The following is a 53,163-nucleotide window of genomic DNA, read 5'->3' as shown; positions in this document are numbered from 1 at the left end:
ATACTTTCAGGAATTCCACCGGCATTATCCCTTACTTTTATAGTACAATTTTTATCATCACAACTACTCTCTAAAAAAATAGTTTTCTCATCTCTGCTTTGCTCTTTATAAGCATCTGCAGCATTATTTAAAAGATTGAGCAATACTTCATGCAGATCACTTGCAAATCCATATATTTGTATATCATCTTCCATAGAACTCATCTGTAACTCTATCGTTTTATTTTTACTTGCTTTTGTGAAATCGTCATAGATAGAATTAAAAAGTTTATTTAAAGAGAAAAGGCGTTTGTAAGATTCTGAGCTTCCCAAGTGCAAAATACTCTTGAGAATCACGGACATTCTTTGTACTTGTTCCTCTATGCGTTTTGTGCTTTCTAGTAGATGTTTAGAATCAACTTGCTCATTCAAGTTTGCTTGCACATTTAGATTGATCGCTTCCATACTGATAAGATTTAGAGGCTGTCTCCATTGGTGAGCAATAACTTTTAAAGTTTCTATTGTTTGTGATCTTTTTTCATTCATATGTTTCTACCTTGTATGGAGCACAAACTTGATATCCTTGAATATAATCAATCGATGTTGTTTCCATAAAATCTAAAAGTTCTTTATCTGATATGTGTGTTGCAATCGCTTTAGCACCTATGAGATGAATAATTGCAATAATTTTTTCTATATTTTGATGCCGATTATGTAGCATACCCTTTTTCAGTAACTTTGGATGTAGTTTAATATATTGTGGTTGAAATTCTAAAACTGCTACAAGATTATAGTTATTTAAACCAAAGTTATTCAAAACAAATTGAAAACCGTTCTTTTTGAGCTCATTTAAAAGTGAGAAGTTTTTATTTATCTCATCTTCTGTAAAATCTGTCTGAGAAATCTCAAAGGCTATACACGATGGTTCTATATTATATCTAGAGGACCAAAAAAGAATATAAGGTAAAAGTGATTCATCATAAAAATCTTCATTGGCAAGATAGATCGTAAAAAGTGCTTTATTATGTTCATTTTTTCTACTTAAAGCGAAAGTACTTTTAATCATTGAACGTGTAATCATTGACATCTGATGTGCATTTTGAGCAATATTTAAAAAGGTCTCAGGTGAGTAGACTTTTTCCTCCTGCATAATGCGTACATAGCTACTAAAGAGTTCTACTTCCTGCGTTTTTATATCTACAACAGGTTGAATGTAAGGTATAACTGCATCATCTTCAATCGCTCTATAGATCATTTTCATAATATCGCGACCATGAGTAATGCTTAGATCTTTATCGTACTCCTCTTGTGTGTATGACGCTACGAAACCGTTACCGCTTTCACTTGATTTTTCAAGAGCCAGCTTGGCATTTTGTAAAAGGTTTTTCTCCCCTTGTGCAATCCCTATACTGAGTGTAGAATTAATAATAATTCCGTTTTCGGAGATATGAAAATAACGTGCAATAGAGACCATCTCTTGTGCAAGTTTTTTTGTATAGTTTAAAGTATTGTTTTCTAACACAATTACAAGCTCATCTAGACTTAAACGATAAAACAGTGCATCACTGTCAACTTGTATATTCTCTAATAAAAGAGCAAGCTCTTTAAGATACTGATCTGCATATTCGTTACCAATTAGATGATAGATGTTTGAGAGGTAATTAACTTTAATACGCAATAGAAGAGTATGCGTATTTAACTTGTGTGTTAACAATTCTTCAAGCTTTTCTTTAGTCCCCCAATGTGTTACACTATCAACCGTCTGTGTCTTCTCTGGGGAGTTGTTTTTTTCAAATAAAATCTTTTCAAGATGCTCAAATAATTTAGGCATAGCGACAGGTTTTAAAATATATCCCTTTACATCCAAAGAGATAGCTTCGGTTATAAACTCAGATGCATCGTGTGCGGAGATAATTAAAATAGGTTGTTCTTTCTCAAGTTCCCGAAGCTCTTTAATAAGTGTCAAACCACCTTTTTTTGGAAGCTCCAGATCAGTGACAACCAGAGTAAAAGGTTCTGATCTTTCAAGTGCCTCCTTATAGAGCATTAATGCTTCTTCTCCGTCATGAGCGATAACACACTGCTCAAAAAACATCTTTAGTATACGACCTAGAGAACTGGCAAGTTCATAATCATCATCAACTATAAGTACGGATCTTTGTTCACTTCCCTCTTTGAGCTTCTGAATCAAGTTAGACATCATCACCCTTTCTCATCATATAACCAAAGCCTCGTACATTTTCAATAAGATCCACATGCAGTTTTGAACGCAAACGATTCACCAAAGAACGAATGGTAGAGTTCTCTACATCCTCTCCGTCCCATATAAAAGAGCGAATACTCTCATCGGGAATAATCTGCCCTCTGTTACTGATAAAAAGTACTAAAAGCGCATATTCCCGTTTTGTAAATGTTTGTACTTCATCTTTATAGTATAAAAGATTTGTCTGGGTATCGAAAGTGTACTCTTTAGAGAGTTTTACAATTGTTGTCGCCTCTACCTCTTGTTTTGCCAATACCTGAGAGGTAAGGCGGTCAATACGCAGTTCTAATTCTTTAAGATTAAAAGGTTTTTTTAAATAATCACTACATCCCAAGTCAAACGCTTCGGTAATAGAGTCTATATCGTGATACGCACTTATAATAATTTTTGGTGTACCTGGATGAAGTTTTACAATCTCTTTAAGACACTCTAGCCCACTCATAAGAGGTGTGTTGATATCTAATACGTAAAAATCATATTTTTGGGATTTTACCGCATTCATCACATCTATACCGTTATCAAAATGGTCTACAAAATACCCTTTATTTAAAAGATAGGTACGAATTGATCGAGAGAGCATATACTCATCTTCAAGTAATAATATTTTCATTATTTCTCCGTCTTTATCTTTTGTATTTTAGGAGAGTTATGTTGCAATTGTGTCGCATGGTGAAAGATATATCGAAAAGAGGTTCCTCTCTCTTTTGTTGAACTTATTTGAACCTCTACATTTTCCTCTTGGCAAATTTGCGCCACAATATGAAGTCCAAGTCCATAGCCGCCGTTATGTTTACTTTCGCGATGGAAACGCTCAAAAATCTTCTCTTTGTTTTGAATAACAGGGCCTTCATTATGTACTTCAAAAAATATTTTTGAATTGCTTAAGCCAACAGTTATTGTTACTTCACTAGGTCTGTAGGAGTACTTAATGGCGTTTGAAAGAGTGTTGTCAATCAAACGTGCAAGTTTAGGCTCTGAAAAGAAAAGACTCGGTAAATTTCTCTGTCCTAACAACATAGAGATCTGTAAATTATTCACTTCCGCAATACACTGGAAATAGTTTTTACGTTCTGTAATAAAAGAGACAAGGTCAATGTTTTCTTTTAGCTCTTGCATGCGATCTTTTTTCATTAAGTAGGTCATGTCCTCATAACTGTTTTGAATTATGCGACTCCCCGCTTCAATTGCATCGATTGATTCGTTTTCAATATTTTGCATACGTAAAAGATCAATGTTTGTAATAATAACTGCTAAAGGGGTATGTATTTCGTGTATTGCATTTTTTAGAAACTGATCTTGTTCTTCTAAAAGTTGTAATGCATACTCTCTAGATTCTTCTAAGAGTTGGCTCTGATGCTTAAGCTCATTATCGTAATCAATTTTCTGCAACAACGCTATGAGAGCTTCAAAAAGTTCATTGTCTTCCAATGGTTTTAGTACAAATCTATCTATTCCACAACGAATAGAATCTACAAATACTTCCCGTTTTTCAGTTCCGGAGATTGCAAGAATTTTTTGTTGAGGATTCTGTTTTTTAACCTTGCAAGCAAATTCAACACCGCTCTCTTCACCGAGGTTAATATCGGTAATGATAAGAAGATCATTCTCCTTGTGTTGATCAAAAATAGCGAATGCTTCATCAACTCTCTGTGCACTCAATACACTTTGAAAAAAATGACTTAACAAACGTTCGAGGCTTTCTATAATAAGAGAATCGTCTTCTACAATCAAAATACTTTTGTTACAAGCAAGTTTCTGTAAAAGCTCTAAGGTATGTTTCATATGCTGCTGCTTTAGATTCTTTTTTTTATTATATCTTATCTTCATCGATCTTGTAAATTCGTTTCATAGAGTCTTGAAAAGGGAGTGGTTCGCTAAAGAAATACCCCTGTGATTCATCGATGCCGATAGCGTTGATATAATGACTGATTTCTGACTTAGAAACAAACTCCGCAATCGTTTTTATATTCATTTTCGAAGCAAAATCGTAAAGCATCTGTACAACTGCCTGCGAATAGTGATTTGTATGAATATCTTTAATTAAAGAGCCGTCGATTTTAATATAATCAACATACAAACGTGTGAGATGTTCGAAATTGGAATATCCGCTTCCAAAATCATCAATGGCAACTTTCGCACCTAAATTATGTATCTCTTGAATAAACTCTACCAAGACTGTATAAGAATCTATCTCATCACTCTCTAAAATTTCAAATACGATGCGATCAGGTTCTGGAAACTGTTCTAAACCCTCGCGAATTAAAGAGCGGATCTCTTTACTTTTAATATCTTCTAATGAAAGATTGATGCTCACCATGCACTCAGATTCACGAAAATCATATAAAGCGGATAGCAACACGCTTTTTGTAATGAGTGCATACATCTTTGTTTCTTTCGCTATAGGCAAGAAAACACCTGGAGAGATCACCTCTCCATCTTCTGAAACCATTCTCACAAGAGCCTCATACTTATAAACAGTGCCATTTCTATTATCCACTATCGGTTGATAATAGTTGATAATACGGTTTTCTTTATATGCTTTGATAAGTTTATTTTTACACAGGAGCCTATTTTTGTAATTGAGTTCCTCTTTTTCATCATTTTCATATAAAACAATGCCGTTAATCGCTTCTGCTTTGCGCAGCGCTTTATCAAGATTTGATAATGAAGGTTTTGTATGGGTATCCAATACGGCCGCATCCATTTCCAAGAGAAGATTCTCCTCTTTGATATCTATTTTTGTAATCTCAAAAAGATGTTGCATCTCATCTATAAGTTCGTAGAGCTTTTTTACATTTGCTTGGCTTGCAATAACAAAATGGGAGCCTGACACACGGTAAATCTCTATCTCATACTCTTGATATTTTTCTTGAAGTTCTGTACGTAAAAACTGAGCTGTCTGCTTCAGTATGAAATCTCCTGCATTATAGCCGTAAAAATCATTAATGCTTTTAAATTTTCTTACCTTTACGATAGCAAGCGATCTATCCATGTTATCAAATTTTTCTTGTTGCAGTTTCGCTAAAGAGTAAAACTGTGTTACTTTATCGATTGTAAAAGAGCGGATAAGCTCTTGTGTTTTCTCTGTTACAATTTTCTCTAAATTCTCTTTATATTTACGGTTTTCATACTCTGTCTTTAGTATTGAAACTACTTTATAAAGCAGATCTATGGCGATGGTACGATCGAGCGGTTTAAAAAGATAACCGTCTACCTGTAACGATATGGACTGATGCAGAATTTCAGAACCCTTATGTGCCGAAACAAGTATTACTTTTTGCTCAGGAAAAATTTCTTTAATTTTCTGCACCATCTCGATACCGTTGAGATAAGGCATCTCTACATCGCTGATAATGAGGTCAAATTTTTTTTTCGACGCAGCCTCCAGCCCCTCTTTTCCATTATTGCAGTAAGTCATATCTTCAAAAAATCGTTCTAAAAAGTGTACATATGCTTTTTGTATATTTAGGTCATCTTCTACATATAAAACACTCAAACCTTTTGCCTCTTGTTGAAGACGTACAATCGCTTCTGCTAAAGGTACTGTATTAATAGACACTCGTCTCCTCCTTTATTGAACTAAAACGGATATGAAATGTACTTCCCTGCATATCACTACATACGAGTATGCTTCCTCCTAGATGTTTTTCTAAGATCATTGCTGACATGTATAAACCTAATCCTGTCCCGTTTTTTTCATGTTTTGTACTAAAATAGGGTTCGAAAATCTTATTGATAATATCAGGAGAAATTCCACCGGCATTATCCTGGACAAAAATACTTACATCTCCTCCGGCTAACCGTTTTAGAGTTATCTTTATAAAAGCATTATCCGTTGTATTTTCAGAAAATGCATCTTTGGCGTTGGTAAGTACATTTAAAAGAACTTGAATAAGCTCATTTTTAAAAGTGGTGATTTGGATAGTTTTCTCCCCTTCAAAAATAAGCTCAATATTATGTGTTTCAAAACTTTTACCTAAAATTGTTTTGAGTTCATTGCATACTGTTTGAAAATCGATTGTTTGGGCAAGTTTATTCGGTTTAAAAAAGTTTCTAAAGTCATCAATAGTGCGTGAGAGATAATGGACTTGTTTATCGACAGTTTCAAGCTCTTTTATTGCTCTTTCTTTGTCAAAATTATCAAGATGCAAGTCTATAACCATATTATTGGTTACCATCCCTATAATAGTAATTGGTTGTCTCCATTGGTGTGCAATCATCCCAATCATCTCGCCCATAATCGCCATACGTGATTGAGAGATGATTAATTTCTCATTAAAAGCATTTTTATTTTTTTCTTCAGAAATTTGTAGTTTGAGATTTTGATTGAGTTTGTGGATCTTTTCTACATTGTAGCATGCTTCAATTGCATTGGTGATCTTTGTACTAAAGTTTACAAACATATTCCCCAGATGCTCAAGATCGCTCTTTTGATCAAAAGCAAAAAGAAAATGACCCTCATGGATAAACACATCAAGTAGTTCCATTGAGTTTTCAAGAGTATGAACACTAAAACTATCTTTCTTACTTGTAAGTTTTAGGGGCATTGTAAAATCATGACCAATTTGAATAATATTTTTAGGTTCTATCCTGCGGGTACTGATATATTTTCCCCCAATAGCATTTGTTGCTCGAACAAAAGTCCCGATAATGTCTTCAAGCATCTCTTCAAGATTAAGAGAATTTCCTATGGAGTTAATACATTCATAAGCTATAGTAAGTTTTTGTGTCATATGTTAAAGTGCTTCCAAAAGAGTAGTTTTATTGCATAATTCAATATAGCGGTTTGAGTTATTTGTAAGTTCACCTAAACTAAGCAGTCGACAAAAAATATGTGCAACACTCATTCTTTTAACGGCTTGCAGGTCTTGAGTAAAATGATCTTCCAAAAATAATACTTTTGAAATATAATCAACAATAAAGAAGTGCCTAGGCTTATGAAGAGTATTCTGTGCTGTTTCAATGAACATTTGCTTCTCATCTTTTAAAAGATAAATAAGAGTATTCTCTTCAATAGCTCCCACTAAAAGAAGGCCCTTATCACTATCATAATTTTCAATACCAAGAGGGTACGTTTTTAGAAGTTCAAAAATACTTTTTTTTTGTCCTAAGCTCAGTTTCCCTGTACCTCCTCCAAAAATGGTTACATTGTGATCTGTTGCAACAAAAAATTTCTCTAAAAAAGAGTTAATATATCTTGAAATACCATCCATAAATAGGGAATAAGAATTATTAGAGCTTTTTAAAACATTAAAAGATGGCTTTTGCATCGCAGCAATCATGGTTATTTGAGTTTGTTCTTCTAATGTGATAGCCAGTATCCCTTTTTTGTAATGTATATATTCAAAAATAATTTCAGGAAGAACGGCTCCGTATATAGAGAGCTTCGTATTTTGAAGCTTCTTGATTTCATGGGAGCTTTCCTCAGCGAGGAAAAGAACCAATTGGGCATTATTATCTTTATTCTCTTTATAAAAAAGGTCAAAATTCTCATAAAGTTTAGGGTGCTTCATCTTATCTCTTCACACTACGAGACTAAACTATCTACAAGTTCTAATGAAGAACTAATCTCATTAGATATATCTTCAAGAACTTTTATAAATGCTTTGTCTAGTTTATGAATATCATGGAAACTCTGAGATGCAAAAACTCCTTTTCTTAATTGTTCTAAATGATCAAAAAGCAAGATAAAAGAGGAGATGCAGATCTCGATGTTTAGATAAGCACGTAGCTCTTCTAGTTCTCCTGCCAAAGAGCAAAGTTCACCATGTAAATAGGCAAACTCATTATACGTTTCAAAATGCTTGCAGTATTGCTTAAGCAGATGAGCAATAGTGTCTATGCTTTCATTGGTAATACTCTTATGCTCTTGGAGTAAAAAGGTATTAAAGTGTTCTTCAAGAATTTCAAACTCTTCATTCAAGTAAGAGATCTCATCTAGATAAAGCTTAGCAAACTCTTCTGCACTCATAAACTCTTGAGTTGTATCATTAGGAGTATTTTGTTCTTTGACTTCTAATTTAAGCTGATTCATCTCATTGAGTGTCTCCTCAAGTTCAGAATCTCTTTGAAGTAATTCTGCGTGACTCTCTTCGAGCATCTTCATATAGTGCTGTAGTGCTTTTCGGTTATAGATTATTTCAGATGTTTTAGAGAGTTTTTCCATCACAACATCTATGTTAACCGGTTTGAGTAAGAACCCGTCAATCCCCATATCGATAAGCTGCAAAAGATTTTCGTTATCTGAATATGCAGAGAGTACTAAAATAAGTTGCTCAGAGTTGTTTTGTCTTATTTTTTCTATAAGTGAAAAACCATCTAGAAGCGGCATAACTAAATCGGTAATAATTAAATCGTAATCTCTCTCTGAAATACGGTTAAGTGCTTCTATTCCGTTAGAAGCGATATCTACTCTATTAAAAAACTTTTTTAGAAGCTTTACAAGTTGTGACAATAAAACTTCATCATCCTCTACAACTAAAATATCTATTTCTCTCCCTTTCTCTTTTAGATTTTTTGTTCTTATATGTACCTGTTGGTCACGCTTCACTTTTGTTTTCCTTTTTTTTAATTACTTTGTTTTTTACTTTTTCTCCGTCAATGAGTGTTTGTAACTCTCTATAATCAGTCTCGATCGGAGTAAGTTTTTTTATTGTGTTTGCTGTATGTTGTAAAAGAGTGCAAACTTGTTCATATGCTTCATCCCAACCAAAATGTTCATGATATTTATCTAGAAATTTTTTTTCAGATTCTTTCGGTGCGAAATGTTTTATTTCATGAAGGAGCGCAAGTTTTAAGATCTCTAAGTTTTTTTCTTGAAAATGTTCTACTTTAAAATAATCTCCTAAAATTGTTTTGCAGGCAGCTACATCACCTTTAATCGCTTGAACTTTTGCCAAGCCGTATTTACCTTGGTAGTTTTGTAGTTGTTGCTTGAATGCTTTTGTTGTTCGAAATGCAGGATTTTTTTCAGCGAGATCAAACACTTTTAGCACATCATTGTTCTTTGATGCTTGTTCAAGAGTTACAAAATGGGTGATCTGCTCTTTAAAATCTAAGCCTGTTTTCTCAAATGGTTTGATTTTTGAAAGCATTACTGCATACTTTGCGGCCTCTTCAATATGATCACTTTGCATCATCAGTAAAATCTTATCTATGAGTGCTTCTCCATAACTCATTATACGTCTATAAAGACGTGTCTGTTTAAAGGATGGAAACTTTGTTACCAGATCTAGCATAGTGGTGTAGTTTTTTGCATGCACCGCTTTTTTAAAATCCATATATACCCGTTTTAAAGTCTCTTCATTGGTCAATATTTTATAAATACACGCTGTACAGTTATGTGTCTTTTCCTCTCTGTAAGTTGTAAATTTATTAGGGTCTTTTTCCAAAAGTTCTATCTCTTCACTAACGTTGCGATGACAGATCGTTCGAAACTCGCTAAATTCTCGTAGTTGTCGTAATACCGGGAACTTATAGGTATTTTCACATGCTCCGTCAAAATTACCGCACTCCACCTCTTGCATAAATGAAACAATTTCGTTTGACTGATATATATATGTCAGAAGCTCCTGCTTTTTTGCATCATTTTCAATAATAAAAGAGATAAGGGCATCGTACCCCAATATCTGCTCGTCACTTTTAGCTTCAAAAGAGAATATCTCTTTATATTTCTCATTAATCAAAGCACACACTTGAGGATTAATAAAAAGAAGAGGGTACATATAACAAAGCTCTGCCAGTATTTCAATACGATTTTGTTGCAGTGCCTCTAGAGCCTTTTGAACCTCCTCTTGTATATCAAGTATAATGCAGTTGCCGTCTGAGAAACCGACTAATACACGCTCACTGGTTACATATATTGAGGTAACACCCCAATAATCAAAATGTAGCGTACCGAGTTTATTCCCTCGTGAAGTGGTATATATATCCACTTGAGAACCTCTTGTCCCGACAAGTACAACCTCTTTATTCTCAGTATGAGCCAAGGTACTAGGCCATTGTGAATGAGGAGCTGCCCGATACATTTTTTTGTGTACAAGAGAGTAGAGTGTTACATTTCCTTTACGTGAAAATGTAAGTAAGGTTGTATTGTTTTTTGAAAAACTCAAGACCTCTACAATCTCATCAAATGTAATCGTTTCTAAGAGTTTCTGAGTCGCTATAGAGTAAATATATACCTTTTTATTGTGTGCAGCTATAGCAATCTTTGAAAAGTCGTCAGAAAAAGTAGCAGTGCGTAACTCATCGGGCATATTTAGTTGTGCTATAACATCCAATGTATCTGTATTGTAGATAGTCATATTTCCAATACTGTTAGAGATAATAAAATACTCCGATGTATGATTAAAAAGTGCAAAACTAGGTGCTTTTGCATATGGAATATTGGCTTTGAGCTTTTTATTTTCCATATCGATAAGAAGCACTCTATTCTTTTTCGTATCGCATAAAAGTGCATGGGCACCGTCATGTGATACACTGATATTGTGGCTGTACCTATTAATGTATGTGGCAAACCCCTGCAGCTTTGAATGTGATTCAAAAAGTGCATTTGTATCATAAGTATAGAATGTAGGTGTAGAATCTATTATGACAAAAGCCTTACCGGTATATGCAGAAGCAACAACACTTCTACACAGATGTAGTGATAACTCTTTCATAAATCTACCTCCCTTCTCAGCAGAAAATTATCGCATAGTAGTGTGGCAAGTTTGTTGCATTTATTCTAGTTATTCAATTAGGGTCTTTTATATGTTTGTGAAATCGCTTCATGAAGCATATCATCCAGCAAGTTAAAGAGTTGACTAGAAGCATTCTCCATCTCTCTAAAAGTTTCGAAAAGTACCTCTGCATGCTTAAGGAGATTTTCCTCTTTATTATCAAATAGCTTCATCGCATATGTTACTGATTCATGCACCTTTTTATGCGGTTGAGGCAGATGTTTATATGCCTGCGTCATTCCAAGTTGTTCTTTTCCTTTTCCCCGTTCATACCAAGTTCCTAGACGACAATTGTGATGGTCTGTAAATTCCCCTAGAATTTTTCTTTGGTAAATAGAACTGTATGCTTTATCTTTGAAGAGAATATGATCAATTTTTGCAAGCGTTACAAAAGAAGATTTTTCAATACTTAGTACAAGTTCCGCTGTTCGTTTTGAATCATCGTTAAAACCATAAATTGATTTCGTAAAATCTTGAATCATCGAATTTGATTCTATTGAAAGTTCGCTCATAGATTCTGAATAATCACAAATGGAAGCTGTCTCTTGTTGCAACACTCCAATAGCGACAGAGATCTCTGTAGTAGCTGCCTGTGTTTTTTCTGCAAGTTTTCGTACATTGTCTGCTACTACTGCAAAACCTCTTCCATGTTCTCCTGCACGTGCTGCTTCTATGGCTGCATTGAGTGCTAAGAGATTTGTTTGTTCAGCAATATCTTTAATAAGATTAACAACAGAATTTATATCGTTAGCACGAACACCAAGTGCATTGATCGCATCGTTAGATGTATTTACAAGTTCGGTAAGTTCGTTTAAATTTTGGGTGACTTTATTAAGTCCCTCAACTGTTTGACTCGATTTAGATGCCGTCTCTTTAGATATGTCGGTGATATAGGAGAGTTCTTCTATAGAGTTTGAAAGACTTTTTTGAATAACATCCAAACCGCCCGTCGAACGCCCGATTTCAGAAAGAGTTGTATCTAATTTAGAATATTTTACAACCTCATGATTCTCTTTCATTTTTACCGTACTTCCATTGATCTTCTCAGCCGATTTTTTATACAGACCTTTCAATCCGTAAGTTTGTACCAAACGGTAGTATTTATCTTCAGAAAGTGCATCAATTACCGCAAAGGTATCACGCATATATACCTCAAGCTGATCAAGCATATTGTTTGTACTTGTACACAAAGCTTTAAGCTCCCCCTTGGCATCAATAGATGTAAGACGGGATTCTAGCTTGCCGAGTTCCACTTCACACATCATTTCAGATACATTTTCAATCACTTTTTTCGTTTTTCTAATGTTTGTAAAAATGATCCAGGCAATGATAAAGTTCAGAATATTAAAAAGCTCTATCCAATGAAAGCCGTCAGAAATAATTGCATATAGAAGTGTCAGTGAAAAAATAGCAATTGAGGCAATATTTAAATATTGAATTTTAGAAAGAGAAGATAAATTCATCATACGAAACTCCTTTTTCTTTTAACAATGTTTGTAATATCTTCCTTGAACTCTTTAAACCTCCTGATTTTTCGGCAATTAACAGTTTGTGATAAAGCGGTTTTATAAACTCTAAGGAACTTTTTTTTGGGCTTCTACGTGCAGAGTGGTACCCTATGATAGTATCGTGTTCATCTATACTTGCCGTAACATTTGCAAAAACCCAATAAAAATCTTTCTCTTTTGTTTGATTGATTACATAAGCAAAAACCTCTTTTTTTTGTTGAATGTTTTTCCATAAATACTCAAAAATCACTGCGGGCATCTGCGGATGTCGCAATATATTATGCGGTTGACCTAAAAGCTCCTTTTCTGAATAGCCGCTCATTTTTATAAAGAGGTCATTTCCATAGGTTATACGTCCTTTTGTATCCGTTTTTGAAACAATAAACTCATCTTCACTAAACGTCAGTTCTTTTCCTGCCACGTCACCTTCCTTTTTATTAAAAAAAATTATAGATAAAAGTATGTCGGCTTAGTGTTGCATCTGTGTTGCATTCTTTGCACTAACGGTCTGTTTTTATGGAAAAATATTCCCACAAAGAGAGGTGAAACTTGAATTTTGTTTAGGCAGTAAGCATGCAGTAGTACAATATGAAACATAATATGTTAATAAAAACTAAAGTTAGTTTTAGAAATAATGGATATATATTAAAGTTATCTCAGGAGTTTCACATGAAAAGAGCTGCTTTTAACATGATAGAGTTGATCTTTGTAATTATTATCGTAGGTGTTTTATCAGCGGTGTCTTTGCCGAAATTTTTTGGGGTGAGTGAACAAGCTAATGAAGTCGTAATGAAAGGATTTGTCGGAACACTTAATCGTACAGTTGGTCCGGTGAAATGGCATGCATCTCTAGAAGATGGAAAAAAAGGTAGTGTTATAGATGGAAATTACAATATTACAAATAGGGATATAGATTTTCCTCCATCTTTTAGTAGTTTTACGGTTGATTTGACCAAATGTATTGATGCTAATGCAACTTCGGCTACTACATTTCCATCTAATGCAGCAAGAACTACAGATAACAAGTATGAAATTATATGTAGAGATGGAAATAGTACAACTACACCAAGGTTCTGGTACTGGGAATACGGTAGTAAAACAACACCTACATTAGCAGATGTGAATAACTCTTCCATGAAATATTAGCTTGTAGTTCAAAAAATCTTCTAATTAAGCGTTTGATATTTATGTTTTAAAGTATCTCTATACTCTTCATAAATACTTTCTAATGATTGGTTTTTAAACATTTTTAGTACTTCTCGTGCAAAGTCTAAAGAGTAGTCTACAAATTGCCCTTTGTCTTGTTCGATAATCTCTTCCAGTACGTCATACATTTTATTGTAAATTTCAGGATTTTCGCTTTTGAGTCGCTCAAGGTTTTCCTGAATTTGGATCAGTTTAGCATCATTAAATTCACCACGCTCATTGATATCTTTTCTACGCTCTACATATTCTCGTAAATCTTTTTTATTACGAATGTAATCTGTAAATATCTCTATTAGTAACATTGTATATCCTTTTACAATAGAATTTATATATTATTGTAGAATATAAACGAAGCAATAATATAGCAATTTATAAATTTATATAATAAATTAGCTTAATTTGTTAAGTTGTTCAGTGTATCTATAATCTCATCCATCTTACTGCTAACATTGCTAACATCACCGGATATTTCATTAACATGTTTAGCATTTTTATTTAACGATTCGGAACTTTCTGCAATCGATTGAATAAGCAGGTTTGTAGTAGTTGATGTCTCAGCAAGACTTGCTTGTGTTCGCTCTGCAAGTTTTCTTACTTCATCGGCTACAACGGCAAAGCCACGACCGTGATCACCGGCACGTGCAGCTTCTATGGCTGCATTAAGTGCTAAAAGATTTGTTTGATCGGCAATATCCCCTATGGTCTCTAAGATGATTTTTGTTTCATTCGCATTTTCTACAAGTGTTTGGAGCTTATGCACCATATCGTTCTCTTTGTCTGAAATATGATGAATCTGTTCAACAATATCTGTGATCATCTTTTTAAAATCTACTATTGTTGTATTTGTTATCTCTTCGATTGTATCATTTAATGTTTGTGAAGACTCCATTATCTGTTTATTTGAATCTTCATTTTGTTGTTGCATGCTGCTGAGGGCTTCACCAAGAGCATTAATATTGTTCAGAAGATCTGCCATTTTTGCTTCCACTTTGACTTCACTTCTAGCTTCAAATTGACCGTTTGAAAACTGTTTTAGTGTGTTTATAGCATTATCAAGGTTCTCCTCAGAATTATCTAACATTTTATTCAAACTGTTTCTTAAAACATGTACATGGGGTGTTTTTGTATCGGCTGAGATGCGACAGGAGAAATGTCCTTTGGCTACTTTATCTGCTATGAGTACCATCTCACCTGCTACTTTTGTATCCTCTAGTGTAGCTTGTTGGCAACTGTGAATAATCTGGTTAAAACTCTCTTCCACTTCGTTTGCTGCATTTTCATTATGGTTAAGCTGATTTCTTTTAAAATTCATCATCTCAATAAGTTCTAAATGTTTTTTTTGAATCTCTGCATTTGCTTGAGTAGAAGTGTTTTTAAATAAAACTATCACTAAAAGGTAGGTAATCAAAGTGATTAGAGTATAAACAAGTGTTGAATCGCTGAAGTAAAATGAACAAAATATAAGGAGAAAGAAGAAAGAGATAAGGATGTTTTTTTGCAAGTTAGTCATATAAAACCTCTTACACAAATGTACGATAAAGCTGCTCAGCTTGTGTAATCTCTTCAGGGGAAGGTTTACGTCTGCATGAGAGATATGTTCTTATCTTTTGAATCTCGTCGTATAGTGGATAAACAGTTGCATAGACCCAATAAAAGCCACCGTTCTTGGTACGGTTTTTTACATATCCGNTTTTGAATCTCGTCGTATAGTGGATAAACAGTTGCATAGACCCAATAAAAGCCACCGTTCTTGGTACGGTTTTTTACATATCCGTGCCATACTTGATTTGCTTTAACAGTATTCCAGAGATCTTCAAATGCAGATCTTGGCATATCATCATGTCTCACTATACTGTGAGGCTGTCCAATAAGCTCATCCAATGAATATCCGGCGACTTTGCAAAAGTCATCGTTAGCAAAAAGAATAATCCCTTGCTCATTCGTTTGGGAGACTAGAAAATCATCACTTTTCAATACATATTCATCCATAATAACTCCTAAAGTTATTTTATATTTTTATTGAATAGGAATTATTCTATAGCTATTGGTATAAAGAAAAGCTTAAAAATAACTTTTTCCATAAAAAAAATTATAAATAAAAGTTATTTTTAAATATTGTCAAATAATGTAGGTTCTAATGCTTTAATCTTAAAACTTCTTCTGTGTATAGGAGAATATCCATGCTTTTTAATAAGTGCGACATGCGATGCAGTACCGTATCCTTTGTGTTTTTCAAATTGATAGAGGGGATACTTTTTGGCATCAGATATAATATTTCGATCATGGGTTACTTTTGCAAGAATGGAAGCAGCACTTACTTCGGGGATTTTCCCATCCGCTTTTACCATCGTTTTTAGATCTGCTATACCGAATGTTGTATTTCCGTCAAAGAGATACTCTTTTGCTTTTAGGGTAGATTTGATCTCTTGTAGTGCTTCTTGCATACATACAGAGATCCCTTTTTGATCAATTTCATGAGAAGACTTGATCACTATGTGGTGGTGTGTCGTATTTTTTACCAGATCAAAGAGTTCGTATCTTTTTTTCTCGGTAATCTTTTTTGAGTCATTCAGACCATCGGGTATAACAGTGTCATTTTTAAAAATACAAGCTGCAACAACAAGATCACCGGCAATACAGCCGCGACCCGCTTCATCTATTCCGCATAGCATACTATAGCTCTCCTTTAATAGGTAGATACACTTCAAAAAGTGCTCCGTTTTCATGATTAGAAGGGATGATTTTCCCGTTATGGTCATCTATGATCCGTTTTGCGACATTAAGACCGATTCCCATTCCGCCTTCCTCCTTATTACTTTCAAAAGGATCGAAGATGTTTGGTAAGATCTTTTCATCAATACCGCCACCATTATCCTGGATTCTAACTACGATAAACTCATCTTCTCTCTCTACCGTTATCTCTAAAAGTCTTTGGCTGAAATCATCTATTCTTTTAAGTGCATCCAGGGCATTGTTAATGATGATCACTAAAACTTGTTCAATCCTTTGTTGTTGAACATCGGCAATATACTTAAACTTCTCTTTATCCATACCAATTTTAAATATTTCATTTTGAATACGTATCTCAGAGATCTGTTTTGCTTTATTGTACGCAAGTGTTAATGCTGTGATCAAAGAGGCATATACATTTGTGGGTTGCGGCACCTCTTGTTTTTGGGAAGCCATCTCCCTCATCGATTCCACGATACTGGCAATACGGTGAACACCGTCAAGAAGTGTTTTACTGTCTTCAAGAAGATAATCTTTTTGTTTAACCGTATCATCCATACTCTGAATATCTTGGAGCATCAACTCTATATTCCCTTTAATATATGTTAACGGTGTATTGATCTCGTGAGTAATGCCGGCTGCCATTCTACCGATAGTTGAAAACTTTGTTTCCAAAAGGTTTTTATCTACCTCTTCTTGGATACGACGCTTGAGATACTCCTCTTGATAAAACAGATCGGTAATATCCTGTCTGAGTGCTATAAACTCTACAATCTCATTATCTTCATTGAGAATAGGTACGATAATAGAGTATTCATAGGAGGTTTTACCGTTTTTTTTACGGTTTTTGATCCTCCCTTTCCAAACTTTTTTCTGTGTAATGGTTTTCCAAAGATCTTCATAAGTTCCAGGTGGCGTATCGGCATGTTTGACTAAATTGTGCTTATGACCGATGAGCTCTTCTCTGCTATAGCCTAACATTTTACAAAAGGCATCATTGACATAGGTGATAGTACCGTTGGTATCTGTTTTTGTAACTGCAGAACTTACATCTATTGCACGTTTGTACTCATTTAAAAGTTTCATCTTATGTGTAAGGTTACGTTCCAGTAAAACTCTATGTGCGTATTTGTATAGGAGTTTTTCGAGCCGATCGAAACTGATAGGTTTAAACAAGTAGCCCTCTATCCCGATATCAACAGCTCTTTCTGTGATCTCTTTTTCAAAACGGGTTGTAATCAGGAGAATAGGGACATGGGAAGTGATAGACTTGATCTTTTCAGACATAACAAGCCCATCCATAATCGGCATGCTTAAGTCTGTTAAAATCAGATCAGGCTGGTAGTTTAAAAAGCATTCATATCCCTCTTTGCCGTCTTTAGCTGTATATATTTTGGCAAATTCAAGTTGTTCAAGAAAGTGTTTAAGCATCTCTCTTGAGCTGTCTTCATCCTCAACGAGGAGTATGGATACCTCTTCTAAACTCATAGGTTATTTTTTCAAAACCTCTTCAATTTTTTTCCCTAAAGCTTCTAATGAAGGGAAAGGTTTCATAATATAGTCAGTTGCACCGTATCTATGTGAATTGAGTACTTTATCCAGTGTAGAGTATGCCGTCATCATCAGTACTTTCGCATCCGGAGTTTTTTCTAAAAGTTTTGGCAGCGCATCTATACCACTCATTTGCGGCATCATTATATCTAGGAGTATAATGTCTGTATCTTTAGGAAGAGAAGAGATAGCAGTAAGGGGGTTGTTGAAAGTTCTTACTTTATAGTTACCGTTTCGTGTTAAAAATCTCTCTAACATTGTTAAAATTTCATTTTCATCATCAATGATTACAATATTTTTTTTTGATTCTTCCATCATAACATCCTTAATTAAATAATTCTTTTGTTGCTAAGTGCATCATCTCTTTTGCACGTTCTTCAACCAGTTGATCTAAATATTTAAATACATCTTTACTCGCATCTTCAATAGCATTGATACGTTTTTCTATAATCTCTTTTGAACATATAACCTTATCGCCGCCACACTCATCTGCAAGTAAATTTGCCTCTTGATGGACAATAGCATGAGGCTGGTCAAGTTTAACATATGAAGGCATTTTTGAAAAGTTCTCTTTTCCTATTCCATCTGAATACCATTTCCCGAGACGACACTCTTTATGAGATACCGATTTAAATGTATTTTCCTCTCCAAAGATAAGGGCATATACATTATGTTTATAGATCACGTGATCGATTTTTGCCAGAGATGTAAAGATTTTATCACTTAAGTGTTCCACTTCAAACTGGTTTCGGGATGCATTCTCTTGGAAAGATTTTATCTTTTTGTTTAAGTTCGCAATGTTGTCTTTTGTATTAACTACAATAGTATTTACTTCATTTGTACTTGTCTCAGCCTGGTGAGTCTCCTGCTGCATCGCTTTTACGACCAGTGAGATATCTTTAGTTGCAGTAGCTGTCTTTTCAGCTAGTTTTCTTACTTCATCTGCAACTACGGCAAAACCACGTCCATGCTCACCTGCACGAGCTGCTTCAATTGCAGCATTAAGGGCAAGAAGGTTTGTCTGATCGGCGATATCTTGAATAAGTGTAATAACACTGGAAATCTCGTTGCTTCTTTCATTGAGTGAATTCATCCCGCTGAGATTGTCTTCCATATGCTGCGTTAATAGATCCATATCAGAAGATGATTGTATGATCAAAGACAATCCCTCTTTTGATTCATTCGCGATCTCTACCGATTCGCTTTTCATAACTTTTAACTCTTCAAGCATGAGTGAAAATGTATTTTGGGTATCTAGTAAGGCAGTAGTAATTGCATGTTGGTGTAAAGAAAGGATGTTGCTGTCACGAGTATCTCTCATATCTGTTTTTTTGATCACATAAAGGGTCGCATCAGTACTTTGCATCTTTTTAGATACTACTTTCCCCGTACAATGGTTAAGTTCTATAATTTCAGTATTTTTTTGCAGTTCTTTAGCTAATTGAGTATGCTCTTGGATATTGGTTGCAGCATTGCTGTTTTCAAAAATATATTCTTCATTATTATCTAATGCAACAACAATCTCATCTTGAGAAAAGTTTGCGATCTCTTTGTAAAAATTAAGTTCATTTTCGAGCGCAGCTATTTTATTTTCCAGCTCTTGAACTCTCTTTGTATCATCATTTTTAGAAAAAAACATCTTGTTAAACACCCTACTGTAAATTTTGGTAATTCTAGCATAGATTACTTTGAAGTTAGTTGTAAACATAATTGGCGGATAATTTAAAACTACAAAATAATTTTATACAATGATAGAGTTATAAAAATTAATAGGAATAAAGATGCAAGTTTCGCTCCAATCAACAAACCCATATACTAAAAGTAAAAAATTATGAAGCGTATTCTTTGGTTTCGCAGAGATTTGCGAGTAAGAGATAACAAACTTCTTTCCTATACGGGGGAAGTGCTTCCTATATTTATATTTGATAAACATATTTTAGATAAGTTAGAGAAAGATGATAAACGTGTAACTCTTATATATGATTATGTATTTGAATTAAAAAAAGAGCTCCAAGCACTAGGGCTTGATCTGAAAATATTTTACGATTTTCCTGAAGATGTTTTTGAGAAGCTGTTAAAGGAGTATGATTTTGATGAGGTAGTAGCTTCCGGTGATTACGATTCATATGCGAAACAACGAGATCTTACTATCTCTCATAAGATCCACTTTCGTTATCTCAATGAAACGTATCTCTTTAAATCCAAAGAGATTTTAAAAAAAGATGGTACCCCTTATCTTCTCTTCACCCCTTTTTATAAAGTTGCCATGGAGCGTTTAAAATCAAAAGATCTTACAGAAGTGAAGATTGGCTCAATGCAGTTACTCTCCTACAATTATGAGGATACACCTAGTTTGTCTGATATGGGTTTTGTCAAACAAAACATTACACTTCCAAAAGCTCGCCAAAAGCTCGAAGATTTTAAAAAGAAGTTGGCTGATTATAAAACACAAAGAGATTTTCCCTCACTAAATGGCACTTCAGAACTCAGTGTTTCTATCCGTTTTGGAGTATTAGGCATTAGAGAGATAGTAAGGGAGTTATTTGCAATTCAAGGAAGTTACGACTTTATAAGAGAGTTGATATTCAGAGAATTTTATGCCTATCTGCTTTTTCATTTTCCAAGCTTGGAGACCCAAAATTTCAAGTACACATTTCAGGGAATAAAAGATAGTCAAAAATTTGAAAAGTTTGTAAATGCAAAAACGGGTGTCCCTTTTATAGATGCAGGGGTAAGGGAATTGCTCACTAAGGGAAAGATGCATAATAGAGTAAGGATGGTAGTCGCTTCATTCTTTACCAAGGATCTTCTATTACCCTGGCAGATGGGTGAGGCTTTTTTTGCAAAATATCTTCTTGATTACGATAAAGCAAGTAATGTATTGTCGTGGCAGTGGAGTGCGGGAACCGGAGTAGACCCTCAGCCCTATTTTAGAGTTTTTAACCCTTACCTACAAAGTAAAAAGTTTGATAAAGATGTAATCTATATAAAAAAATATCTGCCTGAGTTACAAGAGATACCGTCAAAATATCTACATGATGAACATTATCTTCTAAGCAATGATATCCCTAACTATCCGAAACCGATGGTTGTTCATAAGGAGGCTGCAAAAAGAGCAATAGAACTATTTAAACACTAAAAGAAAAAAATATACAAAGTAACGCGATAGTATGATACTATTATAAGATACAGGAGGTGCGTTATGAAAGTAGCAATCACCGGAGCAAGTGGTTTTGTGGGATCACACTTGCAAAAACATTTTCAAGAGAATGTACATATTCATAGAGATGATACAAAAGAGCAGATACTTGAAAAACTCGAAGGTGTAGATACTGTTATCAATCTTGCCGGAGCTCCCATTATTAAAAGATGGAATGAGGAGTATAAAAAAGTACTTATAAATAGTAGAGTGGAAACGACAAAAACTTTAGTAAGTGCGATCAACGAGAGTGATGTGAATTACTTTATCTCCACATCGGCTATCGGGGCATATCCTGATGATGGTGTTTATGATGAGAGTTACAAAGAGTATGCAGATGATTTTTTGGGATCATTAACAAAGGTATGGGAAGAAAGTGCGTTAGAGTGTAGCAAACCGACCGCTATTACCCGTTTTGGGATTGTGATCGGAAAGGAAGGCGGAGCATTAAAGCAGATGCTAACACCCTTTAAACTGGGTGTCGCCGGAATCGTAGGCGACGGTACAACGATAATGAGCTGGATCGACATAGATGATTTGGTAGCTGCATACAAGCATCTATGTGAGAAAAAACTTGTGGGTACTTTTAATCTTACTACCCCCAAACCTGTAAGGAATTACGAATATACAAAAGCACTAGGCGCTATATTGCACAGACCTACGCTGCTCCCTTTACCGGAGTTTGTACTTAAAATCATTTACGGAGAGGCTGCAACGGTACTTACCGGATCTAAAGAGATCCATCCAAGAGCTTTATTGGAGAGCGGGTTTGAGTTTAAATACCCAACGATACAATCGAGCCTGCAGCATCAACTATCATCTCTCTAGTCGCCGAGTGCCCATACATCAAAGGGGATAATGTTGACTTTAGAAAGAGGGTGGGAGAGAGAGCCCTCTTTATTCATAGTAACTACTGTGATCTTTCTAATTGAATATGTAAAGATAAACGCTTCTAAACTCTCTAGCTTTTTAAACACCTTTCTCTCGTCCGCAAAGGGTTTACACAAAATGATCTCATCGTCTTGGGGAAGATAAAACTCCAGATCGTCATCGTAATAGAGCTCTTTATTTTGTTTTTGAAGCTCAAGGTAAACCATATTTTCAAATAAGCGTCCAAAGTTTTTTTCTAAAGAGAGTGCTGATTTTAAAGATGTATCACATAGATAGACCTTTTTTGTCGCTCTTGTATGGTTAAACTTCTCTAGAAGATGGATATATTTTTTTTCTACCAAACTTTCAAATGATTTATAGAGTTTGTCTTTTGAAATCTTTCTTTTTGCCTTTAACCTTTCATAGATTGTAAAAGCAGAGAGTTTTTGAGAGTTAAACTTTGCACAAAGTATGAGAATATCAAATTCAATATTATCCAAAGCATTTTGAAATACTTGTTGCAGGTAGATATTCCTCTCATCACTATATATCTTGTGCATCACGGCAAGTCCGCCAAGTTGGAAGAAGTGATTTAAAGCAGAGGAGTCATATTTGTGTTCATACGCCAGAAACTCTTCGTAATCGAGCGGATAAAGATCAAGAGTATCTAGTTCGGGAATAGGTAGCTTTTTCTCTGAGGTGATAATAAGCTGGGAAACATTTGGAAAGTTAAACTCCTCTTTATAGTTATCAAAAACAAGAATATCGATTCTGTTATCCTTACAAAACTTATTGAGTGAATCATTCAGCGTTTCTACATCTATTCTGATGTCGTTGCAATCTATATAAAGATAGCTGCTTTTTTTATGAGAGAGCAGATACGATTTTACAAGTTGTGTTTTTCCGCTCTTTGTAATTCCGTTAATTTGATACGATCTTTCATCGATCTGTACCTTCCTGTCATGATATTTATCAAGGTGCAAATCAATTTTATAAAACTCTTCAAGTAAAATTTCCATATTTTTATCCAAAATTTTGATAACATAATTTTATCACTTCCTTATTAAAAGGAAATAAATTTCTTTATTTTTCATTTTTTAGCCCCTAAATCCTTGAATTATAGAACTAATTTGAGTATAATTCTGCTCCCTTAAATGGTTAGCCATCGAGCTAACGAGTTCTTTAGAAGGAAAATTATGGAAAAAATTCGTTTGAAATTGAAAGCTTACGATCATCGTGTACTTGATAGATCTGTAGCGTCAATCGTAGAGGCTGTTAAGCGTACTGGTGCGGTAATCCGTGGTCCAATACCTTTACCAACAAAAATTCGTAAATATACAGTTTTAAAGTCTGTTCACGTTAACAAAAAATCTCGTGAGCAATTTGAAATTCGTATGCATGCAAGAATGATTGATATCGTTTCTGCTACGCCAGAGACTGTAGATTCATTAATGAAACTAGATCTTGCACCAGAAGTGGACGTTGAAGTTCGCTCAATGGATAAATAAGGAGTAACAAGTGGAATATATTGTTGAAAAAATCGGTATGAGCCGTACTATCACAGTTCCTGCAAAACCTGTTACTCTTTTAAGAGTTCTAGATGCAAAAGTGTGTGATGTAAACGATGGTAAAGCACTAGTGGCTTACGCTAGCGGCAAAAAAATGAATAAAGCAATTGAAGGTCAACAGAAGAAATTTAACCTTTCATCTGAGTTTAACCGTTTCGTTACTTTAGAAGTTGCAAACACTGAAGCTGGTGATTTAGATCTAGCTCCATTAGCAGAAGCAACAACTGTAAAATCAACTTTTACAACTAAAGGTCGCGGTTTTCAAGGTGGTATGAAGCGTTGGAATTTCGGTGGTGGTCCTGCATCTCACGGTCATAGATTTGGTCGTAGAACAGGTTCTATCGGTAATGCTGAATGGCCAGGTCGTGTTATGAAAGGTAAGAAAATGCCTGGACAATACGGAAATACACAAAACAGTGTAAAAAATGAGATCGTTTCTTTCGATGCTGAAAACAAAATCATTGCGGTTTTAGGTTCAGTAAGTGGAGCTAACGGTACTTTAGGTCGTGTAAAGGTAGCTAAATAATGAGTGCAGCAATCGTTTTAAATGAAAAAATGGAAAAAGCATCTGAGATCGTATTACCAGAGTCTTTCTCTGGAATCAATCCTCATAACTTATACCTTTATGTAAAATCAGCTCAAGCTGCTATGCGTGCTAATACAGCAATCGCAAAAGGTAGAAGTGATGTACGTGGTGGTGGTAAAAAGCCATGGGCTCAAAAAGGTGGCGGACGTGCTCGTGCTGGTTCTCGTCGTTCTCCTGTATTCGTAGGTGGTGGTAAAGCTTTTGGTCCACAAAACAACCGTAACTACGATTTAAAAGTTAACAAAAAGCAAAAGAAACTTGCTTTAAATTTTGCTCTTAACGAGCATGCACAAAACGGTACTCTTTTTGTAGTAGACAGCATTGAAGTAGCATCTGGTAAAACTAAAGATGCAAACGCAATGTTCAAAGCTCTTAACCAAAGAGATACTTTATTTGTAAAATCGATTTTAGATGAAAAAACATACTTAGCATTTGAAAACATTCAATCTACTTATGTAATTGAGTCTAATGAGTTAAACGCATACTTAGCTGCAAACTATCGTTCAATCGTGATAGAAAAAGCTGTATGGGAAAATCTTGTAAGTGAGGCTAAGTAATGGCAGATATTACAGATATTAAATCTATACTATATACAGAGAAGACTCTTGGTCTACAAGAAGATGGTGTTATCGTTGTTCAAACTTCACCACGTATGACTAAAACAGGTCTTAAAGAGGTGTTTAGAGAGTATTTTGGAATTATTCCTTCAAAAATCAACTCTTTAAATCAAAGCGGAAAAGTAAAAAGATTCCGTGGTGTACAAGGTAAACAAAACGACTTCAAAAAGTTCTATGTTACTTTACCAGAAGGTGCACAAATAGAAAGTTTGGCGGTATAAGATGGCAATTAAAACTTATAGACCGATAACTCCATCTCGTCGTTTTTATACGAATGTAGATAGTTCAGACATTACAGCAAAAGCAAGTGTTCGTTCATTATTAGTTAAGTTACCAACTCACTCTGGTCGTAACAACAACGGACGTATCACATCTCGTCATAAGCAAGCGGGTGCTAAAAAACTTTACCGTATCATTGATTTCAAAAGAAATAAAATGAACATCGAAGGTACAGTTAGCACTATCGAGTACGATCCATACAGAAACTGTAGAATCGCTCTTGTAACTTACGCTGATGGTGAAAAAAGATATATCCTACAACCAAAAGGTTTAAATGTAGGTGACAAAATTTCAGCAGCTGAATCTGGTTTAGACGTTAAACCTGGTAATGCTATGAAACTTAAAAACATCCCTGTTGGTACAACTGTACACAACGTTGAGTTAAAAGTTGGAAAAGGTGGACAAATGGTACGTTCAGCTGGAACTTCTGCTCAAATTATGGGTCGTGACGGTAAGTATGTTTCTTTACGTATGCCTTCATCTGAAATGAGACTTGTTCTTGGTGAATGTATGGCAACTGTTGGTGTAGTTGGAAATGAAGAATACTCTAACATCGTTTTAGCAAAAGCTGGTCGTACTCGTCATATGGGTATCCGTCCTCAAACTCGTGGTTCTGCAATGAACCCAATTGATCACCCGCATGGTGGTGGTGAAGGTAAAACGAATTCAGGTCGTCATCCAGTTACTCCTTGGGGTAAACCAACTAAGGGTGCTAAAACTCGTCGTAAAAAAGCAAGTGATAAACTAATCATCACTCGTCGTAAACCAAATGCAAAAAGGGTAGGTTAATGGCTCGTTCAGTTAAAAAAGGTCCATTCGTAGATGACCATTTAATGAAAAAAGTTGAAACTGCTAAAGCTAGTGGAGACAAAAAACCTATAAAAACTTGGTCTAGAAGATCAGTTGTTCTTCCTGAGATGATAGGTTTAACATTAAATGTTCATAATGGTCGCCAATTCGTTCCTGTATATGTTACAGAGAATCACATTGGTTATAAACTTGGTGAATTTGCACCAACTCGTACATTTAAGGGCCACAAAGGCTCTGTTCAGAAGAAGGGGTAATCATGGCTAGAGCATTATTAAAATTTATCCGTGTATCACCAATTAAATCTCGTCTAATTGCTAGAGAGGTTCAAGGTATGAATGCTGAAGAAGCAATGGCTGCTTTAGAATTTACTCCAAACAAGGCTGCAAAAATCATCTCTAAAGTTATTGCATCTGCAGTAGCTAACAGTGGTAATGAAGCAGAAGATTGTGTTATCACATCTTGTCGTGTTGACAATGGTCCAGTACTAAAACGTTTCCGTCCACGTGCTCGTGGTATGGCTTCAGGTATTAGAAAACCAACAGCACATATCTTAGTAGAAGTAGAGGGTAAATAGTATGGGTCAAAAAGTTAATCCTATTGGTTTACGTCTTGGAATCAACCGTAACTGGGAAAGCCGTTGGTTTCCTAAGTTTGAATCTGCTGCAGCAAATTTAGGTGAAGATCACAAGATCAGAACATATTTAAAGAAAGAACTTTACTATGCTGGTGTTTCTAACATCATCATTGAAAGAACTGTTAAAAGATTACGTGTAACTATCATTGCTGCTCGTCCTGGTATTATCATCGGGAAAAAAGGTGCTGATATTGAGAAACTTAAAACTTCTCTTCAAAACCTTATCGGTAAAGCTGTTTCTGTAAACATCAAAGAAGAGAAAAAAGCTCAAGCTTCTGCACAATTAGTTGCTGAGAATGTTGCTACTCAATTAGAGCGTCGTGTTGCATTCCGTAGAGCTATGAAAAAAGTTATGCAAGGTGCACAAAGAAGTGGTGCGAAAGGTATCAAAGTTTCTGTTTCTGGTCGTCTTGGCGGTGCTGAAATGGCAAGAACTGAGTGGTACTTAGAAGGACGTGTTCCTCTTCATACACTTCGTGCAAAAATCGACTATGGTTTCGCAGAAGCTCATACTACATACGGTATCATCGGTATTAAAGTATGGATCTTCAAAGGTGAGGTACTTACTAAAGGTATCCCTGCAGAAGCTAAAGAAGAGAAAAAAGAGCGTCGCGGAAGAAAACCACGTCGTGAAAATAGTGAAAAGGCGGAATAGATCATGTTAATGCCAAAAAGAACAAAATATCGTAAAGTAATGAAAGGTCGTAACCGTGGTTACGCTCGTTCAGGTTACAAATTAGCTTTTGGTGACATCGGTTTTAAAGCTGTAGAAGCTGGTCGTATCAATTCTCGTCAAATTGAATCGGCTCGTATCTCTGCTACTCGTCACATTAAAAGAAATGGTAAGATTTGGATTCGTGTATTCCCTGCTAAACCTTTAACAAAACGTCCATTAGAAGTTCGTATGGGTAAGGGTAAAGGTCCAGTTGATCAATGGGTAATGAACATTAAACCAGGTCGTATAATCTTTGAAATGGGTGGTGTACCTCACGAATTAGCTCGTGAAGCTTTAACTTTAGCAATGCACAAACTTCCATTCAAAACAAAAATTGTTACTGCGGAGATGAGCAATGAAATATTCTGATTTAGCAGGTAAAAGTGCAGCTGAACTTCAAGCAATGCTTAAAGAGAAGAAAACTGAGCTGTTTACTCTAAAAATTAAACAAAAAATGATGCAATTACAAAACAGCAGCGAATTAAAAACTGCTAAAAAAGATATTGCAAGAATCAATACTGCATTAACTGCAGTAGAAAACTAGGGGACGAGCGATGACACATAAACGTGAAATTCAAGGTAATGTTGTAAAAATTGCTGGTGAAAAAACTATAACAGTAGTAGTTGAACGCCGTGTAATGCATCCTCGTTACCACAAAGTTGTAAAGCGTTTCAAAAAGTACTTAGTACACGATGAGCGCAATGAGGCAAAAGTTGGAGACGAGGTTGTTGCAATCGAATGTCGTCCACTTTCTAAAACAAAATCTTTTAGACTTAAGTCAGTAGTTAAAGGAGCGTAGTATGATTCAAGGTTTTACTCGTTTAAACGTAGCTGATAATACAGGTGCAAAAGAGATTATGTGTATTAAGGTTCTTGGTGGTTCTAAGCGTCGTTATGCAACAGTAGGTGACGTTATCGTTGCTTCTGTTAAAAAAGCGATTCCAACTGCTAAAGTTAAAAAAGGTAAAGTTGTAAAAGCTGTTATCGTTAGAACTCATAAAGAAGTTCAAAGAGAAAACGGTTCATTAATTCGTTTTGATGACAATGCAGCTGTTATACTTGATGACAAGAGAGAGCCTATCGGTACTCGTATCTTCGGACCAATCGGTCGTGAAGTGCGTTATGCTGGATTTATGAAAATCGTATCTCTTGCTCCGGAGGTTGTTTAATGGCAAAGTTTAATTTCAAAAAAGGCGATACTGTAGAGATTATCGCTGGTGACGATAAAGGTAAAAAAGCTACAGTTTTAGCTGTTCTACCAAAGAAAAATAAAGTAATCGTAGAGGGTTGTAAAATAGCTAAAAAAGCTATCAAACCAACTGAAGAAAACACTAAAGGTGGTCATATCAATAAAGAGATGCCTATCGATGTTTCAAATGTACGTAAAGTGGAGGCATAATTAGATGGCTCGTTTAAAAGAAAAATATTTAGCTTTAAAACCAGAGTTACAATCTGCGTTAGATATTAAAAATGTTATGGATATTCCTGCAATAGATAAAATTGTTATCTCTGTAGGTGCTGGGTTTGCTATGAAAGATAACAAACTTATCCAAAACATCGAAGATACTATTACTACTATCGCTGGTCAAAAAGCTTCTACTGTAATCGCTAAGAAATCTGTTGCAGGTTTCAAAGTTCGTGAAGGTATGCCAGTAGGTGTTCGTGTAACTCTTCGTGGTGAAAATATGTATAACTTCTTTGATCGCCTTGTGTCAATCGCACTTCCTCGTGTGAAAGACTTCCGTGGTGTTCCAAGAAATGGTTTTGACGGTCGTGGTAACTATAACTTCGGTCTTCAAGAGCAACTTATCTTCCCAGAAATCAGTTATGATTCAATCATGCAAATTCATGGTATGAACATCACTGTAGTTACAACTGCGCAAGATGATAAAGGTGCATTCACTCTATTAGAGAAAATGGGTATGCCTTTCACTAAGGGAGGGAACAACTAATGGCTAAGAAGTCTATGATCGCAAAAGCGAAACGTACTCCAAAATATGCAGTACGTGCATATACAAGATGTCAGATTTGTGGTCGTCCACACTCTGTAATCCGTGATTTCGGTATCTGTCGTATCTGTTTCAGAAAAATGGCAAACGAGGGAATGATCCCAGGTGTTAGAAAGTCTAGCTGGTAAGCCGGAAACTTCTAATTATTAGTTTTTAGCAGTTTTTACTGCTAATTACACAAAAGTCAAGGAAAAAAAATGGCAATTAATGATTTAGTATCTGATGCGTTAACACGTATCCGTAATGCTGGTATGAGAAGATTAGCTACTACTACTTTAGTACACTCTAAAAGTGTTGAAGCTGTAGCAAATATCTTAGTTGAAAAAGGTTATCTAGAATCTGCTAATGTAATCGAAGATGGTGTAAAAAAGACTATCAAAGTTGCATTGAAATATGATGATAACGAGAAAAATGTGATCAATGAGTTAAAACGTGTATCTAAACCAGGTCGTCGTATCTACAAAGGTAAAGAAGAAATTAAACGTTTTAAAAATGGTTACGGTACTATTATAGTTAGTACTTCACATGGCGTTCTACCAAACGATAAAGCTTACGAGCTTGGTATTGGTGGCGAAGTTATGTGTACAGTTTGGTAGGAGGAATAGCATGTCAAGAATTGGAAAAAATCCTGTAGAGTTTGCAGCTGATATCAAAGTTAGCGCAAATGGTAATGTTATAACTTTTGCTAAAGGTAACAAAAGTGTTGATTTAGACACTAAAGGTTACGTTACTTTTGAAATTGAAGGAAACACTTTAACTTTCAAAAACTTATCTGAATCTCGTGAGCATAGAGCTTTCTGGGGAACTTTTAGAGCATTGGCTCAAAACATCGTTACTGGTTTAACTACTGGTTATGAGAAAAAACTTGAGATCAACGGTGTTGGTTATAGAGCTGCTGTTCAAGGTAAAGTTCTTAACTTACAACTTGGTTTCTCTCACGACATCAACTACGACTTACCGGAAGGTATTGAAGCTGCTGTTGAGAAAAACGTGATCATTTTAAAATCTCACGACAAGCAAACACTTGGTCAAGTTGCAGCTGAGATTAGAAGTTTCCGTCCACCTGAACCGTACAAAGGTAAAGGTGTTAAATACATGGATGAGCATATCGTGCGTAAAGCCGGTAAAACTGCTAAAAAATAAGGGAGGAAGATAGATGAACGCTAAAGTATTAAAAAGCAAATTGGCAAATCGTTTAAAACGTAAACGTCGTATCCGTGCAAAAATATCTGGTAGTGCTACACTTCCTCGTGTTTCTGTATTTAAATCAAATCGTTACCTAAGTGTACAAGCAATTGATGATGCAACTGGAACTACTCTATGTGCATTAAACTCAAAAGCGATTTCACAAAAAGCTAACAAAGAAGGTGCAGCTGCAACTGCTGAAGCTTTCGCTGCTAAGCTTAAAGAAGCTGGTCTTACTAGTATCGTATTTGATCGTAATGGTTACCAATATCACGGCGTAGTTGCTGCGTTTGGTGAAGCACTTCGTGCTAACGAAATTAAGTTTTAGGGGCTATGATGGAAATCAATAGAGATGATTTTGAAGAATCAATTGTAAATATTGGCCGTGTTACTAAGGTTGTTAAAGGTGGTAGACGTTTCCGTTTTACTGCTTTAATCGTTGTTGGTGATAAAAATGGTACTGTAGGTTTTGGTGTTGGTAAAGCAAAAGAAGTTCCTGATGCTATCAAAAAAGCTGTAGATGATGCTTTCAAAAACCTTACTACAATAAGTATTAAAGGTACTACTATCGCTCACGATATTGAACACAAGTACAACGCTTCTCGCGTTTTACTTAAACCAGCATCAGAAGGTACTGGTGTAATCGCTGGTGGGGCAACTCGTCCAGTTCTAGAGCTTGCAGGGATTCAAGATATCCTTACAAAATCTATCGGTTCAAACAATCCAAACACACTAGTACGTGCTACTATCGAAGCACTTAGTAGATTAAAAGGATAAGAAGATGGGTATTGAAAACTTAACTCCTGCAGAGGGATCAACTCATTCTCGTAAGAGAGTGGGACGTGGTCAAGGTTCTGGTATGGGTAAGACTGCTACTCGTGGTCAAAAAGGTCAAAAATCTCGTACTGGTTATAAAAGAAAAAGAAACTTTGAGGGTGGTCAACAACCACTTGCAAAACGTTTACCAAAAATTGGTTTTACTTCTAGAGTAGAAAAACCATACGTAATAAACGTTGAAAAAATCAAAGCTGTAGCTGAGTTAGCTGAGATCACAATGGAATCTATCCGTGGTGTTCACAAAATTGCTAACTCTGTGAACAAAGTTAAACTAGTAGGTGCTTCTGCAAAAGATTTAGCATCGAAAATTAAAGACGAAAACGTTACAACTACAGGTAACTAGTCGTGAATAAAAATCTAGTTAATAAGATACTTATTACTATTGGGTTTTTATTTATCTACCGCCTGCTGGCATACGTGCCAGTTCCAGGTGTAGATACTGCTGTTATTGCTTCATTCTTCGACTCTCACCAATCAGACGCATTAGGTTTATTTAATATGTTTAGCGGTAATGCTGTAGAGAGATTATCTATAATTTCACTTGGTATTATGCCTTATATCACTGCTTCAATTATCATGGAGCTTTTAGCTGCTACTTTCCCTACTTTAGGGCAAATGAAAAAAGAGCGTGATGGTATGGTTAAATATATGCAAATAATCCGTTATGCGACTATAGTTATTACAATTATTCAAGCTGTTGGTGTAAGTGTTGGACTTCAAAGTCTTACAGGTCCTAGTGGCAATAGCGCAATCCTTGCTGATCACACTACATTTGTTGTATTATCTGCTGTTTCAATGTTAGCTGGTACAATGCTTCTTATGTGGATAGGTGAGCAAATAACTCAAAGTGGTATAGGTAACGGTATATCTTTAATCATTTTTGCTGGAATTGTTTCAGCTATTCCTAGTGCTATAGGTCAGACAGTAACTATGGTAAATACAGGTGCAATGAGCTTCTTAACAGTAATCGCTATATTAGCACTTATCTTTGCAACAGTAGCTGTAATTATATATGTTGAACTTGGTGAGCGTCGTATTCCAATCACTTATGCGAAAAAAACTATGATGCAAAACCAAAACAAACGTGTTATGAACTATATCCCTATTAAAGTTAACTTATCTGGAGTTATCCCTGTTATCTTCGCTTCTGCGATTTTAATGTTCCCTATGACTGTACTTTCTAGTAGTACAAATCCTACGGTTCAAGCGATAGCAGACTTTTTAAACCCAAATGGTTACTTTTTTAACTTTTTAACTTTTGTATTTGTAATTTTCTTTGCATTTTTCTATGCTTCGATTACATTTAATGCAAAAGATATTTCAGACAACCTAAAACGTCAAGGCGGATTTATTCCGGGTATCCGTACAGGTGAAGCTACAAAAGCGTTCTTAAATGAAACTGCAAGTAGATTAACTATTACAGGTGCTTTATATCTTGGTCTAGTGGCTACACTTCCTTTTATGATTATAAAAGGTATGGGTGTTCCATTTTTCTTTGGTGGTACAGCTGTTTTAATCGTTGTTCAAGTTGCTCTTGATACAATGAGAAAAATTGAGGCTCAGATCTATATGAGCAAGTATGAAACTTTAAGTGCAGTCGGTCTATAAACAATGGCAATTGCACTTAGAAAACCACAAGAGATTGACAAATTAAGAGCTGCCAACAAAATTGTTGGCGCTACTCTTGAACTTCTTCGCGAAAACACAAAAGTTGGTATGAGTCTAAGAGAGTTAGATGCTATGGCTGAAGATTACATCAGAAGTCAGGGTGCTAAACCATCTTTTAAAGGCTTATACGGATTCCCAAATGCTGTATGTACATCTCTCAATGAAGTTATTATTCACGGTATTCCGAATGATTATAAACTTCAAGATGGTGATGTGATCGGTTACGACATCGGAACAGAACTTGAAGGTTGGTTTGGTGATGCAGCGATTAGTGTCGGTGTTGGTCAAATTAGCAAAAAAGATGAAGAGTTAATCGCTTGTGCAAAAGATACACTGTATTATGGTATTGAAAATATCAAAGAGGGTATGAGATTTAAAGAACTTTCTTATATGATGGAGCAATTTATCTTAGAGAGAGGTTTTGTGCCGCTTAGAAATTTTTGTGGTCATGGTATAGGAAAAAAACCTCATGAAGAACCTGAAATTCCAAACTATCTTGAAGGTGGTAATCCAAAAGCGGGTCCAAAGATAAAAAATGGAATGGTTTTTTGTATAGAGCCTATGATCTGTCAAAAAGATGGTAAGCCTATCATCTTGGATAATGGTTGGGATGTTGTTAGTGCCGACGGTTTACGCGGTTCACACTATGAGCATACTGTCGCAGTTGTTGGCGGTAAAGCTGAAATATTATCTCTTGCGTAAGAGTTAAAAACTTTAAAGGACTAAAAATGGCTAAAGCAGATGTTATTGAAGTTGATGGCAAGATTGTTGAAGCATTGCCAAACGCAACATTTCGTGTTGAACTAGAAAATGGACACATTATTTTATGTCACATTGCCGGTAAAATGCGTATGCACTACATCAAAATACTTCCAGGTGATAAAGTAAAACTAGAACTTACTCCATATTCACTTGATAAAGGTCGTATCACTTACAGATACAAATAAGATAGTAGCGAGAAGCTACTTCTTATCTTTTAAAACTTCCCTGAGTTTCTAAACTCTGCTATCTCAGTTTCTACCATTTCATTTATCATAACTTGAAAAAGCTCACTGATCATATTTGGATTTATATTTAAATCGATCGCTTTTTTGCGAACTCTTTGCATAATATCATCTATACGATTTTCAGCTTTTACATCTTCGATCGTATCTTTAAATGCCGCAGCTTGACGAATAAGATGACTTCTCTCTGAGATAAGTTCTACTAATTGCTGATCAATAACATCGATCTCATCTCTAACTTCTTGTAGTGAATTACATTTTTTCATACATCATATCCTATATTTGATATTCATTAACACAATTGTAACAATTTAGATATATAATCTTACTTACGATTCTCCATGTATATCTTCTGAGATTGATTCACTTAGATGATATACTCTTTACAAAAACTCCTTTTGGAGTTTACTATCTTTCACTATTACGATCAATCCAAGCAAGAGTTCCGACAACAATCACTAAAAGAGTAAAAATTATTCCCCAAATAAGTAAATCGCCACCACGGGTAGCTTGTTCAATCCCTTCAGTCATTTATGAACCTTTACGATTTAAGATATATACCGGTATCTTTGACTTCAATTTTACCATCTTCTTGAAGTTTTGTTAGTGTGCGTTTAAACTCTTTTTTACTCATAGCAAATACGTCTTTAATAAGTTCGGCATCACTTTTATAGTTATAAGGCATGATACCACCATTTTGTTTAAGAAGTTCATACACTTTATCTGCTGTTGAATTGTTACTTTTAGAACCGCTAGCTCTAAGTTTTAAGTCAAGTTTTCCATCTTTTCTAACAGTTTTGATATAGGCTGCTTTCTCTTCACCTAAAACAATATTTTCAAAAATTTCATTATGATAAATTAAACCTTCATATTTGTTTTCAACAATACATTTATATCCAAGAGGTGTTTTCTGGATAGGGATGATTACCACTTCCTGGTTAGGTTTTAGACCTTTTGGTCTTGTATCAAAAAAATCGCCAAGTTTTTCAGAAGCTACAAGTCTGTGTGTTTTCTCATCATAAACAACTTTTATAAATCTTTTTTCTCCTACTACAAAAGGAGTTTTTTGCAATTTTGTTGGGCAGAGTAGATCTTTTGGAAGTCCCCAGTTTAAAAATGCACCGAATTTTGCACGATCAACTACTTCTAAAAGTGCAAATTGGTCCAGCATTGCTTTTGGACGCAAAGTTGTTGCGATAAGTCTGTCTTCTGAATCTGTATAAAGAAACACCTCTATTAAAGAGTCCTCTTTCATCTCATCAGTAACATAAGCTTGGGGTAGAAGCACGTCTTTACCGTCTTCAGCCATTAGAAAAATACCGTGAGGTGTAAGTCTGTCTGCACGAAGCGTGTTTAATTTTCCGAGTTCTAAGTGTGTATTTAATTTCATATTGGTTTTTCCGTCTTTTTTTAAAATTATATCCTTTTTATTTAGTTTTAGCTCAAAAGGAACAGAATTTACATATATATTTCATAGGTTAAAAATTAATCACATATAACCCTTTAAAAATAGGAGTGTGTGATAATATTCAATTACTATATTAAAGAAATTAATATAAGAAGGAAGCATCATGGCAGAGTTAATGTTTCAAGAGGATGAGTTAATAGTTTCAAAAACAGATACAAAAGGGAAAATTCTTTACGGAAACGAATTGTTTTTGAAGTTGGCAGGCTATACTGAACAAGAGTTATTAAATAGTCCTCATAATATTATACGACATCCAAGAATGCCGAAGGTGATTTTTAAGTTATTATGGGAAACAGTTCAGCAAGGCAAAGAGATTAACGCATATGTAATGAACCGAGCAAAAAACGGTGATCATTATTGGGTTCTGGCTAATGTTACCCCTTCTTATGATGCAAACAAAAACATTGTAGGGTTTTATTCGGTGAGAAGAAAACCTACTAAAAAAGCATTAGATGTAATTGTACCACTTTACGAACGCTTATATAAAGCCGAAAAAAGCGGTGGTATAAGTGAATCACAGCAAATTTTAGACACTATAATCGCGGAGAATGGAGGCAGGTATGACAGATTTATCTTATCTATCTAGAATTAATTTACTTATTTATTTAGGAATGGGTGCATATGGATTAAGTTTCTTATATGACACATTTATACTTGATAATTTTTCTATAATAAACATTATTATGTTTTTGTTTGCATGTATTGTCATTGTATTAATACACTTAAATATTAAAGTTTTACAACGAGAGATGGATAAAATATTTGTAGTCTTGGACTCAACGGCTAACGGAAATTTTGAGCAACGTATCACAAACATTACTGCTAAAGGTAGAATAGGGAAGATTGCAAAACAACTCAATAATATACTCGATCAGTTTGAGACTTTTATGAGAGAGATGAAAGCATCGGTCAATTATGCGAGTGAAAATCAATTTTTTAGAACATTCAACACACAGGGTCTTAGTTCTGCACTTGAATTTGGTGGAAACCATGTTAATGAAAGTGCAAAGGTGATGGAACAGACCTATAAGATGCAACAACGTGCTGAACTGAACTCTGAACTGAGCCTTATCAATAAAAACAATGTGCAGCTTGAATCGTTGCAGGAGAGTTTTAGTGCAAATGCAAAATATTTAGAAGTTATCTCTCAAAGTATTATGAATTCAACGCAGATGAGTATTGAGCGTGTAGAAGATGCAGAAAATGTAGGGAGCAAACTAGACGGTCTTAATCAGCTTATTGATGTGAATGTGACATCAACAGAAATGTTAGAAAGTCGTGCAAAAGAGATTACCGAAGTGGTTGATTTAATCAGTGATATTTCAGACCAGACAAACCTTCTTGCACTCAATGCTGCTATTGAAGCTGCACGTGCGGGTGAACACGGCCGTGGTTTTGCAGTTGTAGCCGATGAAGTAAGAAAGCTGGCTGAGCGAACGCAAAAAGCGACTGCGGAGATTAAAACAACGGTTCAGGTATTGCAACAAGAGAGCCGAGAGATGAGTGAGAGTTCAGAGAGCATGCGTGTCGTGATGGAAGAGTTCCATGAGATGATTGTAAAATTTAGTCAAAGTATGACTGAACTACGAGATTCAAATACAGAGTCTGAAAAGCTAATCCAACAGATTGACGGGCGAATATTTATGAATCTGATTATGATAGACCACGTACTGTTTAAAACAAATGCTTATGCCTCTTTTTCTGCAGGAAAAGTTGTAGCTGGATTTGATGAACATCACACTTGCCGTTTTACAAAATGGTATGAAACGCAAGGGAAAAAACAATATGGTCATACACAAAGTTATAAACTGGTAAATGAACCTCATGAAATTATACATAACAGAATAAAAGAATCTTTGGCATGTCTGAAAAATAGTAATTTAGATGAATGTATAGAGATGAAAGAGAAAATTTTAAGCGACTTCCAAGAGATGGAAGAAGCAAGTGAAAAATTCTTTAGACTTACAGAATCTATGGTAGAGGAAGCATAGATACAAGGACTAAGAAGAGTACCGGAGGAGTGACAATAAGTCCGAATTTTGAATAAGACCAGAAGCTTATTTGTACCCCTTTTTTCTCTAGAGAGTGTAACCAAAGTAAGGTTGCCAGTGAACCAAACGGTGTCATTTTCGGTCCTAAGTTACAACCGATAATGTTTGCATAGATCATTGCATCGTTTTTGATCCCTTCAAGTGCTATGTCCATCACCATAATTGTCGGCATATTGTTCATAATAGCAGATAAAAATGCAGATAAAAATCCTGTTCCGACTACAGCAAGAAATTGTGATTGTGTATTTAAGTAAGTCAGAAGTTCAGCAATCTCAGCTGTAAGTCCTTGATTTTTTAAACCGTAAACTACTACATAAAGACCGAGTGAAAACCAAACAACCTGCCATGGTGCTTCTTTAATGATATGCTTTGGTTCTACAGTCTTCATAGCACTTGCAATGATTAAGAAAATTACCCCTCCGCCAAGAGCAAAGACAGATACCGGAATGTTGTAGTTGTCTCCAATAAAATACCCTGCGAGTAAAAGTGCTAAGAAGAACCAGCTAAATTGAAAGAGTGTTTTGCTTTTTAATACGTCATTTGGATTTTTGAGCAGATCGATATCAACAGTTTTTGGAATATCTTTTTTGAGTATGATATATAGAACTAACATAGATACAACAACGCTTACTAGATATGGAAATGCCATATGGAGCATATACTCTTTAAAACCTATGTCAAAATAGTTTGCCGTTACGATATTTGTAAGGTTTGAAAATACAAAAGGGAGTGATGCACTATCGCTGATAAATCCCCCTGCAAGTAAGAAAGCTAAAATTGTTTTCGTGTTAAGTTGCAGGATTCTCATTTTTGCAAGCAAGATTGGGGTAAGGATAAGTGCCGCTCCGTCATTGGCAAAAAGAGCCGAAACGATTGCTCCAAGTATGATCGAATAAAAAAAGATCTTTGTACCGCTTCCGTTAGAGAGTTTTGCCATCTTAAGTGCAGCCCACTCAAAAAATCCTATCTCATCAAGCACCATCGAAAGGATAATAATCCCGATAAATGCAAGTGTAGCATCCCAGATAATATCAAAAACTACTTTTACATCGTCAAAAGAGACTACACCAAGTAGTAAAGCTACAATTGCACCGATAATAGCAGTAGTGCCTATTTGCAAACCTTTTGGTTGCCAAATAATAAAAATTAGTGTTATTAAAAAGATAGATGCAGCGAGCAACATAGTAACCCTTATAAATTTTTTGGAAAGTATAACCAGTTTGTTTTAATATATCAAGATATATTGATGTGTGGTGGGAATATTTATTGCTGATATAGTTTTAGAATTATATGTAAAGAAAAGTGAAAGTGATGTTATTATTAAAAAACTCAAATGAAAAGATATACTATTATAAAATAAATGTGTATCAGACACTCTTTGGAGATTATCTGATCCAAAGAGAATACGGGGGGATAAATAATAACAATCCGACCAATACGATCAAATGCTATGCCCCTTCAAAAAAAGAGGCACTTTGTAAAGTATTGGATATTATGGTTGATAAAAAGCAGTTAGGCTATCTCAAAGTATCTTAAATAAGATAATCTTGCCCAACTTTTTTACAATAAGCCCCTAGCATAGCGTGCTCAAAATTGTTGTTTGTAGCGTATTGGTATCCAAACGTATCTTTCCACAGTTCATGCGGTTCCATACAGAGATAGAAAAATACTTTCTCCTCTGTAGTTTGCCATGATTTGAAACTCTCATAGGCATGTTTAAACATCTCAACTTTTGTCTCATACGGATATGATGTTTTTCCGCTTGCATCTTCATGCGGGATCTGTGTAATCTTAGTTCTAAAATCTCTCGATCGGAGTTGTTTGATCACAGGTTTAATAAATGTAAGTGTTCCAAAGCTTACAAGAGCGACCTCTTTAGGTGTAAAAGTATTTTGCAGTTTTTCATACACCTCTTTGTATTCATCAAGGTATCCTACATACTCTACGATTGGATGGAAGTGAAAACCGACTTTTACACCCTTGTCAGCTACTTTTCTGGCAGCATTGATCCTTTTTTCAAGAGAAGCTGTAAGGTGTTCTTCATTGTCTATAATAGTTTGCGTATTTAAACTCCAGGTACATAGAATGTTTTTCGGTACATCATTTTCTAAAAAGTAAGAGATGTTATCTGACTTGGTTTTAAACTCTAAGATCACATTTGGATTTGTACGTGCAAACTCAAAGAGGGAGTCTAAAAGTCCTTCTCGGTTTCCCCACATCAAAGAATCTGAACTTTGACCCGTTCCGATATGGTATGTTTTATTTGGATCGAGATTGAGGTTTTTTAGTTTCTCGTGAAAATTAGAGTCAAAAGTTACGTTGTTTTGATTATAAAAACTCTGTATTGAGCAATAAGAACAGTCAAAACCGCATGACTCAACCGCATCAAGTGTTAAGAGGTTACAACATCTTGTTTTTTCACTGGCAACGGGACAAAGTCCAAGACCAAATCCCTCTTTCGGTTTTGAAGTGAAAGTGAACTTTTGTTCTTGAGGAATATTTTTTAGTGTAAAGTTTTCATACGAATTTGGTTTATCCCGGAGTGCCTCATATGTTTGTCTTAATCTTGAGAAAACAACTTTTTTCTGTTCGTGATCGGGGAAAATCTCTTGGATGTTTCCCTCATTCCATAACTCAAGATCTCTCGCAATATCTACGATTTGTTTGAGCTCTTGATGGGAGAACTTCAGTTCATACGCTTTGTTTTGTATAAACTGCTGATCACCCTCACTTAGTTTGGAAAAAAATGTATTTTCTATCGCTTTATTAAATTTCTCTTCATAGCTATTCATAAAGCGAATTTTATCTTAAAAAACTTAGTTAGTTTATAGGGATCGTTTTCACTTTCGGTTTTTTTAGCGCTTTTTTATCAATAGTGATTGTTAAAATTCCATTTTCATAATTTGTTTTCAAACTGCTTTGAACGATGTTATCCGGGAGTTGAATAGATTTTTGAAATGAGCCGTAATAGATCTCACGTCTTATATATTTACCATTTTCGTTCTTCTCTTCAATCTGATGCTCTTTTTTCCCCGAGAGTTTGAGAATGTTTTGATCATCAATAGTGAGTTGAATATCTTTTTTATCAACTCCGGCGAGATCAAACTCTATAACTATCTGATCTTTTTTATCTTGAACATTTGTTCTTGGGTAGTTATAGTTTCCTATTGCCGAAGCATTCATATGGGATTCTACAAGTGAGTTCATATACTTGCCCATCTTTGTAAACTCGTCTTCATAAGGGTCATTGATAAACACGGTACCTGCAAATGTAACACTTGCTACAATTGAGCTAAAAGCCAACGTTTGAATAATTCGTTTCATAATTTACTCCTTAAGTTTTTTTGGGAAATACTTCCCTCTCAGGAACAATTTTATAAGCTATTTTTTAATGTGAAGTAAATATGAAATTATTTTAATAGGAGTTGCGAAGTTTTCTCAAGTAGTTTTTGTAGACTCTTTATCTTAATGTTTTTTCGACCCGTTTCTATGATGTTGTCAGCTTTGAGTTGTTTCAAGGAACGCTCTATCACATGTCTTACAGTCCCTAAAAGTTTTGCTATCTCCGAATTGGAAAGGTTTTGTAGAAGTTGGTACTTGAAATGTTTTTCGGGGTTTATATTATCCACTAAAAGGTTTATGAGCCTATCTTGAGTATTGTAAAGTGCAATATCGGTAGTTAATTCTTCAGTGTGTCGCATTTGTGCTGCAAGATATGGGAAAAAACTTTTACTGAAAGTGGGATCGTTTTCAAGCCAGTATCTAACTTTTTCAATTGGAAGTTTTAACACCTTACAATCTTCAAGTATCTCATACATTACATCATGGACTTGATTATCGAGTAAAGAGATCGCATCAAACATATCTCCACGTCTATATATAAATATAGTCTGTTCTTTTGAGTTGTCAAAATTGATCTGATATGTTTTGATTCTGCCATCGACAACTATGTAAAAATCTTTTAAAAGATCATCGGGATGGAAAGCACTTTCCCCTTTTTTAAATTCTACAGAGGATGCATACTTATAAAACTCATCTTCAAAGCTTTTATTTAAGTTATCGAGTAGTTCAATCTCTTGTGATTCTTTTTGCATTCTGATATTCTAACAAAAGATATTCAAAATGATCAAACTTTTGCTAGTTAATGATTAATGTAAGTTGAGATTTGACTTGATAAGAGAGTTGTTTCAATTTTCTGACATTGGCATACTCTACACTTTTGTATGAAGCATCGAGCTCACTGAAATACTGTTGATAGATAGAAAGGTATGCCATCATCGGGTCTTCTAGCTCTTCATCTAAACATAAATCTTCTAAAACAAGTTTTACCTCTTGAAAATGTTTGTGAAATTTTTTCGCAAGTTTTTTACTCGGTTTTTTCATGTAGCTGTGTTTTGTTTTTGTAAGCTTGTCCCATGCATCCAATAAGGGTGCATAACCTGTTGAGTGTATTAACTGGTTGAACCCGAGCAAGCCATCAAGCGATGCTTGGTAATGTTGATTGATTTCCGGATGTTTAGAGTGCATCTTATTGTAAAGAGCACCAATGATTGCACCGTAATTATTGATATTCTCTTTAATCTCGTTTTTTGATTCCGTATCGATATCAAGAGTGTTGATATCGGAATGCAAATTTGTCAGAGAGTCCTTAAATGCATCATATTGCAGATACTGCCCCCTTTTTGTGATGCTGTTGCCTAGACTTGAGATGGTTCTATATTTCTGGATGGCTTGTTTTTGGTGAGTTGTAGCTAATAAAGCAGTTTGTAGAAACGTAAAAGAAAGAAAAACAGAGAAGAGCAACTTCATAATGGAATCCTTTTAAAATTTTTTAAATCTTACTTGAGCTTTATTACCGCGGAATAACATTTTGTTAACAAAATATTGACAATTTGCAATATTTTATTTGATGCTGGAAGATGCAACATATAATTGTAGAAAAATTATTTGGATCGTAAAATGGTTTTAGGTAAATGTCCTTATTGTGAGAATGGCGAGATCGAAGTCAGAGATAAAGAGGTACGGGGAAAAAAAGTAAAACTCTATGCCTGCTCAAATGCTCACTGGAAAACAGAAGACGGTGAGATGTTTGAACTAAGAGAGGATGCTACTTGTGATTTTCGTATATGGCAAAACTCTTTAGCAAAGTATGGAAAGTGGCTTAGCTATAAAGAGGTGAGAGAACTCTTGTCTGAAGGTGAAGTTGAGGTAGAGTTTGTCAGCAAAAAGTATGGTAAAAAACTAAACTATACAAAATATATAGTACTAAATCAGGAGTATGGTGTGAGTGTGCTTTGGGAATAGCTCCATTTGAAAAAAAGTGAAATTTGCCGATATAGTTTGAGATAAATTTGACAAAAGGAGTTGTCATGAAAATTGCATCGAGTGATATAGCGATGGGAGCAAGTTATAATAAAACTGCACTTACATATGAATCTGAACATTTAGAACAATGGATTGGTTCTAGAGAGCCTCAACAAAAAAAAGATGATCTCTTGCAGCTCTCTAAAAAATATAAAGAACTTTCTGTCGATAAAAGAGAAGATGATTTAGAATCATTAGACCCTGAGTTGAAAAAAATCATTTTAGCCTTAGAGATCTTAACCGGTAAAAAAATCAAAATAAAACTTTTTCATCCTGATGAGCAAAAAACTCTCAATCCACCTTCTGATCAAAGAGTAGGGTGGGGGATAGACTACAGCTATGAAAAGCGAGAGATAAATTCACAAAAACTACAATTTGCTTCACAGGGAAATGTTGTGTTAGAAGATGGAAGAAAAATCGATTTCAAATTATCTTTTTCCATGCAAGAAACTACAATAAAACAAGAATCTGTATCTTTTAAAGCTGGCGATGCTTTGATCGATCCGTTGGTGATACAGTTTCAAGACGGGGCTGTAGAGTTTTCGAAAACAAAAACAAATTTAGACCTTGATCGTGATGGAAAAGAGGAAGAATTTTCATTTGTCGGAAGCGGTAGCGGATTTTTGACACTGGATAAAAACAGTGACGGTATTGTGAATGACGGTAGTGAACTGTTTGGTCCGAATTCCGGAGACGGATTTACAGATTTACGTAAATATGACAGCGATAACAATAACTGGATAGATGAAAACGATGCTGTGTTTGATAAACTTCGTATATGGACAAAAGATGAGAACGGAAATGAAAATTTTTACTCTTTACAAGATGTAGGGATCGGGGCATTATATCTTCAAAATGTTACAACACCTTTTGAGTTTGAAGAGGCTAATCTTGCAAAAAGTTCAATTTTCCTACGTGAAAATGGTTCAGTCGGTATAATTGGTGAGATTGATTTAAAGGTATAGTGTAACCTTAATAAAATTTTAACCTTATCTTCTGTATAATTCCCATCCACTTTACTGTTTTACAAAAGCTAGAGTATTTTTATCTACACTATATATGGTATATATAAAAGTATTGGCAAGCAAAAAAAAAAGGCTTCGCCTAAAAACAGTTAAAGAAGTAAATTTGAGGAGACTTTCTATGAAAGTACGCGCTTCAGTAAAGAAAATGTGTGATGACTGTAAAGTTATCAAGAGAAAAGGGATTGTAAGAGTTATCTGCAAAAACCCTAAACATAAACAGAGACAAGGATAACCATGGCTCGTATTTCTGGTGTTGATTTACCTAAGAAAAAACGTGTAGAGTATGGTCTAACATACATCTACGGTATCGGTTTACATACTTCTCGCCTAATCTTAGATGCGACAGGTATTGATTATAACAAAAGAGTTTTCGAACTTAATGAGGATGAAGTAGCTGCAATTACTAAAGAGATCCGTGAAAACCATATGGTTGAGGGTGATTTACGTAAAAAAGTTGCTATGGATATTAAAGCACTTATGGATTTAGGATCTTACAGAGGTCTTCGTCACCGTCGTGGTCTTCCGTGTCGTGGTCAAAAAACTAAGACAAATGCTCGTACTCGTAAGGGTAAAAAGAAAACTGTTGGTTCAGCGTAAGGATTTAAAACATGGCAAAAAGAAAAGCTGTTAGAAAAAAAGTTGTAAAAAAGAATATTTCACGTGGTATTATCCATATTTCTGCATCTTTCAATAATACATTAGTAACTATTACTGATGAAATGGGAAATATGATTGCGTGGAGTTCTGCTGGTAGCCTTGGTTTTAAAGGTTCTAAAAAATCTACTCCATTCGCTGCTCAAGCTGCTGTTGAAGCTGCTGTTGAGAAAGCTCAGGTACATGGTATCAAAGAACTAGGTATTAGAGTTCAAGGTCCAGGTTCTGGTCGTGAAACTGCAGTTAAATCTGTAGGTGCTATTGAAGGTATCCGTGTTACATTTATGAAAGATGTAACTCCATTACCACACAATGGTTGTCGTGCGCCTAAGCGTCGTAGAGTTTAAGGAGGTTAACAAATGGCAAGATATAGAGGTCCAGTAGAAAAAATCGAAAGAAGATTTGGAGTTAGCCTAAACCTTAAAGGTGAGCGTCGTTTAGCAGGAAAATCTGCTTTAGATAAACGTCCTTACGGTCCAGGTCAACATGGTCAACGTCGTAAAAAAGTTTCTGAGTACGGTTTACAACTAAACGAGAAACAAAAAGCAAAATTCATGTATGGTGTATCTGAAAAACAATTCCGTGCATTATTTACAGAAGCTAAAAGAAAAGAAGGTAATACAGGTACAAACCTTGTTACTCTAATCGAGCAAAGACTTGATAACTTAGTATACAGAATGGGATTTGCATCTACTCGTAGATTTGCACGTCAATTAGTTACTCACGGTCACATTTTAGTTGACGGTAAAAAACTTGACATCCCTTCTTACCGTGTTAAACCAGGTCAGAAGATTGAAGTTCGTGAATCAAGCAAACAAAATGCTCAAATTCAAAGAGCTATCGAACTAACAAACCAAACAGGTCTTGCTCCATGGGTTGATATTGATGCTGAAAAAGTATTCGGTATTTTTACTCGTTTACCAGAGCGTGAAGAAGTTGTTATTCCTGTAGAAGAGCGTTTAATCGTTGAGCTTTACTCGAAATAATAATTAATAAAAAAGGCGTAAAAGACATGAAAAAGATTAAAACTACTCCACTTGCTCCTCAAGAGTTTGAGGTAGAACAAATTAGTGAGAATGAAGCAAATATCATAGCATATCCTTTTGAAACTGGTTATGCTATATCTTTAGCTCATCCACTTCGCCGTTTTCTATTAAGCAGCTCAGTTGGTTATGCTCCTATTGCTATCAAAATTGAAGGTGCAAAACACGAGTTTGATTCAGTTCGTGGTATGCTTGAAGATATCTCTGATTTTATTTTAAATCTTAAAGAGATTCGTTTCAAACTTAACAATGAAGCAACAGAAGCTGAGATTAACTACAGCTTTACAGGTCCATGTACTATTACTGGTGCAGATCTTAGTAATGATGAAGTTGAAGTTGTAACTCCAGAGGCACATTTAGCGACTTTAAATGAAGACTCTACTCTTAACTTTAACATCAAAATTGCTCAAGGTATCGGGTATGTTGCTAGTGAAGATACTTCTGATGAGTTAGGTGAAGGTTATATCGCTTTAGATGCATATTTCACTCCTGTTAGAAGTGCAACATATGATATTCAGCATGTACTTGTAGAAGATAATCCTAATTTTGAGAGAGTTGTAATGAACATCAAAACTGATGGTCAAATCTCTCCTGTTGATGCGTTCAGAAACTCTTTAGAAGTTATGTATGCTCAACTTGCTGTATTTAATTCAGAAATTAGTATCAAAGCTCCAACAACAATTGAGAGAGTTGAAGAGTCACCAGACCTTAAAAAACTAATGACTAACATCGATAGTTTAGGTTTAAGTGCTCGTAGTTTTAACTGCCTTGATCGCTCAAGTATTAGATTAATAGGTGAGATTGTACTTATGAGTACAAACGACCTAAAAAATGTTAAAAATCTTGGTAAAAAATCTTACGATGAAATCGTAGAAAAAGTTCAAGAGTTTGGTTTCACAGTTGGTGCTGATTTAGCTGATGATGTAGTTACTGCATTAAAAAAGAAAATAGAAGCAGCTTCTAAATAAGTCTGCTAAAGAAAAGAGGAAGAAGATATGAGACATCGTCATGGATATCGTAAACTTGGACGTACAAGTGCTCACCGTAAAGCACTTTTACAAAATCTAAGTATTTCATTAATTGAACATGGTAAGATTGAAACTACTGCTGTTAAAGCAAAAGAGCTTCGTTCTTACGTTGAAAAACTAATCACTGTAGCTGGTAAAGGTGATAGCAATGCTCACAGAGCTGTATTTGCTACACTACAAAACAAAGAAGCTACAAAAAAATTAGTAAACGAAGTAGCTCCTAAATACGTTGATCGTGCTGGTGGTTATACAAGAATCATTAGAACTCGTATTCGTCGTGGTGATGCTACACCAATGGCTTTCATCGAGCTTGTTTAATTAACTGAGTTTCGCGCTGAGTTTTCTCAGCGTAAACTTTTACACTTTTATCTCATCTTTCATTACACAAAAACTTCCACATTCTAAAATACTTATACTAAGGAATTATAAATGAGTAGTTTCGCATTTGGAACTTATAGAGTTACTGATCTTAACCCTTTACATATTGAAGCTTTAAAAGAAGCGTTATATTCTGGAATCAAACTTATCGATACATCATCAAACTATACAGACGGCGGGGCTGAACGCGCTATTGCAAAAGCTTTAAATAGTATTGAAGATGAGTATAGAGAGGTAGAGATAGTAAGCAAGTTTGGTTATATTCAAGGGACAAACATGATGCTCCACAAAGAAAACCCTTTTGAAGAGGTTGTTGAGTATAGTCCTGAGTGCTACCATTCAATCTCACCGTCATTTATGCAAGATCAGCTAGGGCGTTCTTTAGAAAGATTAGAGCTAAACAAGATTGACTGTTATCTGCTTCATAATCCGGAGTATTTTTTATACGATGCTATAAAAAAAGGGATCCAGAGAGAAGAGATACTTGAACAAATGTACCAACGTATCTATAAAGTATTTGTAGCACTAGAAAAAGAGGTGCAAAACGGTAGTATAGGATCGTATGGTATAAGTTCAAACTCTTTTTCAAAAGCGAATGATGCAGAAGATTTTTTGCCGTATGAAGATTTAATAACATTAGCAAAAAATGCTGCGATCGAAGCAGGAAGCGAACAACATAGTTTTACTACGATCCAGCTTCCGATTAATCTTTTAGAGCAAGAGGGACTTAAGTGTGCAACATGGGCAAAAGAGAACGGTTTAAGAGTTCTTGTAAATCGTCCACTTAATGCTTTTCAAGACTCTTTAATGTTTAGATTGGCTGATTATGACGAGCCATTAGATTACTATCATAATCTCAATGAACTTCTTGAAGTTTGCGATACGGAAGTTTTAAAGCCCCTTTTTAATTTGATTGAGCAGATGGATGAAAATAAACATAAATATGGTTGGATAGGTGATTATGACCTATTTGTAAATTCTCAAATTATTCCACACATTAAAAAAACTATTGAAAACCTTGATAAAGCGGTACTGGAAACACTTCTGGCTTATATAGAGAGATTTTTAGTTTCATACAGGGATATGGTTGCTCATGAATGCTCTAAAGCAACTAGGGTACAGCTTAAAAGTGTACTAAAAGATTGTGAGAAAAAATTACAAGAGTGTGCATTTGAGTTTTTACAAAGTCAAGACTCTATAGATTATATTCTTGTAGGGATGAGAAAACCTAGTTACGTGGCGGAAGTTCTTGCTTTAAAAGAGTAGCTAAACAGATATTTTTATCACTTGTTAAGTGATTTTATCATATTTTATGATTATAAAATAATAGAAGGATGAAAATGATTCCATTTACAGATGAAGAACTGATGGAGCCCGTAAAAGCTGTTATAGATAAGGTACGACCATCTTTAGCACTTGATGGTGGTGATATCGATTTTATTACAGTAAAAAATGGGAATGTATATGTTCAATTAAAAGGTGCTTGTGTAGGTTGTTCTTCAAGTGGAACAACTTTAAAGTACGGAGTTGAGCGTCAATTAAGAATGGATATCCATCCAGAGTTATGTGTAGTAAACGTACCTTTTGGGATGGAGAATGACATAGATAATCTATAAGGATTAAAACAAGAATGAGCAATATTAGTAAACATAAAATATTAGATCAAGCTAAAGAGAGTTTTTCTAAAGAGGACTATAAAGTAGCATTAGAAAAATTCGCAGAAGTTCTACAAAACTTTCCAAACTCTAAAGAAGCTTATAATGGAGTAATTTTATCTGAGATGGCTATGAGCGGAGAGGGTGGAGCTGAGGCTTTATTTGATTATTATGAGATACTAAAAGAGGAAGATAAAGAGGAAGCTGATTCGATTATGAGTGAAATCCTGAAAAACATGGATGGCACTATAGAACAGCTCGGAAAAGTGTTTGCTCAACCTTTACGTGAACGTTTAGAATATGAAGACGGGATCCTTTACAGTGACTTCCAGAAGCTTTTAGATGAGGGCGGTGATTTCAAAGAGATCTTTGAAAACATTATGTTCTCAACACGTGTAATTATCAGTGACAGAGATGATTTTATAGATTTTTTAGAAAAACTGATCGAACACGATTTTGCAGATATGGCACTGAGTTATCTTGAAAATGCTTTGAGTGTATATCCGAGTGATAAACTCCTACGTAAACTACTTAAAAAGCTTGCAAAAGGTAAGGAAAACAACTCTTGAAAATAGCTTTACCAGACCACGAATATAAATATGTAACTGAAAATTCTCAAGAGTGTGATTCTGAGACGGCTTTTGTTTTAACGACACAAAATGAAAAATATCTTCAAAGTGCCAAAGATAACGGTGCTCACTCAATCATCAAAGTTGAAGATATAGCAGATGTTTTCGGTGTGAATGATATTAAGATTATCGGTATCACGGGGACAAACGGTAAAACTACAACGGCAAGTGCTTTATACTCTTTTTTACTTGATTTAGGCTACAAAGTCGCAATGCAGGGAACACGTGGATTATTTATAAACGATGAAGTGATTGAAGGAAAAACACTTACTACACCTTCGGTATTAAATACTTATAAACATATTTATCAAGCACGTGAAATGGGATGTGATTTTTTTATTATGGAAGTAAGCTCTCACGCAATTGTTCAAAAGCGTATAGAGGGGCTTAATTTTGAGTTGAAAATCCTTACAAATATCACGCAAGATCATCTTGATTACCATAAGACGCTAGAAGAGTATATCCATGTAAAAAACAGCTTTTTCCAAGATGAGGGTAAAAAGCTAATAAACAAAGATGAAGAGAAAGCAAAATTCAATTTTAGAAATGCCTATACCTACGGGATAGAAAACCCGGCTACTTATAAACTGATGGCATACTCTTTAAATGAAGGCAGCAGCGGTATTATCCAACACTTTCAAGAGATTGTCCCTTTTACTGCATCGTTACATGGATTTTTCAATCTATATAATCTTATGGCAGCTATCTCGGCAGCGCATCTTTTAACGGGTAAAAAACTTGAAGAGATTGCAGATGTGGTGGACAATTTTGCTGGTGTGAGCGGTAGAATGGAACAGGTGTGTGAACTCCCTAACGTAATCGTGGATTTTGCTCATACTCCGGATGGTATGGCACAAGTGCTTAATGCTCTCAAAGAGAAAGAGCTTATTGTAGTATTTGGAGCGGGCGGAGATCGTGACAGAAGTAAAAGACCGCTTATGGGTCGTGTAGCATCTAACCTTGCGAAGAAGATTATCGTTACAACCGACAATCCCCGTTTTGAAGAACCTGAAGCTATTGTTGAAGATATTCTCTCGGGCATAGAAGACAGATCAAACGTAACAGTTGAATTAAACCGTAAAAAAGCGATTGAGATGGCTTTAGATATGCAAGAGGAAGATGAAGTTGTAGTAATTCTCGGAAAAGGTGATGAGAACTATCAGATCATCTATGATCAAAAACTACCGTTTGATGATAGAGAAGTGGTAAGAGAGCTTTTAAATATTTAAAGACTCTCTTAGTTGATAGTATAAATTAAACTTTTTGTAATATTTGTTTCGTTGTCATCAGGAAATACTGTTGCATTAATTTCCGTCGTTCCGGCTATTAAAGTTATTTTTGTAACCCCGTTAGCTGTTTCATAAGTAGCACTGTTATTCATATCCCAAACTATATTGTTGTAAACGATTCCCGTAGTGTTGTCTTCATAAGTTGCATTTGCTTGAAAATCATAACTACCGGTAGTGTTAACATCTGCACCATTTTTTTCTGAAATATTAAAATCAACAAGTTTTACGGAGTTTACAGTGAGCGTGTCTTCAAAGTCTCTGTATGAGATAGTAATATTTACATCACCGCCGTTTTTATATCCACCGCTAATAGAATTTCCGCTTGCTACAATAATTGAGGAATCAGAACTGCTCCAAGTGACTGTATCAGTTGCATCACCGCTTGAACCATCCGTATGCAGTACTGTAGCAGAAAGTGTGACAGCCTGATTGGCAGAATATATTTGTGAAATGCCGGTATCGATACTAATAGAGTCGATATCTGTAATTACCGGCGCTGTTGTTGTCTCTTTACAACCTAAAAAAAGAAGAGAAAGCAGTAAAGAGCTATATAAAGTTTTTTTCATACCTGTATTTCCTAAAATCTAAAGTTAACGCCAAGATAGCTGTTTTGTTGATCTGAGCTTATATCTTGCAACTCATCTAAAAGATTGAACTTCTCATATGTAATTGTTTTATAAAGATAACCAATCTCTATGTCAACGTGTTCGTTTATTGGGATAAACACCCCTCCGCCGAAGTTAAAAGAACCGTATGTAACGCTTGTTTGCAAGCTTCTTTCTACGTCCATTGAACCGGCACCAATTCCCACTTTAACAAAAGGGTTGAAAAAAAGATCAAAATTAAATGCTTTTAAAAGTTCAACATTAAAGCCGTATTTATCACCGTCATTTGGAGAAACAATATTGGAATCATTTTTAGCATAATCAACCGAGAACTCTACTGCATATGCATTGATATCTCCGTAACCGATTTTTAAGTTGACGTTTTGTGTAGTGTTAAAAGCTTTTTTCTTAGTAGTTGTAAAAATTTCATATTGGTAAGCGACATTTGCACCTACATAAATTTTTGCCTCACCGTAAAGTGTAGAAAGTAGGGTAAAAAATAGTAAAAGTTTTTTCAATTTTAATCTTTCCTGCATAGTTAAATTCTAGTGAATTATATCCAAAAACTTACAAACAAGCTTAAAAAAGCAAATTTATTTATGCCTCTTAGAATAAAGCTCCAAGAATTTTGCTATAATTTCAAAAAAAAATTAAGGAATGACTTTATGGGTATCCCTCAACCAGCTTTTTATATCTTCAAATGTGAGCAGTCAGCTCCTCCAGGTATGCCAAAGCCATCATGTGTAACACCACAAACTCAAGACCTTTTCCAGTATCTTGCACAAAGTTTAATGAAACAGGGTGTAATGGGTACAGTTCAACCAATCAGAACATCTTGTATGAACAGATGTCAAATGGGTCCTGTTATGTTAGTAGAGCCGGGTCATACAATGTATGCAGGATTAACTAAAGAAAAAATTGATAGAATTATTGAAGAGCATATCTTAGGCGGCAACGTTGTTGAAGAGTATGTAATCGATAAAGAGATGTGGGATGAGCCAATCTCTCCTGCAGACATGAAAAAACAAATGGGAATGTAAATAGATGCAAATTGAAATGCTTTACAGCAAAATTCATCGTGCTACTGTTACAGATGCGAACTTAAACTATGTAGGTTCAATTACGATCGATGAGGAGCTTTTAGAAGCTTCAAAGATGAGAGTTGGACAAAAAGTTGAAATCTTAAACATCAACAACGGTGAGAGATTTTCAACGTACATCATTTTAGGTGAGCGCGGAAAACGTGACATCTGTTTAAATGGTGCAGCTGCAAGAAAAGTGCATAAGGGTGATAAAGTGATCATCGTTGCTTATGCTACTTATGATGAAAAAGAGCTTGAAACTTATAAGCCAAGAGTAGTTTTACTCAATGATGAAAATAATATCGACGAAGTTGTAGAGAGTATATAATGTTCGGCAATATGGGTGATTTAAGTGAAATGTTAAAAGGGTTTGAGCAACAAGCACAAAACCTTAAAGATGAACTGGCAAAAAAAACTTTCTCTGTAAAATCTGGCGGGGGTATGGTAGAACTTACTCTTAACGGCAACGGAGAAGTGATAGACTTAAACATCGATGATGAACTATTAAGCGATAAAGACTCTTTACAAATTCTTCTTATTGGGGCTATCAATGATGCCAATAAGATGGTTCAACAAAACCAACAACAAAGTGCTATGGGCATGTTGGGTGGAATGAATCCGTTTGGTGGGAGTAAATAGGTGCTTTTTCGCCTATTTCTTTTACTAAACCTTCTTTTATTAAACCTTTACGCTTGTAAAAACGGCTACTTCTCCTGCGTAGCAAAAACAAAAGATTCAAAAACAATCCAAAACGATTCTCTTTCTATCCCGATCAAGGGTGATAAACGACTTGTATATTCCAAAAAAATTCCTAATGCTAAAATTTTAAAACACGATCCTTTTTTAAACCTCTATATTATTAAAGACAAAAAACATTTCAAATACCCTTTTGATATCAATATGCGATTGCAGCTCGGCAGTGCAGTCGTGACAGATAAAACTTTTAAAGAGGGA

General features: G+C 35.1%; 73 protein-coding genes and 3 pseudogenes (2 of these 76 cut by a window edge). 46 read left to right on the top strand and 30 right to left on the bottom strand.

The window, feature by feature from the left end; translation table 11 throughout:
- The 11 genes from QWY88_RS05445 to QWY88_RS05395 form a co-directional block, all read right to left on the bottom strand.
- On the bottom strand, window positions 1-524 hold the 5' portion of the coding sequence (locus tag QWY88_RS05445; RefSeq protein ID WP_304544893.1) for a sensor histidine kinase. It extends 196 nt beyond the left edge of the window; 524 of the gene's 720 nt are visible here — the first part of the coding sequence; its start codon is at window positions 522-524; its stop codon lies off the left edge, out of view.
- Window positions 517-2,178, bottom strand: a complete 1,662-nt coding sequence (locus QWY88_RS05440) for an EAL domain-containing protein (protein WP_304544891.1) — start codon at window positions 2,176-2,178, stop codon at window positions 517-519. The genes QWY88_RS05445 and QWY88_RS05440 overlap by 8 nt, the downstream gene beginning before the upstream one ends.
- On the bottom strand, window positions 2,171-2,851 hold the full coding sequence (locus QWY88_RS05435) for a response regulator transcription factor (protein ID WP_304544889.1): 681 nt from the start codon (window positions 2,849-2,851) through the stop codon (window positions 2,171-2,173). The genes QWY88_RS05440 and QWY88_RS05435 overlap by 8 nt, the downstream gene beginning before the upstream one ends.
- The gene (locus QWY88_RS05430) at window positions 2,851-4,023 is read right to left on the bottom strand and encodes an ATP-binding response regulator (RefSeq protein WP_304544887.1); all 1,173 of its coding nucleotides are present in this window, start codon (window positions 4,021-4,023) and stop codon (window positions 2,851-2,853) included. The genes QWY88_RS05435 and QWY88_RS05430 overlap by 1 nt, the downstream gene beginning before the upstream one ends.
- Window positions 4,024-4,051: 28 nt before the next feature.
- Window positions 4,052-5,800: an EAL domain-containing response regulator gene (locus QWY88_RS05425; protein ID WP_304544886.1), complete on the bottom strand. Its 1,749-nt coding sequence runs from the start codon at window positions 5,798-5,800 to the stop codon at window positions 4,052-4,054.
- A complete protein-coding gene (locus QWY88_RS05420) occupies window positions 5,790-6,974 on the bottom strand; it encodes a sensor histidine kinase (protein ID WP_304544884.1) in 1,185 nt (394 codons plus the stop codon). The genes QWY88_RS05425 and QWY88_RS05420 overlap by 11 nt, the downstream gene beginning before the upstream one ends.
- A 3-nt stretch (window positions 6,975-6,977) precedes the next feature.
- The gene (locus QWY88_RS05415; RefSeq protein ID WP_304544881.1) at window positions 6,978-7,754 is read right to left on the bottom strand and encodes a hypothetical protein; all 777 of its coding nucleotides are present in this window, start codon (window positions 7,752-7,754) and stop codon (window positions 6,978-6,980) included.
- Between the two features lie 14 nt (window positions 7,755-7,768).
- Window positions 7,769-8,791 (bottom strand): response regulator, encoded by a 1,023-nt coding sequence (locus tag QWY88_RS05410; RefSeq protein ID WP_304544879.1) that lies wholly within the window; start codon window positions 8,789-8,791, stop codon window positions 7,769-7,771.
- Window positions 8,781-10,901 (bottom strand): WD40 repeat domain-containing protein, encoded by a 2,121-nt coding sequence (locus QWY88_RS05405; protein WP_304544877.1) that lies wholly within the window; start codon window positions 10,899-10,901, stop codon window positions 8,781-8,783. Before QWY88_RS05405 ends, QWY88_RS05410 begins: the two co-directional genes overlap by 11 nt.
- Window positions 10,902-10,978: 77 nt before the next feature.
- The gene (locus QWY88_RS05400; RefSeq protein WP_304544875.1) at window positions 10,979-12,427 is read right to left on the bottom strand and encodes a methyl-accepting chemotaxis protein; all 1,449 of its coding nucleotides are present in this window, start codon (window positions 12,425-12,427) and stop codon (window positions 10,979-10,981) included.
- Window positions 12,402-12,890: a PAS domain-containing protein gene (locus tag QWY88_RS05395; protein WP_304544873.1), complete on the bottom strand. Its 489-nt coding sequence runs from the start codon at window positions 12,888-12,890 to the stop codon at window positions 12,402-12,404. Before QWY88_RS05395 ends, QWY88_RS05400 begins: the two co-directional genes overlap by 26 nt.
- A 248-nt stretch (window positions 12,891-13,138) precedes the next feature.
- Here QWY88_RS05395 and QWY88_RS05390 point away from each other — a divergent pair, with 248 nt between their 5' ends.
- Window positions 13,139-13,615: a type II secretion system protein gene (locus tag QWY88_RS05390; RefSeq protein WP_304544871.1), complete on the top strand. Its 477-nt coding sequence runs from the start codon at window positions 13,139-13,141 to the stop codon at window positions 13,613-13,615.
- Window positions 13,616-13,635: 20 nt separating this feature from the next.
- Here QWY88_RS05390 and QWY88_RS05385 read toward each other — a convergent pair whose 3' ends face one another.
- The 8 genes and pseudogenes from QWY88_RS05385 to QWY88_RS11665 all read right to left on the bottom strand — a co-directional run.
- Window positions 13,636-13,977 (bottom strand): hypothetical protein, encoded by a 342-nt coding sequence (locus QWY88_RS05385; RefSeq protein ID WP_304544869.1) that lies wholly within the window; start codon window positions 13,975-13,977, stop codon window positions 13,636-13,638.
- A gap of 92 nt (window positions 13,978-14,069) precedes the next feature.
- Window positions 14,070-14,492, bottom strand: coding sequence for a methyl-accepting chemotaxis protein (locus QWY88_RS11675; RefSeq protein WP_369811221.1), 423 nt, complete (start codon window positions 14,490-14,492; stop codon window positions 14,070-14,072).
- An 893-nt stretch (window positions 14,493-15,385) separates the two neighbouring features.
- Window positions 15,386-15,664, bottom strand: a pseudogene (locus QWY88_RS05370) (PAS domain-containing protein); the annotation flags it as partial.
- Between the two features lie 119 nt (window positions 15,665-15,783).
- Entirely contained in the window at window positions 15,784-16,347 is a 564-nt protein-coding gene (locus QWY88_RS05365) for a ribonuclease HII (RefSeq protein WP_304544865.1), read from the bottom strand.
- A gap of 1 nt (window position 16,348) precedes the next feature.
- Window positions 16,349-17,893 (bottom strand): hybrid sensor histidine kinase/response regulator, encoded by a 1,545-nt coding sequence (locus tag QWY88_RS05360; RefSeq protein WP_304544863.1) that lies wholly within the window; start codon window positions 17,891-17,893, stop codon window positions 16,349-16,351.
- Window positions 17,894-17,896: 3 nt separating this feature from the next.
- Complete coding sequence (locus QWY88_RS05355) at window positions 17,897-18,271, bottom strand: response regulator (RefSeq protein ID WP_304544861.1); 375 nt, start codon at window positions 18,269-18,271, stop codon at window positions 17,897-17,899.
- A 10-nt stretch (window positions 18,272-18,281) separates the two neighbouring features.
- A complete protein-coding gene (locus tag QWY88_RS11670) occupies window positions 18,282-18,641 on the bottom strand; it encodes a CZB domain-containing protein (protein ID WP_369811220.1) in 360 nt (119 codons plus the stop codon).
- A 48-nt stretch (window positions 18,642-18,689) separates the two neighbouring features.
- Window positions 18,690-19,070 (bottom strand): annotated as a pseudogene (locus QWY88_RS11665) (methyl-accepting chemotaxis protein); the annotation flags it as partial.
- Between the two features lie 717 nt (window positions 19,071-19,787).
- Here QWY88_RS11665 and QWY88_RS05345 point away from each other — a divergent pair.
- Window positions 19,788-21,095 carry a cryptochrome/photolyase family protein gene (locus QWY88_RS05345; protein ID WP_304544856.1) on the top strand — a complete coding sequence of 436 codons (1,308 nt, stop codon included), beginning with the start codon at window positions 19,788-19,790 and terminating at the stop codon, window positions 21,093-21,095.
- A 63-nt stretch (window positions 21,096-21,158) separates the two neighbouring features.
- The gene (locus tag QWY88_RS05340; protein WP_304544854.1) at window positions 21,159-21,983 is read left to right on the top strand and encodes a TIGR01777 family oxidoreductase; all 825 of its coding nucleotides are present in this window, start codon (window positions 21,159-21,161) and stop codon (window positions 21,981-21,983) included.
- Here the strand turns inward: QWY88_RS05340 and QWY88_RS05335 are convergent.
- Entirely contained in the window at window positions 21,980-23,044 is a 1,065-nt protein-coding gene (locus tag QWY88_RS05335) for a DUF4143 domain-containing protein (RefSeq protein ID WP_304544852.1), read from the bottom strand. The two genes, QWY88_RS05340 and QWY88_RS05335, sit on opposite strands and share 4 nt — an antisense overlap.
- A 177-nt stretch (window positions 23,045-23,221) precedes the next feature.
- Between QWY88_RS05335 and rpsJ the strand changes: the two genes are divergently transcribed.
- The 23 genes from rpsJ (at window position 23,222) to infA (ending at window position 33,881) form a co-directional block, all read left to right on the top strand.
- Window positions 23,222-23,533, top strand: coding sequence for a 30S ribosomal protein S10 (rpsJ, locus tag QWY88_RS05330; protein WP_152183763.1), 312 nt, complete (start codon window positions 23,222-23,224; stop codon window positions 23,531-23,533).
- A 10-nt stretch (window positions 23,534-23,543) separates the two neighbouring features.
- Window positions 23,544-24,119, top strand: a complete 576-nt coding sequence (rplC, locus tag QWY88_RS05325) for a 50S ribosomal protein L3 (protein ID WP_193113822.1) — start codon at window positions 23,544-23,546, stop codon at window positions 24,117-24,119.
- Entirely contained in the window at window positions 24,119-24,736 is a 618-nt protein-coding gene (gene rplD, locus QWY88_RS05320; RefSeq protein WP_304544849.1) for a 50S ribosomal protein L4, read from the top strand. The genes rplC and rplD overlap by 1 nt, the downstream gene beginning before the upstream one ends.
- Window positions 24,736-25,017 (top strand): 50S ribosomal protein L23, encoded by a 282-nt coding sequence (locus QWY88_RS05315; RefSeq protein WP_193111167.1) that lies wholly within the window; start codon window positions 24,736-24,738, stop codon window positions 25,015-25,017. Before rplD ends, QWY88_RS05315 begins: the two co-directional genes overlap by 1 nt.
- 1 nt (window position 25,018) lies before the next feature.
- Complete coding sequence (gene rplB / locus QWY88_RS05310) at window positions 25,019-25,864, top strand: 50S ribosomal protein L2 (RefSeq protein WP_304544843.1); 846 nt, start codon at window positions 25,019-25,021, stop codon at window positions 25,862-25,864.
- Window positions 25,864-26,139, top strand: a complete 276-nt coding sequence (gene rpsS / locus QWY88_RS05305; RefSeq protein ID WP_304544841.1) for a 30S ribosomal protein S19 — start codon at window positions 25,864-25,866, stop codon at window positions 26,137-26,139. The genes rplB and rpsS overlap by 1 nt, the downstream gene beginning before the upstream one ends.
- Window positions 26,140-26,141: 2 nt before the next feature.
- Window positions 26,142-26,459 (top strand): 50S ribosomal protein L22, encoded by a 318-nt coding sequence (rplV, locus tag QWY88_RS05300; RefSeq protein ID WP_152183758.1) that lies wholly within the window; start codon window positions 26,142-26,144, stop codon window positions 26,457-26,459.
- A gap of 1 nt (window position 26,460) precedes the next feature.
- Complete coding sequence (gene rpsC, locus QWY88_RS05295) at window positions 26,461-27,174, top strand: 30S ribosomal protein S3 (RefSeq protein ID WP_193113826.1); 714 nt, start codon at window positions 26,461-26,463, stop codon at window positions 27,172-27,174.
- Window positions 27,175-27,177: 3 nt separating this feature from the next.
- Window positions 27,178-27,603 (top strand): 50S ribosomal protein L16, encoded by a 426-nt coding sequence (rplP, locus tag QWY88_RS05290; RefSeq protein ID WP_304544837.1) that lies wholly within the window; start codon window positions 27,178-27,180, stop codon window positions 27,601-27,603.
- On the top strand, window positions 27,590-27,778 hold the full coding sequence (gene rpmC, locus QWY88_RS05285) for a 50S ribosomal protein L29 (protein WP_304544835.1): 189 nt from the start codon (window positions 27,590-27,592) through the stop codon (window positions 27,776-27,778). The genes rplP and rpmC overlap by 14 nt, the downstream gene beginning before the upstream one ends.
- Before the next feature lie 10 nt (window positions 27,779-27,788).
- Window positions 27,789-28,034 carry a 30S ribosomal protein S17 gene (gene rpsQ, locus QWY88_RS05280; protein WP_304544833.1) on the top strand — a complete coding sequence of 82 codons (246 nt, stop codon included), beginning with the start codon at window positions 27,789-27,791 and terminating at the stop codon, window positions 28,032-28,034.
- A 1-nt stretch (window position 28,035) separates the two neighbouring features.
- A complete protein-coding gene (gene rplN, locus QWY88_RS05275) occupies window positions 28,036-28,404 on the top strand; it encodes a 50S ribosomal protein L14 (RefSeq protein ID WP_193113830.1) in 369 nt (122 codons plus the stop codon).
- On the top strand, window positions 28,404-28,634 hold the full coding sequence (gene rplX / locus QWY88_RS05270; protein WP_304544829.1) for a 50S ribosomal protein L24: 231 nt from the start codon (window positions 28,404-28,406) through the stop codon (window positions 28,632-28,634). The genes rplN and rplX overlap by 1 nt, the downstream gene beginning before the upstream one ends.
- Window positions 28,635-28,638: 4 nt before the next feature.
- The gene (rplE, locus tag QWY88_RS05265; RefSeq protein ID WP_304544827.1) at window positions 28,639-29,187 is read left to right on the top strand and encodes a 50S ribosomal protein L5; all 549 of its coding nucleotides are present in this window, start codon (window positions 28,639-28,641) and stop codon (window positions 29,185-29,187) included.
- Window positions 29,187-29,372 (top strand): type Z 30S ribosomal protein S14, encoded by a 186-nt coding sequence (locus tag QWY88_RS05260; protein ID WP_193113833.1) that lies wholly within the window; start codon window positions 29,187-29,189, stop codon window positions 29,370-29,372. Before rplE ends, QWY88_RS05260 begins: the two co-directional genes overlap by 1 nt.
- Before the next feature lie 69 nt (window positions 29,373-29,441).
- Window positions 29,442-29,840: a 30S ribosomal protein S8 gene (rpsH, locus tag QWY88_RS05255; protein ID WP_304544824.1), complete on the top strand. Its 399-nt coding sequence runs from the start codon at window positions 29,442-29,444 to the stop codon at window positions 29,838-29,840.
- Window positions 29,841-29,850: 10 nt separating this feature from the next.
- On the top strand, window positions 29,851-30,387 hold the full coding sequence (rplF, locus tag QWY88_RS05250; protein WP_193113835.1) for a 50S ribosomal protein L6: 537 nt from the start codon (window positions 29,851-29,853) through the stop codon (window positions 30,385-30,387).
- 13 nt (window positions 30,388-30,400) lie between these two features.
- On the top strand, window positions 30,401-30,757 hold the full coding sequence (rplR, locus tag QWY88_RS05245) for a 50S ribosomal protein L18 (RefSeq protein ID WP_304544821.1): 357 nt from the start codon (window positions 30,401-30,403) through the stop codon (window positions 30,755-30,757).
- Window positions 30,758-30,765: 8 nt separating this feature from the next.
- On the top strand, window positions 30,766-31,206 hold the full coding sequence (gene rpsE, locus QWY88_RS05240) for a 30S ribosomal protein S5 (protein ID WP_304544819.1): 441 nt from the start codon (window positions 30,766-30,768) through the stop codon (window positions 31,204-31,206).
- A gap of 4 nt (window positions 31,207-31,210) precedes the next feature.
- A complete protein-coding gene (rplO, locus tag QWY88_RS05235) occupies window positions 31,211-31,609 on the top strand; it encodes a 50S ribosomal protein L15 (RefSeq protein WP_304544817.1) in 399 nt (132 codons plus the stop codon).
- Window positions 31,610-31,611: 2 nt separating this feature from the next.
- Window positions 31,612-32,874 carry a preprotein translocase subunit SecY gene (gene secY, locus QWY88_RS05230; RefSeq protein WP_304544815.1) on the top strand — a complete coding sequence of 421 codons (1,263 nt, stop codon included), beginning with the start codon at window positions 31,612-31,614 and terminating at the stop codon, window positions 32,872-32,874.
- 3 nt (window positions 32,875-32,877) lie between these two features.
- Window positions 32,878-33,636 (top strand): type I methionyl aminopeptidase, encoded by a 759-nt coding sequence (gene map, locus QWY88_RS05225; protein WP_304544813.1) that lies wholly within the window; start codon window positions 32,878-32,880, stop codon window positions 33,634-33,636.
- Window positions 33,637-33,662: 26 nt separating this feature from the next.
- Entirely contained in the window at window positions 33,663-33,881 is a 219-nt protein-coding gene (infA, locus tag QWY88_RS05220; RefSeq protein ID WP_193113841.1) for a translation initiation factor IF-1, read from the top strand.
- Window positions 33,882-33,910: 29 nt separating this feature from the next.
- Here the strand turns inward: infA and QWY88_RS05215 are convergent, their stop codons facing one another.
- The 3 genes from QWY88_RS05215 to QWY88_RS05205 all read right to left on the bottom strand — a co-directional run bounded on the left by QWY88_RS05215 (window position 33,911) and on the right by QWY88_RS05205 (window position 35,328).
- A complete protein-coding gene (locus QWY88_RS05215) occupies window positions 33,911-34,204 on the bottom strand; it encodes a chorismate mutase (RefSeq protein ID WP_304544810.1) in 294 nt (97 codons plus the stop codon).
- Window positions 34,205-34,346: 142 nt separating this feature from the next.
- A complete protein-coding gene (locus QWY88_RS05210; protein ID WP_304544808.1) occupies window positions 34,347-34,469 on the bottom strand; it encodes a hypothetical protein in 123 nt (40 codons plus the stop codon).
- Window positions 34,470-34,479: 10 nt separating this feature from the next.
- Window positions 34,480-35,328, bottom strand: coding sequence for a CvfB family protein (locus QWY88_RS05205; protein ID WP_304544806.1), 849 nt, complete (start codon window positions 35,326-35,328; stop codon window positions 34,480-34,482).
- A gap of 181 nt (window positions 35,329-35,509) precedes the next feature.
- On the opposite strand from QWY88_RS05205, the gene QWY88_RS05200 reads away from it, so the two are divergent.
- The 3 genes and pseudogenes from QWY88_RS05200 to QWY88_RS11655 all read left to right on the top strand — a co-directional run bounded on the left by QWY88_RS05200 (window position 35,510) and on the right by QWY88_RS11655 (window position 37,397).
- Window positions 35,510-35,992 (top strand): PAS domain-containing protein, encoded by a 483-nt coding sequence (locus QWY88_RS05200; protein WP_304544804.1) that lies wholly within the window; start codon window positions 35,510-35,512, stop codon window positions 35,990-35,992.
- Between the two features lie 703 nt (window positions 35,993-36,695).
- A pseudogene (locus QWY88_RS11660) lies at window positions 36,696-36,974 on the top strand (methyl-accepting chemotaxis protein); the annotation flags it as partial.
- Window positions 36,957-37,397: a CZB domain-containing protein gene (locus QWY88_RS11655; protein WP_369811219.1), complete on the top strand. Its 441-nt coding sequence runs from the start codon at window positions 36,957-36,959 to the stop codon at window positions 37,395-37,397. The pseudogene QWY88_RS11660 and the gene QWY88_RS11655, both read left to right, overlap by 18 nt.
- On the opposite strand, the gene QWY88_RS05190 is transcribed toward QWY88_RS11655, so the two are convergent.
- Window positions 37,378-38,640: an arsenic transporter gene (locus QWY88_RS05190; protein WP_304544800.1), complete on the bottom strand. Its 1,263-nt coding sequence runs from the start codon at window positions 38,638-38,640 to the stop codon at window positions 37,378-37,380. The genes QWY88_RS11655 and QWY88_RS05190 overlap by 20 nt on opposite strands.
- 128 nt (window positions 38,641-38,768) lie before the next feature.
- On the opposite strand from QWY88_RS05190, the gene QWY88_RS05185 reads away from it, so the two are divergent.
- Window positions 38,769-38,993, top strand: coding sequence for a WGR domain-containing protein (locus QWY88_RS05185; protein WP_304544799.1), 225 nt, complete (start codon window positions 38,769-38,771; stop codon window positions 38,991-38,993).
- Here the strand turns inward: QWY88_RS05185 and QWY88_RS05180 are convergent.
- From QWY88_RS05180 to QWY88_RS05165, 4 genes are all read right to left on the bottom strand, one after another.
- Window positions 38,990-40,249 carry an SPL family radical SAM protein gene (locus tag QWY88_RS05180; RefSeq protein WP_304544797.1) on the bottom strand — a complete coding sequence of 420 codons (1,260 nt, stop codon included), beginning with the start codon at window positions 40,247-40,249 and terminating at the stop codon, window positions 38,990-38,992. The genes QWY88_RS05185 and QWY88_RS05180 overlap by 4 nt on opposite strands.
- A 28-nt stretch (window positions 40,250-40,277) precedes the next feature.
- Window positions 40,278-40,781: an Hsp20/alpha crystallin family protein gene (locus QWY88_RS05175; RefSeq protein ID WP_304544795.1), complete on the bottom strand. Its 504-nt coding sequence runs from the start codon at window positions 40,779-40,781 to the stop codon at window positions 40,278-40,280.
- 86 nt (window positions 40,782-40,867) lie between these two features.
- Window positions 40,868-41,551: a Crp/Fnr family transcriptional regulator gene (locus tag QWY88_RS05170; RefSeq protein ID WP_304544793.1), complete on the bottom strand. Its 684-nt coding sequence runs from the start codon at window positions 41,549-41,551 to the stop codon at window positions 40,868-40,870.
- Window positions 41,552-41,594: 43 nt separating this feature from the next.
- Window positions 41,595-42,266, bottom strand: a complete 672-nt coding sequence (locus tag QWY88_RS05165) for a hypothetical protein (protein WP_304544789.1) — start codon at window positions 42,264-42,266, stop codon at window positions 41,595-41,597.
- A gap of 138 nt (window positions 42,267-42,404) precedes the next feature.
- Here QWY88_RS05165 and QWY88_RS05160 point away from each other — a divergent pair, with 138 nt between their 5' ends.
- From QWY88_RS05160 to QWY88_RS05105, 12 genes are all read left to right on the top strand, one after another.
- The gene (locus tag QWY88_RS05160) at window positions 42,405-42,761 is read left to right on the top strand and encodes a topoisomerase C-terminal repeat-containing protein (RefSeq protein ID WP_304544787.1); all 357 of its coding nucleotides are present in this window, start codon (window positions 42,405-42,407) and stop codon (window positions 42,759-42,761) included.
- A 65-nt stretch (window positions 42,762-42,826) separates the two neighbouring features.
- Complete coding sequence (locus QWY88_RS05155) at window positions 42,827-43,786, top strand: hypothetical protein (RefSeq protein ID WP_304544785.1); 960 nt, start codon at window positions 42,827-42,829, stop codon at window positions 43,784-43,786.
- A gap of 178 nt (window positions 43,787-43,964) precedes the next feature.
- A complete protein-coding gene (gene rpmJ / locus QWY88_RS05150) occupies window positions 43,965-44,078 on the top strand; it encodes a 50S ribosomal protein L36 (protein WP_152306398.1) in 114 nt (37 codons plus the stop codon).
- 2 nt (window positions 44,079-44,080) lie between these two features.
- Window positions 44,081-44,443 carry a 30S ribosomal protein S13 gene (gene rpsM / locus QWY88_RS05145; RefSeq protein WP_304544779.1) on the top strand — a complete coding sequence of 121 codons (363 nt, stop codon included), beginning with the start codon at window positions 44,081-44,083 and terminating at the stop codon, window positions 44,441-44,443.
- A gap of 11 nt (window positions 44,444-44,454) precedes the next feature.
- Window positions 44,455-44,847, top strand: coding sequence for a 30S ribosomal protein S11 (rpsK, locus tag QWY88_RS05140; RefSeq protein WP_304544777.1), 393 nt, complete (start codon window positions 44,455-44,457; stop codon window positions 44,845-44,847).
- 12 nt (window positions 44,848-44,859) lie between these two features.
- A complete protein-coding gene (gene rpsD, locus QWY88_RS05135) occupies window positions 44,860-45,486 on the top strand; it encodes a 30S ribosomal protein S4 (RefSeq protein ID WP_304544775.1) in 627 nt (208 codons plus the stop codon).
- A 26-nt stretch (window positions 45,487-45,512) separates the two neighbouring features.
- Window positions 45,513-46,511: a DNA-directed RNA polymerase subunit alpha gene (locus QWY88_RS05130; protein ID WP_304544772.1), complete on the top strand. Its 999-nt coding sequence runs from the start codon at window positions 45,513-45,515 to the stop codon at window positions 46,509-46,511.
- 27 nt (window positions 46,512-46,538) lie between these two features.
- Entirely contained in the window at window positions 46,539-46,889 is a 351-nt protein-coding gene (gene rplQ / locus QWY88_RS05125; protein WP_304544770.1) for a 50S ribosomal protein L17, read from the top strand.
- 111 nt (window positions 46,890-47,000) lie between these two features.
- Window positions 47,001-48,215 (top strand): aldo/keto reductase, encoded by a 1,215-nt coding sequence (locus QWY88_RS05120; protein WP_304544768.1) that lies wholly within the window; start codon window positions 47,001-47,003, stop codon window positions 48,213-48,215.
- A 74-nt stretch (window positions 48,216-48,289) separates the two neighbouring features.
- Window positions 48,290-48,565 carry a NifU family protein gene (locus tag QWY88_RS05115; protein ID WP_193113859.1) on the top strand — a complete coding sequence of 92 codons (276 nt, stop codon included), beginning with the start codon at window positions 48,290-48,292 and terminating at the stop codon, window positions 48,563-48,565.
- 14 nt (window positions 48,566-48,579) lie between these two features.
- The gene (locus QWY88_RS05110; protein ID WP_304544766.1) at window positions 48,580-49,173 is read left to right on the top strand and encodes a hypothetical protein; all 594 of its coding nucleotides are present in this window, start codon (window positions 48,580-48,582) and stop codon (window positions 49,171-49,173) included.
- Window positions 49,170-50,462 carry a UDP-N-acetylmuramoyl-L-alanyl-D-glutamate--2,6-diaminopimelate ligase gene (locus tag QWY88_RS05105; RefSeq protein WP_304544765.1) on the top strand — a complete coding sequence of 431 codons (1,293 nt, stop codon included), beginning with the start codon at window positions 49,170-49,172 and terminating at the stop codon, window positions 50,460-50,462. Before QWY88_RS05110 ends, QWY88_RS05105 begins: the two co-directional genes overlap by 4 nt.
- 8 nt (window positions 50,463-50,470) lie before the next feature.
- Here the strand turns inward: QWY88_RS05105 and QWY88_RS05100 are convergent, their stop codons facing one another.
- A complete protein-coding gene (locus QWY88_RS05100; protein WP_304544763.1) occupies window positions 50,471-51,088 on the bottom strand; it encodes a hypothetical protein in 618 nt (205 codons plus the stop codon).
- Window positions 51,089-51,099: 11 nt separating this feature from the next.
- The gene (locus QWY88_RS05095; RefSeq protein ID WP_304544761.1) at window positions 51,100-51,663 is read right to left on the bottom strand and encodes an outer membrane protein; all 564 of its coding nucleotides are present in this window, start codon (window positions 51,661-51,663) and stop codon (window positions 51,100-51,102) included.
- A 129-nt stretch (window positions 51,664-51,792) separates the two neighbouring features.
- On the opposite strand from QWY88_RS05095, the gene QWY88_RS05090 reads away from it, so the two are divergent.
- The 4 genes in view from QWY88_RS05090 to QWY88_RS05075 are tightly spaced (at most 4 nt apart) and all read left to right on the top strand, a layout consistent with a single transcriptional unit that may run on beyond the window.
- Window positions 51,793-52,167 carry a (2Fe-2S) ferredoxin domain-containing protein gene (locus QWY88_RS05090; RefSeq protein ID WP_193113864.1) on the top strand — a complete coding sequence of 125 codons (375 nt, stop codon included), beginning with the start codon at window positions 51,793-51,795 and terminating at the stop codon, window positions 52,165-52,167.
- A gap of 4 nt (window positions 52,168-52,171) precedes the next feature.
- A complete protein-coding gene (gene panD, locus QWY88_RS05085; RefSeq protein WP_193113865.1) occupies window positions 52,172-52,537 on the top strand; it encodes an aspartate 1-decarboxylase in 366 nt (121 codons plus the stop codon).
- Window positions 52,537-52,848 (top strand): YbaB/EbfC family nucleoid-associated protein, encoded by a 312-nt coding sequence (locus tag QWY88_RS05080; protein ID WP_304544757.1) that lies wholly within the window; start codon window positions 52,537-52,539, stop codon window positions 52,846-52,848. Before panD ends, QWY88_RS05080 begins: the two co-directional genes overlap by 1 nt.
- On the top strand, window positions 52,849-53,163 hold the beginning of the coding sequence (locus tag QWY88_RS05075; protein ID WP_304544755.1) for a DUF7488 domain-containing protein. It continues 669 nt past the right edge of the window; only the first 315 of its 984 coding nucleotides appear in the window; it begins with the start codon at window positions 52,849-52,851; its stop codon lies off the right edge, out of view.

The sequence above is a fragment of the Sulfurimonas sp. hsl 1-7 genome (genome assembly GCF_030577135.1).
GTDB lineage: Bacteria > Campylobacterota > Campylobacteria > Campylobacterales > Sulfurimonadaceae > Sulfurimonas > Sulfurimonas microaerophilus.
This window is presented reverse-complemented; position numbering and strand designations above follow the sequence as displayed.

Excerpts from the sequence above, each read along its gene's own strand:
- QWY88_RS05440 (WP_304544891.1), bottom strand. The coding sequence starts at position 2,178 with ATGTCTAACTTGATTCAGAAGCTCAAAGAGGGAAGTGAACAAAGATCC.
- QWY88_RS05435 (WP_304544889.1), bottom strand. The coding sequence starts at position 2,851 with ATGAAAATATTATTACTTGAAGATGAGTATATGCTCTCTCGATCAATT.
- QWY88_RS05430 (WP_304544887.1), bottom strand. The coding sequence starts at position 4,023 with ATGAAACATACCTTAGAGCTTTTACAGAAACTTGCTTGTAACAAAAGT.
- QWY88_RS05420 (WP_304544884.1), bottom strand. The coding sequence starts at position 6,974 with ATGACACAAAAACTTACTATAGCTTATGAATGTATTAACTCCATAGGA.
- QWY88_RS05415 (WP_304544881.1), bottom strand. The coding sequence starts at position 7,754 with ATGAAGCACCCTAAACTTTATGAGAATTTTGACCTTTTTTATAAAGAG.
- QWY88_RS05405 (WP_304544877.1), bottom strand. The coding sequence starts at position 10,901 with ATGAAAGAGTTATCACTACATCTGTGTAGAAGTGTTGTTGCTTCTGCA.
- QWY88_RS05400 (WP_304544875.1), bottom strand. The coding sequence starts at position 12,427 with ATGATGAATTTATCTTCTCTTTCTAAAATTCAATATTTAAATATTGCC.
- QWY88_RS05390 (WP_304544871.1), top strand. The coding sequence starts at position 13,139 with ATGAAAAGAGCTGCTTTTAACATGATAGAGTTGATCTTTGTAATTATT.
- QWY88_RS05385 (WP_304544869.1), bottom strand. The coding sequence starts at position 13,977 with ATGTTACTAATAGAGATATTTACAGATTACATTCGTAATAAAAAAGAT.
- QWY88_RS11675 (WP_369811221.1), bottom strand. The coding sequence starts at position 14,492 with ATGATCACAGATATTGTTGAACAGATTCATCATATTTCAGACAAAGAG.
- QWY88_RS05365 (WP_304544865.1), bottom strand. The coding sequence starts at position 16,347 with ATGCTATGCGGAATAGATGAAGCGGGTCGCGGCTGTATTGCCGGTGAT.
- QWY88_RS05360 (WP_304544863.1), bottom strand. The coding sequence starts at position 17,893 with ATGAGTTTAGAAGAGGTATCCATACTCCTCGTTGAGGATGAAGACAGC.
- QWY88_RS05355 (WP_304544861.1), bottom strand. The coding sequence starts at position 18,271 with ATGGAAGAATCAAAAAAAAATATTGTAATCATTGATGATGAAAATGAA.
- QWY88_RS05345 (WP_304544856.1), top strand. The coding sequence starts at position 19,788 with ATGAAGCGTATTCTTTGGTTTCGCAGAGATTTGCGAGTAAGAGATAAC.
- QWY88_RS05340 (WP_304544854.1), top strand. The coding sequence starts at position 21,159 with ATGAAAGTAGCAATCACCGGAGCAAGTGGTTTTGTGGGATCACACTTG.
- QWY88_RS05335 (WP_304544852.1), bottom strand. The coding sequence starts at position 23,044 with ATGGAAATTTTACTTGAAGAGTTTTATAAAATTGATTTGCACCTTGAT.
- rpsJ (WP_152183763.1), top strand. The coding sequence starts at position 23,222 with ATGGAAAAAATTCGTTTGAAATTGAAAGCTTACGATCATCGTGTACTT.
- rplD (WP_304544849.1), top strand. The coding sequence starts at position 24,119 with ATGAGTGCAGCAATCGTTTTAAATGAAAAAATGGAAAAAGCATCTGAG.
- QWY88_RS05315 (WP_193111167.1), top strand. The coding sequence starts at position 24,736 with ATGGCAGATATTACAGATATTAAATCTATACTATATACAGAGAAGACT.
- rplB (WP_304544843.1), top strand. The coding sequence starts at position 25,019 with ATGGCAATTAAAACTTATAGACCGATAACTCCATCTCGTCGTTTTTAT.
- rpsS (WP_304544841.1), top strand. The coding sequence starts at position 25,864 with ATGGCTCGTTCAGTTAAAAAAGGTCCATTCGTAGATGACCATTTAATG.
- rplV (WP_152183758.1), top strand. The coding sequence starts at position 26,142 with ATGGCTAGAGCATTATTAAAATTTATCCGTGTATCACCAATTAAATCT.
- rpsC (WP_193113826.1), top strand. The coding sequence starts at position 26,461 with ATGGGTCAAAAAGTTAATCCTATTGGTTTACGTCTTGGAATCAACCGT.
- rplP (WP_304544837.1), top strand. The coding sequence starts at position 27,178 with ATGTTAATGCCAAAAAGAACAAAATATCGTAAAGTAATGAAAGGTCGT.
- rpmC (WP_304544835.1), top strand. The coding sequence starts at position 27,590 with ATGAAATATTCTGATTTAGCAGGTAAAAGTGCAGCTGAACTTCAAGCA.
- rpsQ (WP_304544833.1), top strand. The coding sequence starts at position 27,789 with ATGACACATAAACGTGAAATTCAAGGTAATGTTGTAAAAATTGCTGGT.
- rplN (WP_193113830.1), top strand. The coding sequence starts at position 28,036 with ATGATTCAAGGTTTTACTCGTTTAAACGTAGCTGATAATACAGGTGCA.
- rplX (WP_304544829.1), top strand. The coding sequence starts at position 28,404 with ATGGCAAAGTTTAATTTCAAAAAAGGCGATACTGTAGAGATTATCGCT.
- rplE (WP_304544827.1), top strand. The coding sequence starts at position 28,639 with ATGGCTCGTTTAAAAGAAAAATATTTAGCTTTAAAACCAGAGTTACAA.
- QWY88_RS05260 (WP_193113833.1), top strand. The coding sequence starts at position 29,187 with ATGGCTAAGAAGTCTATGATCGCAAAAGCGAAACGTACTCCAAAATAT.
- rpsH (WP_304544824.1), top strand. The coding sequence starts at position 29,442 with ATGGCAATTAATGATTTAGTATCTGATGCGTTAACACGTATCCGTAAT.
- rplF (WP_193113835.1), top strand. The coding sequence starts at position 29,851 with ATGTCAAGAATTGGAAAAAATCCTGTAGAGTTTGCAGCTGATATCAAA.
- rplR (WP_304544821.1), top strand. The coding sequence starts at position 30,401 with ATGAACGCTAAAGTATTAAAAAGCAAATTGGCAAATCGTTTAAAACGT.
- rpsE (WP_304544819.1), top strand. The coding sequence starts at position 30,766 with ATGGAAATCAATAGAGATGATTTTGAAGAATCAATTGTAAATATTGGC.
- rplO (WP_304544817.1), top strand. The coding sequence starts at position 31,211 with ATGGGTATTGAAAACTTAACTCCTGCAGAGGGATCAACTCATTCTCGT.
- map (WP_304544813.1), top strand. The coding sequence starts at position 32,878 with ATGGCAATTGCACTTAGAAAACCACAAGAGATTGACAAATTAAGAGCT.
- infA (WP_193113841.1), top strand. The coding sequence starts at position 33,663 with ATGGCTAAAGCAGATGTTATTGAAGTTGATGGCAAGATTGTTGAAGCA.
- QWY88_RS05215 (WP_304544810.1), bottom strand. The coding sequence starts at position 34,204 with ATGAAAAAATGTAATTCACTACAAGAAGTTAGAGATGAGATCGATGTT.
- QWY88_RS05210 (WP_304544808.1), bottom strand. The coding sequence starts at position 34,469 with ATGACTGAAGGGATTGAACAAGCTACCCGTGGTGGCGATTTACTTATT.
- QWY88_RS05205 (WP_304544806.1), bottom strand. The coding sequence starts at position 35,328 with ATGAAATTAAATACACACTTAGAACTCGGAAAATTAAACACGCTTCGT.
- QWY88_RS05200 (WP_304544804.1), top strand. The coding sequence starts at position 35,510 with ATGGCAGAGTTAATGTTTCAAGAGGATGAGTTAATAGTTTCAAAAACA.
- QWY88_RS11655 (WP_369811219.1), top strand. The coding sequence starts at position 36,957 with ATGATTGTAAAATTTAGTCAAAGTATGACTGAACTACGAGATTCAAAT.
- QWY88_RS05190 (WP_304544800.1), bottom strand. The coding sequence starts at position 38,640 with ATGTTGCTCGCTGCATCTATCTTTTTAATAACACTAATTTTTATTATT.
- QWY88_RS05185 (WP_304544799.1), top strand. The coding sequence starts at position 38,769 with ATGTTATTATTAAAAAACTCAAATGAAAAGATATACTATTATAAAATA.
- QWY88_RS05180 (WP_304544797.1), bottom strand. The coding sequence starts at position 40,249 with ATGAATAGCTATGAAGAGAAATTTAATAAAGCGATAGAAAATACATTT.
- QWY88_RS05175 (WP_304544795.1), bottom strand. The coding sequence starts at position 40,781 with ATGAAACGAATTATTCAAACGTTGGCTTTTAGCTCAATTGTAGCAAGT.
- QWY88_RS05170 (WP_304544793.1), bottom strand. The coding sequence starts at position 41,551 with ATGCAAAAAGAATCACAAGAGATTGAACTACTCGATAACTTAAATAAA.
- QWY88_RS05165 (WP_304544789.1), bottom strand. The coding sequence starts at position 42,266 with ATGAAGTTGCTCTTCTCTGTTTTTCTTTCTTTTACGTTTCTACAAACT.
- QWY88_RS05155 (WP_304544785.1), top strand. The coding sequence starts at position 42,827 with ATGAAAATTGCATCGAGTGATATAGCGATGGGAGCAAGTTATAATAAA.
- rpmJ (WP_152306398.1), top strand. The coding sequence starts at position 43,965 with ATGAAAGTACGCGCTTCAGTAAAGAAAATGTGTGATGACTGTAAAGTT.
- rpsM (WP_304544779.1), top strand. The coding sequence starts at position 44,081 with ATGGCTCGTATTTCTGGTGTTGATTTACCTAAGAAAAAACGTGTAGAG.
- rpsK (WP_304544777.1), top strand. The coding sequence starts at position 44,455 with ATGGCAAAAAGAAAAGCTGTTAGAAAAAAAGTTGTAAAAAAGAATATT.
- rpsD (WP_304544775.1), top strand. The coding sequence starts at position 44,860 with ATGGCAAGATATAGAGGTCCAGTAGAAAAAATCGAAAGAAGATTTGGA.
- QWY88_RS05130 (WP_304544772.1), top strand. The coding sequence starts at position 45,513 with ATGAAAAAGATTAAAACTACTCCACTTGCTCCTCAAGAGTTTGAGGTA.
- rplQ (WP_304544770.1), top strand. The coding sequence starts at position 46,539 with ATGAGACATCGTCATGGATATCGTAAACTTGGACGTACAAGTGCTCAC.
- QWY88_RS05120 (WP_304544768.1), top strand. The coding sequence starts at position 47,001 with ATGAGTAGTTTCGCATTTGGAACTTATAGAGTTACTGATCTTAACCCT.
- QWY88_RS05115 (WP_193113859.1), top strand. The coding sequence starts at position 48,290 with ATGATTCCATTTACAGATGAAGAACTGATGGAGCCCGTAAAAGCTGTT.
- QWY88_RS05110 (WP_304544766.1), top strand. The coding sequence starts at position 48,580 with ATGAGCAATATTAGTAAACATAAAATATTAGATCAAGCTAAAGAGAGT.
- QWY88_RS05100 (WP_304544763.1), bottom strand. The coding sequence starts at position 51,088 with ATGAAAAAAACTTTATATAGCTCTTTACTGCTTTCTCTTCTTTTTTTA.
- QWY88_RS05095 (WP_304544761.1), bottom strand. The coding sequence starts at position 51,663 with ATGCAGGAAAGATTAAAATTGAAAAAACTTTTACTATTTTTTACCCTA.
- QWY88_RS05090 (WP_193113864.1), top strand. The coding sequence starts at position 51,793 with ATGGGTATCCCTCAACCAGCTTTTTATATCTTCAAATGTGAGCAGTCA.
- panD (WP_193113865.1), top strand. The coding sequence starts at position 52,172 with ATGCAAATTGAAATGCTTTACAGCAAAATTCATCGTGCTACTGTTACA.
- QWY88_RS05080 (WP_304544757.1), top strand. The coding sequence starts at position 52,537 with ATGTTCGGCAATATGGGTGATTTAAGTGAAATGTTAAAAGGGTTTGAG.